The following is a 57,554-nucleotide window of genomic DNA, read 5'->3' on the forward strand; positions in this document are numbered from 1 at the left end:
CTTGAATACCAGGAACGGGTGCGTATTAATAATGTCAGTGCCCAAAGTCAGGCGCTTTGTGCAGCGTTCGCCACAATAGAAGAAGCCAGAGAAGATATTTCATTAACTTACTTTGAGTTTGGCACCCTTGCTGCGTTATTGCTGATGAAGCAGGCTGATGTCGATATCCTTATTCTTGAGGTAGGACTTGGTGGCCGGTTAGATGCCACCAACATTATTGATGCTGATCTTGCTGTCATTACCACCATTGATCTTGACCATCAGGACTGGCTAGGGGACACCCGGGATGCTATAGCCAGAGAAAAAGCCGGGATCATGAGAAGCAATGGGAAGGCCGTTATTGGTGAACCTGAACCGCCGCAAAGCCTGAGGGATGTGGTTGAAAGTCTAAGTGTATCTGCCCGCTGGGCCGGCCAGGATTTTTACACTCAGCAGCATGATGAGACGTGGAGCTGGATCTCTGACGATTGCAGGATAGATGATTTACCTACACCACGCATTCCAATCCAGAATGTGGCTACCGCGTTGGCGGCACTACAGATACTTGATTTACTGCCTGCGCCGTCGGCGGTGAGGGAGTTAGCTGCGGCGGTGAGTCTGCCAGGTCGTCTTGAAACCATAGCACTGTTACCGCGGGTGGTTGTTGATGTTGGACACAATCCACAGGCAATGGCCGCGCTGCGGCGCTGGATCGCGTCTCAGCCGTATCATAAACTTCATTTTGTGGCCGGTATGCTTAAAGACAAGTCAATTAAAGCGACGCTGGCTGAACTGAACGGATTATCGGCACGATGGTTTTTAGGGACAACTAAGGGCCCTCGTGGCGCGGCGTCGCGCCTGTTGCAGGAAAATCTTGATAAATCGGAACAAAATCAGTCAAACTGTTACAATAGCGTTGGTGAGGCATACGCTCAGGCAATTAATGAAGCGGACGAGAGAGACCTGATTATTGTTTTTGGTTCTTTTCTTACTGTTGCTGATGTAATGCATTCGACGCTGCCCCCATCATAATTGCAATAGGTAGTAACAGGAGTATTCAGTGAGTTCGGCCCTTCAAAACCGACTGGTAGGTACTGTCATTGTGGTGGCCCTGGCTGTCATTTTTTTACCTGACTTTCTCAATGGTAAGCAGGAAACGGTTAAAGCCGACTTTGCCAGTGTACCGGCTACGCCGGAAAAAAAGCCCATTGTAGAGCCGGATAACTTTCCCTCCGAACGCGTTGCACGCGCTGCACAACGTCCCATCGAAATCGTAGATGAAAAAGCGGTAGATGACCCGGTAGCGGCTGGAGAGCAAAACGATATTGAGGCAGCTGACAGTGTTGCGGCTAATAATGATCTCGCCAGCCAGACGGTGGTTAAAGCTCCGTCTGATACAGCTGAAGATGCCGGGTGGGTGATTCAGCTGGGGAGTTTCCGTCATAAAAAAAATGTTCAGCAATTACTCAATAAGCTGGAAAAAGCCGGGTACCGGGCATTCAGCCGAGGGATCAAAACGAACTCGGGGGCGCTGACTAAAGTATTTGTAGGCCCTGATCTGAATAAGAAAAAGCTCGAAAATGCTTTACCCCATCTTAAGGAACTAACCGGACTTAAGGGAAAGGTGACTGAGTTTAAGGTTAATTCGTAATCTGAAATGCCTGTTTTAACCTGCGCACTTTATGAACAAATTTCTTAGTGCGATACCTTTTTCAGATTGGTAATGCCCTATGCTTCTGGTAGAATGCGCGCCATCTTGACGCTGAGACGACTGCCGTGCTCGTTTTCATAAGGTATGAGCTAATTTAACGTGTTGAACTGGGTCGATTTTTCAATAATTGGTATCATCGCGATATCAACCCTTATTAGCCTCGTCCGGGGTTTTGTAAAAGAAGCCATCTCTTTAGTCGTCTGGTTTGGCGCCTTATTTGTTGCCAGCCAGTTTTTTGCAGATTTAGCGGTCTATTTCACCAGTATTAATGATCCGGTGCTCAGAAACGGCGCGGCGATTGCGGTGCTCTTTATTATGACCCTGATAGTGGGTGGACTTATCAATCATACCGTTGGTCAGGCGGTACACGCATCCGGTTTATCGGGGGCTGATCGCATTCTTGGCGCTGTCTTTGGCGCATTGCGCGGCGTGTTGATTGTCAGTGCGCTATTATTTTTCATGGATACCTTCACGGCTGCGGCAACCGCAACGTGGTGGCAGCAATCTGTGCTGATCCCGGAATTCGGGGTCATCATCGAGTGGTTTTTTGCATTTGTAAAAGGCAGCTCCAGTTTTTTAACTCCCGCTTAAGATAGGTAAAACAGATGTGTGGTATTGTCGGAATAGTAGGTAAAACGCAGGTAGCGCAGTCACTTTACGACGGATTAACCGTACTGCAGCACCGGGGCCAGGACGCCGCAGGTATCATCACTATTGATCACAACCGGTTTAACTTACGCAAAGCCAATGGGTTGGTCAGAGATGTGTTTCACACACGTCACATGAAGCGTTTGTCAGGTACGATGGGGATTGGCCATGTTCGCTATCCTACGGCTGGAACATCCAGCTCAGCTGAAGCGCAGCCTTTTTATGTGAACTCACCATTCGGTATCGCTTTTGCGCACAATGGTAACCTGACAAACTCGCATGATTTGCAGGAAGAAGTGTTCCGTATTGCGCGTCGGCATATTAATACCTCTTCAGACTCGGAGTTATTGCTCAATATCTTTGCTCACGAGTTACAACAGTGCACAGAGCTTACTGTCAGTGCTGAAGAAATTTTCAAAGTGGTCACCCGGGTTCATAAAAAAATTCGCGGTGCGTATGCGGTCGTGGCAGCAATCATCGGACAGGGCGTTGTGGCGTTTCGTGACCCGCACGGTATTCGCCCACTGGCACTGGGTAAGCGTATTACCGAAATGGGCGAAGAGTACATGGTGGCCTCTGAGAGCGTAGCGCTTGATGCAGTAGGTTTCACCTTTATCCGTGATGTCGCCCCCGGAGAAGCAGTATTTATCAGTGAACACGGCGAATTACACACACAGCAATGTGCAGAGCATCCGTCGACATCACCTTGTGTATTTGAATATGTGTACTTTGCACGGCCCGATTCGTTTATTGATGGGGTATCGGTTTACGCATCCAGAGTGAATATGGGGCGCAAGCTCGGCGAAAAAATCGCCCGCGAATGGGCCGATAAAGACATTGATGTTGTGATTCCGATTCCTGAAACATCGATGGATGTTGCACTGCAAATTGCCAATACGCTGGAATTGCCTTATCGGCAGGGATTTGTAAAGAATCGTTACATCGGACGCACATTTATTATGCCCGGTCAGACGATGCGTAAGCAATCGGTGCGCAGAAAGCTAAATGCGATTTCGTCAGAATTCCGCGGCAAAAATGTCCTCTTGGTAGATGATTCAATAGTGCGCGGTACTACATCTGGTCAAATCATTGAAATGGCAAGGGAGTCGGGTGCTAATAAAGTTTACTTTGCTTCCGCCGCGCCAGAGATTCGTTTCCCGAATGTGTATGGTATCGATATGCCATCAGCCAATGAGTTGATTGCCTATGGCAGAGAAATTGAGCAAATTGCTGATCTAATTCAGGCCGACGGCCTGATATTCCAGGATATAAAAGATCTGGTGGAAGCGGTGCGTGAGGAAAACCCTGAAATTCAGCGTTTTGAAACATCGGTATTCGATGGCAGCTATATTACCGCTGATATTGACCAGGAGTACCTGGAGCGTATCGATTTGGCGCGGGGTGAATCAAGCCAGGCACCGGTGATGCAGGCCGAGTTATCAAACCTTGAAATGCACAATATGGATAACGACTGATTAGTCATGATGATTAGACAAAAGCCGCGCCCAGCGCGGCTTTTTTAATCCTGCATTGGGTTTTGTGATAAGGAAGAGCTGGTTGAACACTTCTTGTAACGCCGTTATGGCACTTCGCGACAAAGAGCTGTCTGGCTCGACAAAGCCTTTTGTGACAAGAGGCAGTCGGGTCATCAGGTGTGAATCGTGCCTGTTACCAAAACCACATTGTATATGTGACCAGAAGCCGGACGCGGTGGGAACATGTGCTGTGGTTTTATTAATGGCGCAGGGAGAATACTATAAACCCTCCAACACAGGTCGCCTGATTGCCGATGTCGTTCCTGAAAATTACGCCTATAAGTGGTGCCGCACGCAGGCGCAGCCTGAATTACTGCGCTTGCTGGCCGATACTTCTTACCAGCCTTATCTGATCTTCCCTCACGAGTACGCGCCGATGGAAAGGTGTGTGAACCAGGTAAAACCGTCAACCAGAAAGCCGCTGTTCATTTTTTTAGATGGGACATGGCGTGAAGCAAAGCGGATGTTCAGGAAAAGTGATTATCTGCAATGTCTCCCTGTTTTAAGTATTAGTACAGCTGAGCAAAATGATTATGTATTGCGGGAAGCCGCGCACGATTATCAGTTGTGTACCGCACAGGTTGCAGTCAAAATTTTTCAGTTGGCGGGTGAACAGGAAAGTGCGTTAGCACTGGACAACTATTTTAAGGTATTTACATCTCACTATCTTAAAGGGAAGCCCGACAGAAAGCACCGGGCCTGAATTTAATGTAAAAACTGTGGCCCGAAGCCTGAGCCCCAGGCAATGATAGTGGCCGCCATTAGTATACTGAGTAACACAAGTCCGCAGGTGATCACCGAGCTGGCGTAGATAAACCCTTTTTCTTCTGGAATATGCATGATGATGGGGACGCCGGCATACAATAGATACACTGAATACGACAGCCCTACAAGCCCGACACTCATTACAAACCAAAGCTGCGGGTAAAGCCCGGCAAATCCCACCATGAATAGCGGGGTTGCCGTGTAGGCCGCCAATTCGAGTGACTGGGTCCAGGTAGGTTTTGCATCAAAAATGGCTGCCAGTTCCCGAATAAGCAGCGACAGAGCCAGCACGCCAAGAAACAGACCGATATAAAGTCCGATACTGACAAAAACCGCGCTTTGTTCGGTGAGGCGGATCGTATCACCTGCACCTATTTTCCAGCCTAATTGTGTGGCCGAATAATACGTCACCAGCGAGGGTATTAGCGCAATGACCAGAATATGGCTTAATGCATACACACAGTTTTCATGCTTTCTGTCTATTGTCGCCCATTCTTCTCTGGGATGCGTATAAATGCCTAACAAGTGATTTAGGATCATAGCGTGGACCTACGGCAATCGTTTACAAATGGTTAACAATTAACCTATCGCCTAACCACCGTAAGAGTCAATAGAAAAGTATAAAAAATATACAGATTGCAACATTAACGCTCAGTAGGCGAGTAAAAACCCGCACCATCTGATGGCTCAGCGTTATACGATGACCTTTTCCCATTTTCCATAACGGCAGGAAATTGAACCTTTGCGCAGGCTAAGCGCGATAAGCAGCGGCCCGCATATAAGGCTGGATATCATCGATAGTGTACTTGCCTCGTATAAAAATGGCGCGGCCATTAAGCCAATGCCCAGAGGGATAAGCCCGTAGCGCGCTGCCCGCCCTGATTCAGCTGTGGCCGTGATGACAACGGTTAAGGCCAGTGCCCCCACAATATGATCGGCATTGGCCATGCCACCAGAAGTATCCAGTGTTATGCGCGTGAACATCAGCCACAGGCCAATAGGTATACACAAAGCAAGATTCCAGGGCAGAGTGACACCCCCGGCGACCATATCTTTGAGGACAACAAACGGGCCTCGCTCAAACTCGCGTTCGTCACCCTGCCATTTACCCTCATCAGTGTCGCCGGTAAAGAAAATGCGTAACAGCGGCCGCCCCTGTTTCTTCCTGCGCCACAAAAACTCGGTGGTTGCTACAAGCTCATCCAGTGAGTAGGGGATCTGAATCAGCATAGCAGCCGCACCAATCAGACACAGCGTGCACCAGGTGCCGATTACAATTGGCTGAATGATAATAAAAAAGATAGAAACCGCGCCCAGGGGTACGATCATAATGCCGAACAACATCACCAGCCAGGGCATCGTCCGCCAGCGGCGGGTCGAGCCCATCAGCCCGGTGAGAATTTCAAGGGCGTAAGTCAGGGCGCCTAACCCAGCATCGGGCACCGGCCACGCTTCTGAGACTTCAGAGGTAATTATTTCTTCCGTTCCATTTTTGGGATCGCCCGCGGCGCCTGCAAAGAAGGGCTCCCAGACTGCATCGATATGTCCCAACTGGTAGGCGCAAAGATATCTGGAGATAAAAAAGCCGACAAATGCCAATAAGATGATGGGCATGCGCTGCACCCAGCTTGACGGGTTAAAATCCCAGCCCGGCGGGACATTCGGGCCTGTTTCAGCGGCAACCAGCGAGACCCCCGGTGTGGGTCGCGAGCATACGGCAAAGCCGATGATCAACATGCCTACTATTGTCCCGTTGAGATACGCTGCCGCGGTGGGAGCCCAGAATACCAGCGGGGCAGTTAACACCCATAATCCCACAGCAGCGGCGGCCCAGCGGGCAAGGCTCATACGCCAGGACAAACTCAGACACCCAAAGACAAAAAGCGCGCCCCCCGATGCCATATCACTGATTATCATTCCCTGACTTTCATATCCCAGCAGAAAGGGGGCAGTAATCAGCCAGAAAGCCAGACCGATATTCAGAAAATGCGCCCAGATAAAGTTGTTATGGCTGGCTTTGTAATGCGCTTCATGTTTCTCGCGAATGGTATTGGCGTTGACATTTTTTTCTGTAGAAGTCTGCATCCAGTCAGGCATGGTGATGCCATTGGCTTCATACCAGGCGGGCGGATCGTTTTTCAGATTGCCAATCAGGTTGGCAAGCTCATCGTAGATTGCATGTTGCGGTGCCCAGCCAATCTGTTTTTTAACACGGGAGATATCTAAATCGTAATGGTCGCTGGACAAGTCAATCATAAACGGTTTGATAAACGGCTTTTCGCCATGGTCGAAGGCATCGGGCACCACAGGTTCGGTCTTTTCCTCCAGCCAGGCGCCGGGCTTTGCGATAAATTCCGGCACCGTAATGGTTTCCCATTCTTTCTCACCGTAAATAAGGTGACCGATACGGTTTTGCAAAGCCTGATAGCCCATGACGCTGTCTTCACCGGCCAGCAATACATTGTCTTCTGGCAGCGATTGTCGTTTGGCAACCAGCGTTGCAAATAAACTGACCATGTCGTCTTTATGCAAAAACGCCTGACCGGCCATTTTGTCGCCCGAATAAATCCAGCTTTTTAATTGCCGCTCATAGATTCTGGCAATCTGATAGCTAAGTGTTGGGACGGCGGTATTTTCGTCATAGAGCCCTGCCAGTCGAAGCAGCGAGTAGGGGATGTGTCCATGGTGTTCGCGCACCGCTGCCTCGGCATTTGCTTTAGATTCTGGATAAGCCCATCCGGGTGCTAATGGGGTATCCTCGTTAATTTTTTGCCCGGGAACTCCCGCTTCATGCACCAGCATGGTAGAGGCATAGAAAAAGTGCTCAACGGTAAAGTCCTGAAGAATGTCCAGAAAGTCGGCTGTTCCCTGCACGTTGAGTTCATCGTAGAGCGGATTCGCTTCACCGGTAAAATCGAAATAAGCCGCAAGATGAATGACGCTGGCGATATTCTTGCCGTGCTTGTCAGCAATTTTCTGCATGGCCAGCGCAATTGAATCTTTGGACGTAAAGTCGCATTCGTAACTTTCATCGGCGCTGTCTGCTGTTACCACATCCAGTCCTATCAGATGATAGTCGGTGTTGAGCGTTTCGCATATCGCACTCCCCACAGAGCCGGAGGCACCGGTGACCAGAATGATTTTTTTGCCTGACGTGCTGGTTGCTGTAGCCAAATCCTTACCCCACTGAGAAACTCATGACCGTATGAGTAATCAAAACGTTGCAACAGACGGTTCGGGTCATCGCTACGTTCAAAGTGAGCCAGCCGGTATGCTAATAGCGCAGGAATACTGGCCTGTGGTAGTATTGCGGCCTAACTATTTCTTTTAATCGAACAGGCGTTGTTATTGTGTTTGATTCTTCCTTACTTGCTCCCGTTCAGGCGTTCTTACAGGCAGAAACCCCCACCGAATGGGTTCGTGAAGCGCAGCGACCCGAAAACTTACGTGTCGTACTCACAGATCATCTAATCTGTGAGTTAAAAGCGGCGCAGTCGGCCATGTATCTGATTCGGCGCTATGCGGTGGATGAGGAAAGCGCCCAGGCATTATTGCAATGGCTTAAGCCTTACGAAGATTTTGTCTACCGGCAAAAGGGTGACTGGCAGGCGCTGGCACAAACAGCCAGTTTGAAGAAAACGATGTTACCGCGCTCAGACTCACCGTATGGCCAGGATCTCATTGATAAGATGGTGCTGTTGATTAAAGAAGAGTTGCATCATTTTTCTCAGGTCCTCCAGATTATGCAGGATTACGGCATGGAATATGAAAATGTCACATCCAGCCGCTATGCGAAGGGGTTGCTAAGGCATGTGCGTACCTATGAACCGCAGGCATTGGTGGATAAGCTGATTTGTGGTGCCTACATTGAGGCTCGCTCGTGTGAGCGCTTTGCGGTACTGGCGCCTCTGGTCGATGAACATTTAGGGCAGTTCTATGTCTCATTGTTACGCTCAGAAGCGCGCCACTTTGAGGACTACCTGAAACTTGCCCGCATGATAGCGAAGGAAGACATCAGTCAGCGAATTGCGTTTTTCGGTGAGGCTGAAGCGCGCTTAATTACTGAGGCAGATGATGACTTTAAGTTTCATAGCGGGGTGCCGGTGTCGGCATAAAATACAGTTACGACGCAGCTAATTTGCTATATAACTGAACTGGTTAGTGGTTTTTTTACTATTCACCCATTAACCCGTTTTAATCAATAGCGATTAAACCAGGTAATTAGCTTCTTAATTGAGGAATCGGCGAAGTATGGCTAACACGCAACATGAAGCGAGTGCACCTTATGTAACAGCCCCTGTCAGATTCAGTTTGCTGGAAGGTTTGCTGGTCTTCTGTACCGCCGGGTTGTATCTGCCCGTCTGGTTTTTCCTGGCTACGCGGGACATTCGCCGAATCACTGACGATGATGAGATAACCCCGTTTCTCTGGTCGCTGGTACCGCTGGTTTTTATTGTTCAGCCAATCGCGCTCAAGCGCTTTTTCGTCTATTTGCGACGTGCAGAGAAAAGGCTGAATATAAGAAGATGGCCTGCTTTTTTTGATTATCTGTGGATGATCCTGTTTTTCTCCTGCGGCTTGTTCTTTGCTATCGTCAGCGTGGTAGAGGTTGAGACGGTTTATCGGGTGCTGGTATCTGTGGGCTCGATCATCATTTTTATGTTTTTACACGCCCGGCTTAATACACTGCGCAAGCGGTGTAAGACAGAGTCTGTCGCGGCGCGTCGTTGGGGGTATAATTCACTTGAGTGGATCATGGTGCTGGTTTTTACGCCTATTATCTTGCTGTTATTTCTCTACACCTACATAAATTCAGATCTTCATAAAAACCTGCGGGCAAAAAAACTGATTCAGCAGGAGCAGGCGTTGCAGGAACGGCTTGAAGCACATCAGGAGCAGCTCGAGGCACAACAAGAAGATGCCAGAGAGCGACAAGAAGAGAACAACTAAATACGCTGTACCAGCCAATGTCCGCGCTTGATGCGGACCAGGGTCACTACATCGCCTGATTTAAGCACGTCATTTTCGTCACAGGGCTCCACCAGTATGTAAGCAGGCTCGTCGGTTTTTGTCAGTAGTCTGGCTTCAGTGGGGTGTGCAAGATAACCGGCGTCCATGGTTACCATTGCCCGAGCACCAATAAGCTTTTGCACCGTGTTTTGGTCAGCGCGGTGATATAATACTGAAGCAAGCCACAACGTACTGAAGTGGCTGAGAAAACTGGTTAAAGCAACGCTGATTATACTTAACAGAAATAATGAAGCAGGCGGCAGGCCTAACCACAGACTTACGGCAGTAATTGACAACACTACAACGGCAAAAAGACTCAAAAACATCGCCAGCCACAACATAAAAGGCAAATGATGTAAGCCAAACCAGCGCAGCGTCACTGTGCCAGAAGGGTAGAAGCGCTTTTTAGCAGTAAAAGGATAGTGTTCAGGGGTTTTGTACAGACCTAACACACTGGTTTTGTAAAACGCGGCGATGATTTCAGCGGCAAAAATCACCACCACAAGCATTATCGCGAGTGCAAACAGAGGGCTGGCGGCAATCAGTAATTCAGCCATTGTAGAAGCCAGAACGAACAACCAGATTCTATATATAGCATATATTGCATGTCGAGCCAGTCTTACCAGATAAGAGACCGCCCGGACTCGTTTCGATTTCTTTACTGGTTAGCCGGAAAAATCTCTTTGTTGTAAATCGATACTGTCAGGCGACACTTTTAACACTGACCCTTGATCGTACCAATCCCCCAGAACAATACGTTTAGCAGGCTGGCCATTAACCTGTAGAGAGTGAATAGCAGGTCGGTGCGTATGCCCGTGAATTAACTGCTGAACATTATGCTGTGTCATTACCCTGACAACTTCATCCGGGGTGACATCCATAATGTCCTGACGCAAATGCTTTTGATTTTCACGGCTTTCTTTTCGGCCGTTTTCAGCAACACGACGCCGAAACCAAAGTGGCATTGCCAGCATTAGTCGGGGCCACCACCAACTGCGCGATTTTTTACGAAACTTCTGGTACGCCACATCACGTGTACACAATTCGTCACCATGTGCGATGAGTGTCGGTATTCCATACAAATCAATCACGGTTTGCTCAGACAAAATAGTCATGCCTGCTTTATCAGCCCAGGATTGTCGGAGGGCAAAGTCGCGATTACCGTGAATAAAAAATATCGGCACAGTGTGGCTTACCGTCTTAAATGCGCTGGCAACTGATTCGTTAAATGGCGTAACGTTATCGTCGCCGATCCATACCTCAAACAAGTCGCCTAATACATACAAGGCATCAGCATCAGGGGCTTCCTCAGCCAGGAAACGAAATAAACAGTCGGTAATATCAGGACGTTCAGCAGCAAGGTGCAGGTCAGCAATAAAGTAGGTGATAGACATCAGGCAGGAAACACACGGTTAATGAGCGGGCAGTCAGACTGCCCGATATTTTCAAAGCAAAGAATCAGCTCAATTCAGCTTTTTCAATGATGACAGGTTCAACTGGCACGTCCTGATGAAAACCATGGCTGCCTGTTCGCACATCCTTAATTTTCTCTACAACGTCCATGCCCTCGACCACTTTGGCAAATGCACAGTAGCCCCAGCCATTCACTGATTCGCTGGTAAAGTTAAGAAAGTCATTATCTTTCACATTGATGAAAAACTGTGAGGTGGCAGAGTGTGGATCGTTGGTACGGGCCATAGCCACGGTGCCTTTTTCATTGGCTACGCCATTGTTTGCCTCGTTTTCAATTGGCGCGTTTGTTTTTTTCTGGTCCATGTCTTCGGTAAAGCCACCGCCCTGAACCATAAAGCCGTCAATGACACGGTGAAAAATTGTATTGTCATAAAAGCCGTCTTTGACATAGCTGATGAAATTCTCAACCGTTTTTGGAGCTTTATCTTCAAACAGCTCAAGTTTAATATCACCGAAATTAGTCTTTAACGTTACCATGTGTGTGCCTTTGTAAAAAAAATCAGAATCAGGTTATGGTAGCCCAATTCCCGGCAAAGATAAATCGACTCTGCGCCGCGTAAAGTAAGACTGTGACTTACTCGCCGACAGTGCTAAACTTTGCGCCCATTTTTATGAACAGGAATTGAGACAAATGCTACACCTTTACAATACCCGCACCCGAGAAAAAGCGCGCTTTGTACCGCTCAAAGAAGGTAAGGTGGGCTTGTATGTGTGTGGAATTACTGTCTATGACCTGAGCCATATGGGGCATGCCAGAACCTATTTGTCGTTTGATATTCTGGTGCGCTATCTGCGCCACCTTGGCTACGATGTTAACTATGTCAGAAACATCACTGACGTAGATGACAAAATTATTGCCCGCGCAAATGAAAACAACGAATCTGTCGATGCGCTGACCGAACGCACCATCGCCATGATGCACGACGACTTTGCGGCGATAAATTTATTACTACCTGATATTGAGCCTCGGGTAACCACCCATATGCCTGAAATTATTACCATTATCGAAACGCTGGTAAATAAAGGGTATGCGTATCAGGCAAACAGTGGCGACGTGTTATTTGATGTAAGTAAATTTGATGATTATGGCAAGCTGAGCAAGCAAAATCTTGAACAGCTCAATGCCGGGGCCCGCGTTGATGTTGCGGCCGGCAAAGACGATCCGCTGGATTTTGTGTTGTGGAAAAGCGTAAAGCCGGGTGAGCCATTCTGGACATCCCCCTGGGGCGATGGGCGTCCAGGATGGCACATTGAATGTTCAGCGATGAACCACAAACATCTTGGCGAGCATTTTGATATCCATGGCGGCGGTTCTGATCTGATGTTTCCGCATCATGAGAATGAAGTGGCGCAATCCTGCTGTGCTTATGACACACCTTATGTAAATACCTGGATGCACACGGGTATGGTGCAGGTCGATAACGAGAAGATGTCTAAATCATTGGGTAACTTCTTCACGTTGCGGGATGTGTTGCAGCAATATGATGCTGAAACACTACGGTTCTTCCTGATGTCTGCACATTATCGCAGCCAGCTTAGCTACACGCAGGACAATATTATTCAGTCCAGAGCGGCGCTGGAAAGACTGTATACCGCGCTTCGTGGTGTCAACGCATCAGAGCAGGTACGTGGTGATGAAGGCGGCTATCTGGCCCGGTTTGAGCAGGCAATGAACGACGATCTTAATGTGCCTGAGGCAATGTCGGTGCTGTTCGATGTAGCCCGTGAACTGAACAAGCAAGAGGCAGACTCTCCTGACGCGGCGACACTGGCAGGCGTGTTAAAACATCTTGGCGGTATACTCGGGTTGCTGGAATCCGATCCGGATACCTTCTTGCAGGGCGGTGGTGATGACGATGTTGCAGAGATTGAGGCGCTTATTAAACAGCGTAACGATGCCCGCGCACAGAAAGACTGGGCCGCAGCGGATGAAGCGCGTGACGCGCTCACGGCAAAAGGGATTGTCCTTGAAGATGGGCCAAACGGAACTATCTGGCGTCGTCAGTAGCTTTTACACCCAGCCAGCGCCGTGTGCGCTGGCTGTATCTGATATACGCCTCGCCGAATGCCTGTCTGAGAGCGTGCTCTTCAGGCCGAATCTGAAAATACTCAATGTATGCGCAGAACACCAGCGCCAGTATCAACACACCCCAGTCGTTCAGTATCACGCCATTAGCCACAATTAACAAAGCCATCGCCAGATAAATCGGGTTTCTGCTGTAACGAAACACGCCGGTAGTAATCAACGACGATGTTTTGGCAGGATCTCTGGGATCAACGGTGGTCTGATGGGTTCTGAATTGCACAACAGCCAGCACAGCGATGGCGCCGCCGCTGATAAACAGCAAACTTGCGACTATTAGATCAAATGCATCAGGAGACACTGGCTGTCTTACGTAAAGGTAGGGCAGACCGATAGCAATGATGCATACAATAACCGGGGGAATACGCAATGCTAAACGCCGGCCAGTCATTAACGTTTGTCCGGGTCAGCCGGATGCTCATTTACATCAGGCATGGGCATTGTTTGCGTTTTGCCACTTAAATGGTCTTTCCAGCGCTGTTGAGAGACATGCGCTTTAACCAGGTCAAAACATTCATCGACAACCTGCAATACTTCTTTATCCAGTGCATCAGTTTTGGGCGCATAACCCTGTACGCCCGATTGTATAAACTCATTGATACGTTCATCGCTGACATCGCTAAGCAGATTTATCAAAGATGCGGTAACGATATCTGTGATGGTCTGCTCCAGCGTTTTCTCAATACTTTTGCCCACTACCGGTAAATAAGACAGATTATTGAATTGCTGATTGTTCTTAACCGCTTTTCCCACGCTTTGTTTTACATGTTCGCGAATGACCGAGCCCTGATCGTTATCTGACAGGGTACTGCCCATATGCTGCATAACACCGGCTACCCATTGGGTGAGTACAGGGCGGCGGGGCGCAAGCACTTCCCGGGTGATCTTATCTATTAGCGGGGAGCCTTTCTTCACATCCTGCTGGATGTCTGCCAGTATTTTTACAACGATACGGTCACTGAGTTCTTCTACAAACACATCGTAATAAAATGCGAAGAAGCGATAAGTACGGGTACGATTTAAATCTATAATTTCAAATTTATGCAAGCGGTGCAGGATGGAGAAAATACGCAGAAAACGAAACAGACGGGTGAAGCCTAAAGGGATCAGACCAACAATGTCATACCAGTGTAAAACGGGAAAAAAATACCAGCGCAAATGCTCTTTGTTTACTACTGATACAACCCAGCGTATACAGAACTCAGTGAGAAATATGGCGATAAAAACTAAATCGATGAGCAGAAAGTTTTCGTGTACCGGCTTGTAGCCATGGTAAACAGCCGGCAGGTATTCAGACAGCAGATTTTGCATTGAAGCGGTTGAATACAGTGTATCAAACACCAGCCATGCCAGGTTTATCAGTAACAAAACCAGCATGAAAATATCAACGATTAACCAGGGGGCTTGATGACTCTTTCTTAGATTTTCCCGGTTAATCCTTAACATACGTCTTATTTACCCTATATTTTTTAGCCTGGTGATATCTACAAACAGCTTGAGTTTCTGACCTGGTTGCAGATAACGTTGTTTAGCCAGATCGTTCCATTTTTTGATGTCACTGACACGCACGTTAAATTTACTGGCAATTACGGATAACGAGTCACCATGCCGGACAGTGTAGGTCAGCGTTTTGATAACAGCATCACGGTGCTGGCTATCACTGACCTGATCAACCCAGATAACCAGTTCTTTACCCGGATGAAGCGGATCATTGGGCGCCATGCCATTCCACTTTGCCAGGTCCCGGGTAGTTACTTTGTACTTACGGCTTAGATCCCAGAAGGTATCACCCGATTTTACGGTATGAGTCAGTTTATGATCAGCCTGTTGCGTATTTTGCAATGAGGCCAGGCGCTGATCCTGAGACAGGGCATACGCATTGAGCTCTTTGAGCGCCACTGGCACCATAATAGCGTCGCCAATGCGAATCATATTACTGTCGAGATCATTCACCTGTCTGATAATGCTGGCGGTAGTGTGATACTTATCGGCCAGGGCGAGTAAGCTATCGCCACGCTTAACAGTATGCCGTACCCAATTAAGGCGCTCCTGACGATCAATGTTAGCCAGCTCTTGCGCAAAATTATCAGCTTTATCAGCTGGAAGAATCAGATGATGCGGGCCGTCAGGATCCGTGGCCCAGCGATTAAATCCGGGATTCAGTGCCTGTAATGCTTCAAGTTCCATATCCGCTAGTTCAGCGGCAAATGCCAGGTCAACCTGTGAACCAATATCAACAATATCAATTACGGCAACATTATCCACTGCCGGCCAACTGAAGGCGTAACGTTCTTTGTTTTTAAGAATATCCGCTAGGGCAAGTAGTTTTGGCACATAAGCGCGGGTTTCCCGGGGTAAATCCAGTGACCAGAAGTCCGTTGGCTTCCCGGCTTTTTGGTTTCGGCGAATCGCCCGTCTGACACGTCCTTCACCACTGTTATAAGCAGCCAGTGCATGCAGCCAGTTACCATCAAAATAGTCGTTCAGATAAGTCAGATAATCCAGCGCACCCTGTGTAGAGGCGATGACGTCACGGCGACCGTCGTACCACCATGACTGGCGAATACCAAATCGCTTTGCGGTGCCGGGGATAAACTGCCACATACCGGCAGCCCGACCATGGGAGTAAGCGAACGGATCGAACGCGCTCTCCACAATTGGCAGCAGCGCAAGTTCCAGCGGCATGTCGCGGGATTCTATTTGCTCGGTAATATAGAAAAGAAAAGGTTGAGCCCGTTTGGTAACCCGCGCCATGTACTCCGGATGTTTAAGATACCAGTTGCGCTGAACATCGACACGCCTGTCATCAGGCACTGTAAACGACAACTGGTTACCAATCCTGGCCCATACATCATCAATAACGATGGGAGAGGGGGTGACCTTTTTTTGTTTGTCGGCAGGCTCTACGTCAACAGTTAGATTATCATTTGGATGGATAACATCAATCACCCCGTCTTTGGCGATTTCGCAATCCTGCTTACCGTCGATTGGCGTATTACCTACCTCGCAGCTATTTTCATCAGCGGGGCGAGGTTGATTGTGCTCAGCAATTTCATTACGACTCTCTGACTCAGTTGACTGGCAACCACTTAACATTACTGCCAGGGCAATAGAAGAATAGATAAACCACTGTCGACGCATAAAACTGAGCACCTTTAATCATTCTGTGTAAACCGAAAAACGGTTAAAGCGAACGATACATTGTAATAGCAATGTTTTATAAATGCATCAAAAGTTATCTTTCCACTCACGGATTGCGGCAAAAACACTGACCTCATCAGTTAGTGGTTCATCACTTTTGCGGCTTGCGCTTGTTACCACTGAGTCATGCTGTGTACGCATAAACGGGTTGATATCAAGTTGCATTGATAAGGCACAGGGGACGGTGGGTTCATCGTCTTCACGCAACGCGTTGACGACAGACTGATACTCACGAATAGCGTCATTATCCGGCTCTACAGCCGCGGCGAAGGCTAAATTAGCGCTGGTATATTCATGGGCGCAGTAAACAGTGGTGGTACCGGGCAAATGTTTAAGTTTGTCCAGTGACGTCAGCATCTGTTGTGCAGTGCCCTCAAACAAGCGTCCGCACCCCCCGTTAAATAGCGTATCGCCACAAAATAAAACGTTATGACCGTAAAATGCGATGTGATCCAGGGTATGGCCGGGCACTTCAATCACTTTAAAGGTGAGATCCAAAGACGCTAAAGTCACATCATCGCCTTCTCGAACCGCTTGGGAAATGCCTCTGATGTGGCCTCCCTGAGGGCCGATGACCGGAATGTCAGGGCGGGTGGAAATAAGCTTTGTCACGCCACCAGTATGGTCGTGATGATGATGGGTAATCAAAATCGCGGATAACGTCAGATTACGGTCTTTTAAAAAGGCGAGTACCGGATCGGCGTCGCCCGGATCAACAACCACAACATTTTCTGTATCGTGAATGCACCAGATATAGTTATCTGAAAATGCGCGAACAGGCGTTACTTGCAGGCCTGATGGTAAAGTGTCGTTCATGGTAGACATGATGGCGTACCTGCTTGAGATATGAAATGATTCGGATACTATAGAAAGTTAGATAAGTGACTGCAACCATATGGATCAACGGCAAAAATGAAATCGGCACATATTAAGCACGTGCCCCGGTATCCGGCCGGTTGGTCAGAACTTCCAGCAGGCGAATCCCTTCGGGAGTCAGTTGAATCGGTATGCGACGCTTTCAGCCAGCGAATATTTGGCTATCACTTCGTAAAACTGGGGGCATTGAGTAATCAGATCCATCTTTCGCAGTGCGCAATTCATCATCAGATTCATCAGTCTCCCCGTCCTGTTGAGCAGGCAGGCGTCATCGCCGAATCCACTGCTTTACCTTATGTAGAAAACAGTATTGATGGCTTTTTACTGGCAAATGAGTTGGACTTTGCCCAGGATCCGCATCAGATACTTCGTGAGGTAGACCGCTGCCTGACGCAAAGTGGGTTTGTAATTATCAGTGGCTTTAATCCCTACAGCCTGGCGGGAATGGCAAGGTATCTGCCGGTGAAAAAAGATAATGTGCTGCACGATGCTCGCTTTTTCTCCGCACACCGGGTGAAAGACTGGTTACATTTGCTGGGCTTTGAAGTTATCGAACATCGCCGGTTATTATTTTCATCGCTGTTTATGCATCCGCGCTGGCGCTTGTCGGAGCGCTGGCAGCAAAAAATGTCCAGATATCTTCCCTGGTGCACGTCTGTGTATGTGTTAGTCGCCAGAAAGCGCGTGTGGCCGATGACAACTATTCGGCCTAAGTGGAAGCTGAGTACACAATTCAGACCGGTTGGGGCGAGCATGTATCAGCGGCAGGATGCGGGGCGCCTCAAGACAGCTGATGCGACACCTGCTGTGCAAACCGGTAAATCCGCGACCTGAAAAGCTGTTCTCCGAACCAATAAAAAAGGCAGCCGGGGGCTGCCTTTTTTTAATTCAGAAAAACAGATTATTTCACGCGCATACCAGGCTGAGCCCCTTCGTGCGGCTCCATGATGTATAACTCTTTACCACCAGGGCCTGCAGCAAGTACCATCCCTTCTGATAGGCCAAAGCGCATCTTACGCGGTGCGAGGTTGGCGACCATGACCGTATTTTTGCCAATCAGTGAGGCCGGATCATACGCTGATTTAATTCCCGCAAAAACCTGACGCTTCTCTCCACCCAGATCTAACTCAAGACGTAGTAGCTTATCGGCACCTTCAACATGCTCAGCGTTTGCAATACGCGCGACCCGTAAATCGATTTTGGCAAACTCTTCAAAGCTGATGGTGTCGCTGACCGGATCTTTAGACAGAGGCGTTTCCTGCGCGGGTTTAACTGGCGCAGCGGCCTCCAGACTTTCCTTGGAATCTTCAATCATTTTATCAATCTTTTCCATTTCTACGCGTTGCATCATCGGCTTGAATTTATTAATCGCGTGGTTTTTCAGCACTTCCTGACTGCTCTGCCAATTAAGGTCATCATTCAAAAAGCTTTCTGCTTTTTGTGCCAGTACAGGCAGAATAGGCTTGAGGTAGGTCACCAGAATACGGAACATATTAATACCCAGAGAACATACATCATGGGTAAACTGTTCTTTGCCTTCTTCTTTAATTGTCACCCAGGGGGCATTGGCATCAATGAACTGGTTGGCCTTGTCGGCCAGAGTCATTATTTCACGCACCGCCTGATGATATTTTCTGCTTTCATAAAGCTGTGCAATGCGCTCAGACGCATCGTGAAATTGCTGAAGTAGGGCTTCATCTAGTACCGTTTCAGACAGCTTGCCATCAAACCGCTTAGTGATAAATCCAGCACAGCGACTGGCGATATTCACCACTTTACCCACCAAATCAGAATTTACTTTTTGCGCAAAATCGGTGAAGTTAAGGTCGATATCTGACACACCATCGCCCAGCTTTGCAGCAAAGTAATAACGCAGATACTCAGGGTTGAGGTGCTCAAGGAAGGTGCGCCCTTTGATAAACGTCCCCCGCGACTTGGACATCTTGGCGCCGTTAACGGTAACGAAGCCATGAATGTTCACACCGGTGGGCTTACGGTAGCCGGCACCTTCGAGCATCGCTGGCCAGAACAGGCAGTGGAAATAGGTGATATCTTTACCAATAAAGTGATAAAGCTCAGTATCAGAGCCAGCTTTCCAGAATGCATCAAAATCCAGATCGTGGTTATCACAATAGTTTTTGAAGCTGGCCATGTAGCCGACCGGGGCATCCACCCATACATAAAAGTATTTATTGGTTGTGCCGGGTATTTCGAAGCCGAAGTAAGGTGCATCGCGACTGATGTCCCATTGCTGCAGACCTTCTTCGAACCACTCCTGCAGCTTGTTCGCCATTTCGTCCTGTAGCGCGCCCGAGCGGATCCAGCCTTTAAGCATCTCTTCAAATTTTGGCAGATCAAAAAAGAAATGTTCTGACTCTTTAAGTACAGGCGTAGCTCCGGAGACCACACTTCTTGGGTTTTTTACTTCCGTCGGGCTGTACGTTGCGCCGCACACATCGCAACTGTCGCCATTTTGATCTTCTGCGCCACAGCTTGGGCAGGTACCTTTTACAAACCGATCCGGCAGGAACATTTCTTTTTGCGGGTCGTATAACTGATTGATAACTCGCTTGCTGATATAACCGGCATCATCAAGGCGCGTGTAAATCTCTTCACAAATTGCCTTGTTTTCAGGCGAATGAGTCACATAATAGTTGTCATACTCAACAAAAAAGTCCTGCAGATCCTGATGGTGCTCAGCACGGGTCTTCTCTACCATTTCTTCTGGCGTAATACCCAGTTCCTGGGCTTTAAGCATAACAGGCGTACCATGTGCATCATCAGCACACACGCTGTAAATCTCATGGCCACGCAGTCGTTGGAAGCGCGTCCAGATATCGGTTTGAATATGCTCAAGTAAATGGCCCAGGTGAATAGAGCCGTTAGCATAAGGCAGAGCACTGGTCACCAGAATACGACGTTGCTCGGCCGATGCTGATGCTGAAGACGAAGGGGTCTGTGACATAATGACTTTTACTGTTGTTAACCGTTACTCAAAATGGCTGCAAATACTAGCTGAAAATAGCCGTTTTTGCATTACGTAATTGCTGTTCAGTGAACTTTAGAGGTACATCATGTTTTTCAGGCGCAAAACTCAGCCCATTCAGGATTTTTTATGCAAAGTGCTGGCAGAGTATTTTTCTTTGGAGTCGGCTGAGGTTACAGACTGGGTGTCGGTGGATGGCGCATCGGTATCTGTTGTGCTGCCTTTTGCCTGCGCTACCCGGCATACGCAGTTAAAAGCGCATCTTCTGGAGCAGCTACAGCAGAGTAAATTTTCAGTAGATGATATTACTGTGTCTGGTCAGATTCATACCGGGCAAACTAAACAGCCACCGGTAAAAAATATCAAAAATATTATTGCCGTTGCCTCCGGCAAAGGTGGGGTAGGTAAATCTACTACAGCAGTGAATCTGGCCTATGCGCTGCAGCAGGAAGGGGCGCGCGTGGGCATACTGGATGCGGATATCTACGGGCCCTCAATTCCCATTATGCTGGGCAATGAAGATGCCAGCCCGCGAAGTGCGGATAACAAACACATGGAGCCGCCAGAAGCCTGGGGGCTGGTGGCCAACTCCATCGGCTATCTTGTGCCAGCTGAAGATGCGGCAGTGTGGCGCGGGCCCATGGCCAGCCGTGCGCTAAAGCAAATTCTGGATGAAACGCTATGGCCAATGCTTGATTATCTGATTATCGATTTACCGCCGGGAACCGGTGACATTCAGCTGACCATGGCCCAGCAAATACCGGTCACTGCATCAATTATCGTCACTACACCGCAGGACCTGGCACTGGCTGATGCGCAAAAAGGTATCGCCATGTTTAATAAGGTGGATGTGCCGGTATTGGGGCTGGTGGAAAATATGAGTTACTACCAGTGTGTGAAGTGCGGCCACAAAGATCCGATTTTTTCTGAATATGGCGGCGAATCCCTGGCGGAAAAATACGGGTTACCGCTATTGGGTGCCTTACCTCTTAATACACAAATCCGCGAGCATGCCGATGCAGGGACACCGCTTGTGGTCACGCAGCCAGACAGCGAGCTTGCCAATACCTACCGGGAGATTGCCCGGGCAGCGTCCATGAGTCTGGCACTCAGTGTGGCTGCTGCGCAGGACGACTCTCATCTTAAAGGTGACCCTATTTCATTTAAACCCGCGTGATGCGTGTCAATACGCTGTCCATTGTATCGTTTCGAACTGGCTGATTTGACGCTTGTGAGAGATGGCCGCTACCCGCATAATGGCGGGCCTAAATAAAGCGCAGAGAGTACGTTATGAGATTGTGCGATCGGGATATTTACCAATATCTGCAGGAAGGAAAAATCAACATCACACCGTTACCTGATTATGACAAAATCAGTGGTGTGACGGTTGATATTCGCTTAGGAAACAAATTCAGGGTGTTTGAAGATCATCAGGCGCCTTATATTGATCTTAGTGGACCAAAAGCCGAGGTTCAGGAAGCGCTTAACTCGGTGATGAGTGACGAAATTGAACTGGCTGATGGAAAAGCCTTTTTTTTGCATCCTGGCGAACTGGCGCTGGCCGTAACGCATGAGTCGGTGACATTGCCGGATAATATTGTTGGCTGGCTGGACGGGCGCTCATCATTAGCGCGTTTAGGACTGATGGTGCATGTGACGGCACATCGCATTGACCCGGGCTGGTCTGGCAACATCGTTCTTGAGTTTTTCAACAGCGGTAAGCTGCCTTTGGCGCTGCGACCAATGATGAAAATCGGTGCGCTGAGTTTCGAAGTACTTTCGCAGCCTGCCGAAAAGCCTTATAACGCGCGACTGGATGCAAAGTACAAAGGCCAGGCGGGCGCTGATGCCAGCCGGATAGACTCTGACGAACAGCCGGGCAGTGGTAACCCGGCATAAAACGCGCAAATAATCAGCGTTTAGTTTAAATTCAGCTAAAAAACGCTATCAGGCAATTGCATTCGAAGAAAATTTAAGTACACTTGTCCGCTCTTTCGGTCGGTGTGTAGCGCAGCCTGGTAGCGCACTGTCATGGGGTGTCAGGGGTCGGAGGTTCAAATCCTCTCACACCGACCAACTTCCTTATCCCCAGAATATCTTTTTGAATCGCACGGTTTTCATTTTTCTCTTCTCAAATATGTTTCATCTCCGTAAGCCGTGATGTTGGTTACCATTTGTTATGTGTTAGAGCGGACAACGCTTACTAATGATCGTAGCTAATTACCCGGATTATCTGCCATTTATCGTCCTTCTTTTCCCACAGATGCACAAAGCGTGGGCGGGCTACTTCTTTAAAAGATGCGCCTTCTTTAATTAGAAATCGGTGAGCGCCGAACTGAACAGCGCCGACACCTTCGATAGGGTGCACTTCATGTGCCTCTGGAATGAATCTGCGGATGAGTGATGCCTGTTTACCTGCTGTGCAGCGATCCAGAAATGAAGGTTCAAGTTCATCCCGACTGTAAGTGGGTGCATCATTATCCTGATAAAATTCTATATTTGGTGCCAGGTACTGACGCCATTTTTCCGGATTGCACTGATTAAATGCTTCAAACAGCGCTTTATCCTGTTGTTTGATAGTGTCACTCAGTGATTCTTTAGCGTGCACACTGTGTAATGTAAAAGCACAGAGGGTCGTAACTAGCAGGTTTGAAAATTTCATTTTGTAAGCCATTAGCGATATTGAGTAAATATCCTACAACTAATCGCTGTGTCATCGTGTTACCTAATGTAAGAATTTGTATAAAAAAGGCCGCGTGAGCGGCCTTAACAGAGTTTAACGGCGGCGGTTAAACGCAAAAGCAAAAAGTCCCGATAATAAAAGCAGTGCAGAGGCGGGTGCTGGTACAGACGCTGAAGGAGGGGGAGGGGTAATGTCTTCGTTGTTTATCTCAATATTGTCGAACAGCAGTGCCGAAGCATATTCACTATCGCTCCAATTGGTTACACCAAGAGATAGCATGTAACTACCAGCCTCATCGATAGAAAACAACGACTCGATCCATCCTGTATTTCCACAGCCTGTGTCGAAACACCTGCCACTGTCTCCTCCCAGCTCAGAAAAGCTGGTGGCCCCGTCAATGATGGTCACTTCTGATGGAATGAGTGTTGCTGTAGGCTCGGGCATTCCAAAGCCGGGTACTGTATTGCCGTCAGGGGTAGAACGGGCGGTAAATAAGGTCGCGACTAATTCACCCGTATCATCCAGCAATTGTGCCCATGCATAGTCTGAGAATTCGTCACCATCAGAAGTTATATAGTTGAAGAAAAAGCTTAGCTCGTCACCCGCTTCAACAGTAAATGCCGAAGAGACAATAGTAGAGCCATTTGTTTCTTCACCCAGATCCAATCCTGTCTGATTAACACCCAGATAGGTAGAAACGTAACCAAACTCCCCGCCTTCCGGTGAGGCGCCGATATCGCCATTAGGCATGGCTGTACCAAAATTACCGGTGCCACTCCACATCATATCTGCCTGAGCTGTACCTGAAAGTAAAAGTGCTAACACTGCACCTACAACTTTTTTATTAAATAATTTCATAGCATTGTCCATTGTTTGTATGAAAGGTACTTCTTATATACGCAATACAATCTGCAACCGGAGGTAGCATGAAACAGGCCATTACAAAATTTTAATGTTTTCGTGGGGCTTAGCGTTTTTCAGCAGACGATGAGCGATGCTTTTGTAAGTAATTTCGACAGTAAAAAAGTAGTAGAAAGGTGCCTGTGCGCAGCCGTGCACAGGCAGTAACATGTTATCTGAAAGCGGGCAGTAAGGCAGGAATGCCCGGGAACATGCCGATAATCGCCATGACGGCGCACAACACAATGAATGCAATGCCCGGGATGATCCATCGACCCCCTTTGCCTAGCTCCTGCGCGCGGTCTTTGCAGCCTACAAGACCGGCGTTATCCAGTAGCATGGCAAATGACCAGCCAAATACCGGATTGACTATCACAGAAGAGATGACAACAAGTGCAGCGGACTGCGTGGTTTTACCTTCCCGTGTCATTTGCATGCCCGCTTCCATCAGGGGCAGAAATACGCCCACAATCAGCGCAACACTGAGCACCGGCGGCCAGACCGCAAGATCCATCGGGTAGCCCCAGACTGCTGCGATAATACACAGTACGCCTGTCACGACGGCGCCGGCCGGGATAGGACGACGGGCGATAGATGCCGGGATGATGTACGTTCCCCAGGATGACGATATGTTGCCTCCGCCAAGCAGGCTGCCAACGGCCTGACGCGTGGAAGCGGCCATCATGGTATCGTCAATATTCATCTGTACACGTTCGGTCTTTTTCGGGTAACTGATTTTCTGGAATACCTGATGACCCAGAAAGTCAGGCGACCACATAGCCACGGCCAGAACAGCGAAAGGCAGTACCGCCACAAAATGCGACCAGTCAGGCCAGCCTAACTGCCAGCCGGTGGTTTCTCCCCACCAGTAAGCCGGATTCATATTGGGTACACCGGGCTGTGTGGAAAACTCAAAAGGCGCCCCCATCGCCAGAGCAATAACCGCGGCGACGCCGGCGCCCAGCGGAATTGCCAGCCAGCGCTTTTGAATGTGTTCCAGCCAGGCATACATAATGACGGTTGCGATCAGCACCACAAATGCCAGGTAGCCTTTATCGAATCCCTGTGCCCAGGTAAATAATTTTTCAACCTGCCCTGAAATACCAATAAAGCCAAGATAGAGTAACAGCCCGCCACAAACGCCATTGCTGGTTAACCGGGCTAGCAGGCTGCCGCCTTTTGTCACGCCCAGCAAGAAGCCGAATAACCCGACCAATAATCCCAGGGCCATTGGATGACCACCGGATGCAACAATCAGTGGTACCAGTGGGATAAGGGGGCCATGTGTGCCGGCCAGATTCGCAGAAGGGTTTAAAAAACCGGATATCAGGATCACAAATAATACGGCTGCAATAATCAGCTCAAAGCGCACATTCTCAATAACAAACGCTGAACTAAGTCCCAGTGGGGCAGCAAATGCGCCTACAATTGCTGCGACCATTACGATTTTTCCAATGGTGGCAGCCATGCCCGGAACTAAGTCCTCCCATTCAAAACGATAGTCGCGGCCAGGCAGATTAGGCCGCCAGCGATGAGGCGACATCACCTTTAATTCATGTTCCAGATAGTCAGCGCGGGAGGCAAAGTCTGCGCGGGGTCTGCTTAAATCAGTGTACGTTGTCGTGCGTTCGTCGGACATATCGACCTCTTGTTATTAATGCGCCGGTCAGTCTAGAAGCCTGGAGAGAGGGCAACAATGCGACCCTGGTCTTAGATGTCCTTTCGCAGTATCGTTAAAGTTTGCCGGTCAGCCGGTACGCAAGGCTTTCGTTTTACGATAAAATTGCCCCTTCGTTTTGTGTTAACTGTTCTGCAAGGTGCGCCCTGTCGGCCAGATTCAAGGAGTGGTTGTTTGAGAATTTTGCATACGTCTGACTGGCATCTGGGACAGACATTTTTCACTAAAACACGAAAGTCCGAACACGAGGCTTTTCTGAACTGGCTTCTGGCATTAACGGAAAAAGAATGTATTGATGCCATCATCGTGGCAGGCGATATCTTCGATACCGGCACGCCCCCCAGTTATGCCCGGCAATTGTATAATCAGTTTGTGGTGGACTTGCAGCGTCAGCAATGTCAGCTGGTGGTGCTGGGAGGAAATCACGACTCTGTATCTGTGCTTAATGAATCACGCCAATTATTGTCCTGCCTCAATACACATGTTATCGCCAGCACGGGCATTCCTACCGAGCAGCAGGTGATCAGCCTGCATAACAGGCAAGACGAAGTTGGCGCTATCCTTTGTGCAATTCCCTTTATCCGGCCGCGTGATGTGCTTATCAGTCAGGCAGGCGACTCGGGCGATGACAAACGTCGCGCACTGGGCGAGGCAATTACTGCCCATTACCAGACGGTATATGAGGCTGCGCTTGCCAGGCGTGAGGCTGTGGGCAAGCCGGTACCGATTATCGCTACCGGGCATCTGACCGCACTGGGTGTCAGCCAGTCGGACAGTGTCAGAGATATTTACATCGGCACCCTTGAAGGCTTTGCGGCCGACGGATTTCCGCCGGCTGATTATATCGCACTTGGTCACATTCACCGGCCTCAGAAGGTGGCTAAATCTGATCATATTCGCTACAGCGGGTCGCCCATCCCCCTGAGCTTTGATGAGTTGAAACATGCCAAGCAGGTTAATATTGTTGATTTTGATAATGACGACAACGCTGCCCGGATATCGCCCGTTGAGGTGCCGGTTTTTCAGCCGATGGCTAGTCACAGCGGCACGCTTAAATCGCTGGAGCAGCAATTGTCGGCCTATGCGCATAGCGAACAGACAGTCTGGCTGAGTCTTGAAGTACAGTCGCAGGGGTACCTGAGTGACCTGCAACAGCGTATTGTTGCTATCACAGAGCCTTTGAATGCTGAAGTTTTGCAGTTACGTCGTGCCAGACAGAACAGCGCGCAAAGTAGCGATGCCGTGAACAAGGAAACCCTGAGCGAACTGACACCTACACAGGTGTTTGAACGGCGACTGGCACTGGAAAGCTTTGATGAAGATGACGAGGCACAGGCTCGAAAGACACGTATCTCGCAACAGTTCAATGCAATTTATCATTCCCTCATCAGTGAGGGAGAGGCGTCATGAAGATACTCTCGCTTCGTCTTAAAAACCTCAACTCGCTCAAGGGTGAATGGAAAATTGACTTCACTCACCCTGACTTTACAGCAAATGGCCTGTTTGCCATTACCGGCCCGACGGGCGCCGGTAAGACAACCTTGCTCGATGCTATTTGTCTGGCGCTTTATCATCAGACCCCGCGTTTAGGCGCGATATCGGTTTCCTCAAATGAAATTATGACCCGCGGCAGTGCAGAGTGTCTGGCGGAGGTTGAGTTTGAGGTCAAGGGTATTGCTTACAGGGCATTCTGGAGTATGCGCCGGGGCCGAAATAAACCCGATGGCAATCTGCAGCAGGCCGATGTTGAGTTAGCAGAGGTTCAAAGCGGCAAGCTGATAGCCTCACAGGTGCGCCAGAAAATCGAGGCGGTGGAGGCGCTAACGGGCCTGGATTTCGGACGATTTACAAAATCGATGATGCTGTCACAGGGCGACTTCGCTGCTTTTTTAAATGCTACGGAAGCTGAGCGCGCGGAGCTGCTTGAAGAGCTGACCGGAACAGAAATCTACGGTCAGATTTCCCGTGCTGTACATGAACAGCACAGTGAAGCAAAAAACGAACTAAGAGCGCTAAAAGCGCACGCTGAAGGTGTTGAGTTACTTGACGAGGAAGAAAAACAGGCATTAACGAAAAAGCAACAAGATATTGCCTTACAACTGGTTGAATTAACCAAGGACTTAGACACAAAGTCCCGCCATTTACGATGGTGGCAGGATCGTGATCACGCCACTGCCCAATGTCGCAAAGCGCAACAGGATGTGGACGAAGCGTTGTCAGATATCGCCCGGCATCAGTCTGAACGTGAACAACTGGCGCGCAGCGAACCGGCAGAGCAACTCAGAACGCGGTGGCAGCAATATAATCAGGCAAAATCTGAACAGGCATCCAACAAAGAAGAATTAACGCAGCGGGAGCAATCGCTGGCCCAGGCGCTAACGCAGCGTGAACAAAAGGCCGAATCGTTAGAACAGTGCCAACGCGCGCTCTCTGACGTGCAGCAGAGCGCAGCAGAAGAAGAACAGCTCATCACCGAGCATATTATCCCTCTGGATGAGAAAGCATCTTCGCTTGTGCAGCAATTAGATGAAAAACGAGCGTCACTCGTGCAGATGCAGAGTAAGCGGGACCAGCTTCATAGTGAAGCCGGTGAGCTGGAAAAAAGTGCGCAAGCCTTGTCACAAAAACATGCTTCGGCGAGCGAGTATCTGGATAAAAACGCCCACCTTGCCCACTTTTCAAAATCAATGTCAGCGTGGCAGTTGCAGGTGCAGCAGCTTGATAGTATGAGTCAGGAAGTCGCGAATTTAGAGCAGCGCTCGAAAGACGCGCTGCGCGCTATTGAGACAGCGCAAAGCGAACTCAATGGTTCTGCTGAACAGGCGCAAAAGCTTGATAGCGTGCGTCAGCAGGCGTTACGTAACAGCCAGCAAGCTACGGAAAAGCTAACCAGGCATGAGAGTGAGCACGAGGAGAAGACGGTCCTGCGACAACGAGTTGCAGCGCTTAACGGCCGCTGGCCGCATTTTCATGAGGCGCGCCATGCACAGGAGCAAATTGATGCGTTTAGTTCACAGCATAAGGAGCAGCAGAACGCACTGACCGAGGCTGAGACGGCCCTTAGCGCGTTGACACAACAAAGGGCATCGCTTAGCGCCCGTTATCGTCAGTTGCGGCAACAACTTGATGATTTAACGCAGTTACTGTCACAAGAAGAGCTACTGGCAGGCTACAGGCAAGCGCTGAAGCATAATGAGCCCTGTCCTCTGTGTGGTTCGGTAGTGCATGATGAGGTGCCTGCGTTGGATGTCTCACAGACCACTATCCGGCGTGATGAAACGAAAGCCGCGTTACAGAAAACAGAGGATGAAGGGCAGCATGTGCGCCAGCAAATCGATTCTCTTGAACATAAAGCGGGGCAGTATCGGGAGCAGCTTGTAAGCCTCTTGTCGCAAATTGACAGCAATCGTGAACGACTCCGTCAGGCTTCAGAGCGTTTGCAATTGCGACCATCGTCATCTGATAAGAGTGATCTACAGGCGATTGAGCAGCAGCTCAATAACGATATTGAACACTGCAATGTATTGTTAGCCGAACGCGAAAAGTTAGAAAAGGCTGTGAGCGAGACATCAAGGGCAGCCGAGTCAGCCAGAGCGCAGTGGCAACATGCCCAGGATCAGCGAACCCGGGATGAAAATACAGTACACAATGCCAGACAACAACAACAACAACTGACTGACGCGATAACGCAGTTGCAGGAACAGTTAAGCAGTAATGAACATACCTTGCAGCAGCAAATCAGTGAGGCCGGGTATGAAATAGGCACTGAAAAGCTGGGCAAATGGCTGGATGAGCAGGCCAGACATCTGCAGGAATTTGAGACTATCACTAAGCAGGTATCGCAGCTTTCTGCTGATCTGACTACCGTCACCAGTGAGCTTCGAGCAGTTCGTCAGCGTGGTGAAGAGGTGGGTGAGCAGTGTACTGCCTTAGCGCGTCAGATAACCGAATTGGAAAGTATTCATACCACCACCATGACCCGGCGACACGAATTATTTGGCGATAAAGCGGTCAGGCATCAGCGTGAATACCGGGCGCACCAACGCCAGCAGGCTGAAGAAGCCCGCCAGAGCGCGCTGGCGGACTGGCGGCGTGCCGATAATCTGGTGACAGAACTGACCACGACCGTTTCATTGCTTTCATCCCGAGCTCAGCAGCTTGATGCTGGTGTACAGCAGTCCGGAGAATTGTGGCAGAACGGGTTAAATGCCAGCCCATTTGATGATGAACAGCAGTTTTTAAGCGCATTACTGGAAAAAGAAACTCAACAGCGACTGGCGCATATGAAAGCACAGCAGGATGATCGGCTGAATCGCGCCAGAACAGTAATGGAGACAGCTACACAGACATTGGCTGATATCAACGGGCAACCTGAAGCCAGTGAATGGCAACAGCGTGAAAAAGCACAGGTAGAGAAAGACATTGCCGGAGTAAAGGCAACCAGAGATCAACTTTCAGAAGAAAAAGGCAGAGTCTCTCATGCCTTGTCCAGCGATGATGATAAACGCGACAGACAACATGCGTTATTGCAGAAGATTTCAGCGCAACAAAATCGCTATGACGACCTCAGTTATCTGCATGGACTGATAGGTTCTGCCAGTGGTGATAAGTTCAGAAGGTTTGCTCAGGGGCTGACGCTGGACAACCTTGTTTATCTGGCCAATCAGCAGCTAAGCCGGCTCCATGGGCGTTATCAGTTAACTCGGTTGACAGGGGACGGGCTCGGCTTGTCCGTGCTGGACACCTGGCAAGGGGATGAACAACGTGACACCAGAACCCTTTCTGGCGGCGAGAGTTTTCTTGTCAGTTTAAGCCTCGCGCTGGCCTTATCTGATTTAGTAAGTCATAAAACCAGTATCGACTCACTGTTTTTAGATGAAGGATTCGGGACGCTGGACGCGCAGACCCTGGACATCGCGTTAGATGCACTGGATAACCTCAATGCCTCTGGCAAAATGATTGGCGTTATTAGCCATATTGAGGCAATGAAAGAGCGGATACCGACGCAAATAAAAGTGATGCGCCAAAGTGGCATTGGCACGAGCGAATTGGCAGCACGGTATCGGGCAGATCACCAGACACGGCTTTCCCAGTAAAATTGTGCAGGCAGCGTGCTGTTTTAGGTGGCTGCCAGTATCAATGCTACGCCGCCGCTAAGACAGGCAATCGCTGATAAATTTTTATACTTGAGCCGTATGAGCGGGCCATTTCTGACAATGGATGGTCGACGTCGTCAGATGGTTTATCTTCCTGTCATCTGGCACTAACCCGTAGCGAGCAGGGTGAAAGTCGTAAGTTGCAGGAAGTTGCTACTAAAATGTTAAAAATGTTGATGAAATGTATGTTAACTGCCCTTAAATAAAAATTTATTAAATTGTTCGTTCAAATAACCGCCAATTGCGACCAAAGGATATTGCAGCTCGTATCAGTTGTCCGTAAGCTTCGGCTCATATCAGGCGTTTATGACATTTATATGTGCAAGAAATGTCTTATGCCCATCATTTTTGTGAAATAAAAAAGAGATTTACATGCATAAACACTCCAAAATTTTTATTTGTGTTGGTATGGCAGTTTCCTGCTTTTCTTCTTCAGCACTGGCGGCCGGTTTTCAGGTTAACGAGCACAGTGCAAACGGGTTAGGGCGTGCCTTCGCCGGTCAGGCCGCAACACCTGAAAATGCCACTATTCTGACCACTAACGCTGCGGCAATTACGCAATTTGAAACACAGCAGTTCAGTGCGGCGGTGAGCTATATCGATCCGAATGTCGACATCTCAGGTGAGCTTAACACACAGGTTACTACGCCAGCTGGCACGGTCGATTTACCGCCAATGAGCGCAAGTGAACAAAACATTGCAGATACCGCGATTGTTCCGGCTGCTTATTACATCAGGCCTATCACCGATAAGCTGTCATTTGGTATTGGCGCGTTTACCACTTACGGCTTGCGTACCGATTACAGTGACGACTACAACGGTTTACATTTTGCGAATGATGCAGAAGTAAAGTCAGTCACACTTAACCCAACTTTAGCTTACAAAGTATCAGACCAGCTTAGTCTTGGTTTAGGTATCAGCACCACGTACGCTGAAGCAGAAATTTCAACAGCCACGCCAAAGGCGATTGAATCTATCAGTGGTGGCGCGGTACCTGGTAATGCGACTATCGTCGGTCTTGAAGGTGATGACTGGGGCTTCGGCTGGAACGTCGGTCTTTTCTGGCAGCCAACGCAGACCACCGATATCGGTGTATCTTATCGTGCTGAGACAGAGCTTGAGCTGGACGGTGAAGTAAATTCTGATCTTCGTCCTGAGTTGAATCTGGGTGGCCAGCTGGATCTTAATCTGGCAGCAATTACTGAAATCGCAGTAAATCAAGAACTCACTAATCAGTGGTCAGTACAGGCCAGCCTTGTATTCACTGACTGGAGTACATTTGAGAAGCTAGAAGCAACGCTAGACAATGGCGCTGATCTGCTACTAAAAGAAGAAAACTTTGACGATACCTGGCGTGGTGCGTTGGGTGTGACATACAAGCTGGATGACGTATGGACACTGCGTGCGGGCTATGCATACGATGATGGTGCTGTAACAACTGAGAATCGTTCGCTGAGCATTCCTGATACAGATCGTCACTGGATCACTGCCGGTGCCAGCTATGCTTTCAATGACACCAGTACCGTTGATTTCGGCTATGCATACCTTAATGGCCGTGAAGCAAATGTAGATAAAACCAATGACCGCTTACAGGCGTTGGGTATTACTTCCACAATTACAGGTCGTCAGTCAGCCAATGCTCATATCCTGAGCGTGCAATATAACGCCAGCTTTTGATTTGTAAGTAATCATGATAATACCGGGGCATGCCCCGGTATTTTTTTGTGTACTCACCTCTCGTGACCTGCATCTTTAAATGTCCAGCCAGGCGACGCCTGAATCGGTCGCTAGTCATTCATTATCAACGAAAGTTCAATGTTGTAGCGCGCAAAAAGCGGCTAGGCTTTTATGTAGGAAGACTTAAAGGTCTGTCTAACTTGTCATTGCTGTCGGAGAAGTGCGTGAAAAACGAAGCCAACCCTGTTAAGCGCAGACGCAAGTCAGCACTCAATGAAAATCATCAGACGTGCCCAATAGAGCGGGGAATGCGGCTGATTGGCGGAAAATGGACGAGTTCTGTCATATATCATCTAAAGGATGGTCCGGTTCGATTTAATGAATTGTGTCGGCAATTAGGCGGCGCCAGTCGTAAGATGATCGACCAGCGACTTAAGGAGCTTGAACAAAACAATCTGGTTAAGCGCACGGTTCTGGCCCAGCGGCCCATAGCGGTTTCTTATGAACTCACCAAATTTGGTCATAGCGCGCTTGAGGTACTTGAGCCGCTACGCGAATGGACAGAAAAACACGACATATAACCACAGGTCATTAATTACAGCGGATTCTGGCGACGGCCTCCTGCCAGCGCTTGTATGCGCTGTCACGTTCCTCCTTGGATAATCTGGGTTCAAATACGTGCTCACATTGCCAGCACTCTGAAAGAGTATGCAGGCTTTTGTAGATTCCGGCCTGCAACCCGGCCAGAAAGGCAGCTCCCACGGCGGTGGTTTCAGTGATTTGCGGTCGCTGCACTTCTGCACCCAGGATATCGGCCAGAAAAGCCATTACCCAGTCGTTTTCTGCCATCCCGCCATCCACGCGCAGGGCCACAGGCCGGGCGCCATCATTTTCCATCGCTTTTTGTAAGTCTTTGGTCTGATAACAGACAGACTGTAATCCGGCGGCGACAATTTCACTGATCCCGGTATCTCTGGTTAACCCTAAGATGGCCCCGCGCGCATCCGGATCCCAGTACGGCGCACCCAGGCCGGTGAAGGCCGGTACCAGAAACACGCCATTATCCTTGCGGGATTTTTCCGCCAGCGTCTCGGACTCGGCGGCATCACTGATAAGCTTAAGTCCGTCCCTCAGCCACTGCACTGTGGCTCCGGCCATAAAGATACTGCCTTCCAGGGCATAGGTGACTTTTCCGTTTATCCGGTATCCCACCGTCGTGAGCAGTCGATTAGTCGATATCATCGGCGCATCACCGGTATTCAAAATCATGAAGCATCCCGTGCCGTAAGTGCTTTTTGCCATGCCCTTTTCAAAACATGCCTGTCCGATTAATGCGGCCTGCTGGTCGCCGGCCACCCCTTGAATAGGTACTGACCTCCCTAACACTGACGCTTCAGTTTTTCCAAATTCAGATGCACAATCCTGCACTTCAGGGAGCATTGAGGCAGGTATGTTAAATATCTCTAACAGGCGTTCATCCCATTGCTGTTTATTAATATCAAACAGCATCGTACGCGATGCATTGGTTGCATCGGTCACGTGCGAGGCTCCGTTGGTCAGACGCCAGATGAGATAGGTATCGACAGTGCCAAACAGCAGCTCACCATTGTTGGCGCGCGCCCTTGCATCTTCGACATTGTCCAGGATCCAGGCGATTTTTGTCGCAGAGAAATAAGGGTCCAGTAATAAACCTGTGGTTTGCGAGATGTAATTGGTCAGTGCCCGGTCATCCTGATGCGTCTGACAGTAAGCGGCTGTGCGACGATCCTGCCAGACAATGGCAGGATAAACAGGCTCACCGGTTTGCTTATCCCATACGATGGTAGTTTCCCGCTGGTTTGTAATACCGATGGTAGCGATGCTTTCAACACTGATATTGGCGTTGTCGATTGCTTCTCGCATGGTATCCACAACACTTTGCCACAACTGCTGGGGATCGTGCTCTACCCATCCATCGTGAGGGTAAAACTGTTTAAACTCTTGCTGTGCCATTGATTTTACCTGTCCGTCGGGGGCAAAGATTAGCGCCCGTGAACTGGTAGTGCCCTGGTCGATAGCGAGAATATAGTCCTTCAAACGTCTGCTCCTGACAGCATGTCTGCTGTATCATTAATGAGTATCTGGTTGTTGAAACGGCCAGCTCCACAGAAACGATTAGTTTGTTAGTGGGGAGTTACCTGCCGTTGAATTAATCAGATGGGAATAGTTCATAGCAAATTTGAATAAACATTAGCGTAGCACTCGGTTTTTTTTATCAATAGACTCAGATGAAACACTAATGAACTGAATAAGAAAGATGGGGAAGAGATATGGGTAAGGCAAAAGTCGGGCTGGTCGGCTGGCGAGGTATGGTGGGCTCTGTGTTGATGGAAAGAATGACACAGGAAAAAGATTTTGACCTTATCACGCCGACATTTTTTTCCACCTCGCAGGCCGGCGAACCCGGACCGCAATTTGCCGGTTATGAACCAACAACGCTGCAGGATGCGCATGACATTGAAGCGCTTGGTGCACAGGACATTATAATCACCTGTCAGGGCGGTGATTATACAAAATCTGTTTATCACGCATTGCGCGATGCCGGCTGGCAGGGATTTTGGATTGATGCTGCCTCAGCGCTGCGTATGGATGACAGCGCAGTAATTGTACTTGACCCGGTCAACCGATCTGAAATTGACAAGGGCCTGTCGAAGGGGCTGAAGACATTTGTAGGTGGCAATTGTACGGTTTCACTTATGCTGTTGGCACTGGGCGGTTTGTTTGAAAAGGATTTGATCGAGTGGGTCTCACCCATGACCTACCAGGCAGCGTCAGGCTCTGGCGCGCAGCATATGCGTGAACTTTTGACACAAATGGGCGCTGTGCATGCCCATGTAAAAGATAAATTATCCGCGCCTGCGTCAGCCATTTTAGATATTGATCGCGAAGTCACCTCATTTATAAACAGCGATGAATACCCGAAGCAGCAATTTGGTGTGCCTCTGGCAGGAAGCCTGATTCCTTATATTGATGCTCAGCTTGATAGCGGGCAAAGTCGTGAGGAATATAAGGCGCAGTCTGAGGCAAACAAAATACTGGGTAGTCAGTCGGCGCCGGTACCCATTGATGGCATTTGTGTAAGGGTAGGGGCTATGCGTTCTCATAGTCAGGCGCTGACAATAAAGTTAAAACAAAACCTGCCATTGGAAGAAATTGAAACGATCATTTCCCAGCATAATGAGTGGGTGAGAGTCGTACCCAACACAAAAGAAGCGTCGATGGAGCAATTGACACCGGCCAAAGTGACCGGCACGTTGTCGATTCCGGTAGGGCGCCTGCGTAAGCTTAATATGGGTGAGCAGTATATCTCCGCATTTACGGTGGGCGATCAATTATTGTGGGGCGCGGCTGAGCCACTACGCAGAATGCTCAGAATTCTTTTGAGCCAATAGCCCTACATAAAAAACATGCATTGCAGATAAAACTTAAGGCTCGCGCCAGGGTGGTTACCATATGGTAACCACCTGAGTTTAATAAATAATTTGAAAATCTTATAAGAAAATATCACATTCCTTTTTGAGTCTGTTGCCGTATAAAAGCGCCTTATTTTCTCAGGAGTTTTAAATGCGATTCTTTTCTTATATGTCTATTCTTGTTGGCTTTTTTCTGGCCTCTGGTATTCAGCAAGCAGAAGCCCGTCCATGGGGCGAAATGAAGCTTGGCGGAGCAATCTGGAACATTATGGATGGCGCTGACAGAAATGCCCTACATGGTGCTTATATATTGCCCCCGCTATCATCGCTTTACAGTATCCAGCCCAGTGTCTTGGTAATTTGGGCAGATGAAGGCCAGCATTATTTTGCGGCAGGATTACATAAAACGTTTTATCAGCAAGGCGCCTTTTCAACTGCGCTGGCCTTTCACGCCGGGCTGGTTGACTCGCCGGAGGCGCTGGGTGACAACGTCGAATTTTATTCTGCGCTGAGTGCGCGTTACCAGCTCTCGGCGCAGTGGGCGACAGAGATAGAAATCGGCCATATCTCCAATGGTGGATTAGGCGAAAAAAATCCCGGCTCAGAAGGCGTTGTGCTAAGCTTGCGCTATTCCCTGTAACGTCATGCGCGATGGGGGCGTCGATGAAAAAGCGACCAGAAGTGTACCAAAAATAAAGTAAGCGACTACGCTTTTAGAATATGGTCTGATTCGGGTGGTACAGCGTGCTATGACGGATAACCCAGAGCTTGAACACGCAAGACTACGCCGGGCCGTCATTCTTGGGCCGGTTATCATCGGCGTCTTTATGTTGGCTGATATGTCGCTGCTACCGCCATTACTGTATGGTATCTACCTTGAAAACCGGCTGCTTTATCAGTTGCCCGTAGTGGCACTGGTGGTTGCCGGTGTTTTTCAAAAGCCGGTCGAACCTTACCTCAAGCTACTATTTTCATTACTGTTGCTGTGGCTGAGCTTCACCAACTTTGCGTTAATTCACCGCTGCTGGACACAGTTTCAATTCGCATTTCCGTATGAAGGGACGATTCTTTACGCTTTCTTTTGTGTGTTTGCGCTGCGCATTCCGTATAAATACACCTTTTTCTGCTGCATTTTCATTTTGAGCGGCTTTTTATTTTTACTCTATTCAAATGCTATTTATCAAGAGCGTGGGCCCATCTCTGCCGCCTTTGTGGCAGGAGGCCTGTTTATTTGTGTGTATGCCAGATATCGTATAGACAGAACGTTGCAACGAATGCGTAGCATTAATAGTGAGTTAAAAAAACTAAGTACTCTCGACCCGTTAACCAATCTGAATAACCGGCGTGCACTGATGCAATCCAGCGAATCGTTACTGGCTCTGTCAGCGCGACAGAAGCTGTCATTCTCAGTCCTGTTACTGGACTTAGATGATTTTAAAAAGTTTAACGATTATTTCGGGCACCAAAAAGGCGACCATGCCATCTGCTTACAGGCAGATATTCTCCGGCAGATTTTCAGGCGTCAGTGTGATGTTATCGGTCGCTACGGTGGGGAAGAGTTTATGGTCGCGTTAAGCGGTATGAGTGAAGCAGATATCAGACAAAAATGCGAGGAGTTCAGCGCGTTATGGCAGCATCATGCGATGATGCATGCCCCCGATGCTGCCCACCCGGTCATGACCTGCTCGGTGGGTGTGGCGTTTTGTGAAAATTGCATTGGTGAAGATCTGACTTCACTGATTCATCATGCTGATCAGGCACTCTATAAGGTTAAAACACAGGCAAAGGGGTCGCACTACATCACCACCTTGCCTGAAGAAACAGCCTGGTGAGTTAGAGCTTAACCATCAGTTTGCCTTTATTCTTACCTTCAAACAGCAGGTTTAAACCTTCCATTGCACTGGTTAACCCCTCAATAATGTGCGAACGATATTTAATCTTGCCTTGTTGTACATAGGGCGTAAGCTGCTTAACAAGTTGCGCGCTGTTATCCAGATGGTCAGGCATCGCAAACCCCTGAATTTTTATGCGTTTTTTAATCAGTGGTAACCAGTTCGGACCTGGCGACGGAGTATCAGCCTGATAGTCTGATATCATGCCGCAAACCACGACACGTGCATGGGCATTCATGTAATTGACAATCAGGGACTGTATCGGGCCGCCGGTATTTTCGAAAAATACATCGATTCTGTCTGGCGCCAGCTCCTCGAGTCTGGCCTGCAGATCATCCGTCTTATAATTGATAGCGCCATCAAACCCAAGCTCTTGTGTGATCCAGTCCGCTTTCTCATCACTGCCCACTACACCAATAACCCGCAGTCCATCAGCTTTGGCTATCTGACCAACGATTGAGCCCACAGAGCCGGCCGCGCCGGTTACAATGAGTGTCTCACCTTTTTCAGGTTTACCAATGTTTAATAAACCTTGTGTGGCGGTAAGGCCGGGCAGACCGAACACACACAATGCGGTCTCCTCATCAATGCCTTTCTGCAGTTTGTTCAGGCCTTTGCCATCGCTGACGACGTATTCCTGCCATCCCATCATCCCCATCACTTTATCACCCTCACTAAAGTCAGGATGCCGGGAACTGACCACGGTGCCTACGCCACTTGAGCGCATGACATCACCAAGCTCAACGGGCGGAATATAACTTTCCTCGTCCGCGGTCATCCAACCGAGCATTGCAGGATCCAGTGACATGTAAGTTTGTTTGACCAATATTTGATTGTCTTCAGGTTCAGGAACCGTCTTTTCTTTTACCTCAAATAAATGTTCACCAATTTTGCCGTCTTCAGGACGATTTTTCAGATGTATAGCAGTATAGGTTGTCATTGATATCTCCCGTGCGTTAAATAGGTCACTTACTGCAGGCTCTTACGCTGTGTCATGTGACACAGACCAATCCTTCCCGGCATTACACGCTTTCTTTTATGGCTATGTCAGACAGTGCTTTAACCAAAGCGTCAGACTCCTGTGCACCACTTATCAGATACTTCTGGTTTATAACAAACGCCGGTACTGAGGAAATGCCTGCTTGTTGCCAGAGTTTTTCTTCATCGCGTACCGCCTGGGCGTAGTCATCCGATTCCAGCACTGACTGCGCTTCATTACGATCAAGACCGGCTGACTCTGCGCAGCTAAGTAGCACATCCTTCTCATCAACTGATTGGGCGTGTCCGAAATAAGCGTCGAACAAAGCAAGTTTCATGGGTGTTTGCTTTTCAAACTGGGCCGACCATTTCACCAGCCTGTGAGCATCAAATGTATTGCAGGTGTACCGGCTGTCCATGTTGTCAAAATTAATACCCAGCGCATGCGCCGCGTCTTTCATCTGCTGCTGTGTCTCATCAACCTGTTGCTCACTCATATTGTATTTTTTTGCCAGAGCAGGTCCGATAGGCTCGCGGACCGCATCCGGATCAGGGTTCAGCTCAAACGCGCGCCAGCTTATTTCAGCGTCTATTTCCGAGGATGCGTCCAGTGCTTCACGCAACCTGCCATAACCGATGGCACACCATGGGCACGCAATATCCGAAATAATATCAATAGATAATGTAGTCATACTTACCTTCAGTAACGTGGATGTAAACTATGAATGAGGGTGCCACAGCAGATTACAACCGCTGTGATATACTGAAAATATCAAAGGTCAAAAGCAGGCAGCTTGTCTCTTTCGGGCGACACAAAGTGGCGAAGCGTGATCTTCTGACATGCACTGCTGGTATAAGTAGCCAAATAACAATAAGATAACTCTTAGTGACCCGCAGGCGAATAAAATGCGACTAATGGTTAGTTGTACATACCGTTCGCGCCGTATATATGTAAGTTATATTCGCAAAAAGGATTTGTAGTATTGGCCTCATCACCTAAAGTGACGCTCGTCACATTGACAAAAAACGATATCAGACAAGCCCGTGTCTTTTCCGGAATCAGTCCCAAAGCCATGCGACGTGTGTTCTTTGCATGGATTGCTTTTGTTGTCATCGTGAGTTTATTGGTTATTTTTGCCCCCAGGTTAAGTACCTCTTTTACCCTTATCACCCTTGGAACTTTGGCTGCATTTACACTGGCAATGTTCGCGCAAAGTCGTATTTCAGAAGGCTGGCCGGCGATACTTGCTAAAGACGAACAGCTACATATTGTCAGAGATCCTTACAAGCGAGAATTTTTTTGCATCAGTCCGGCGTTGGTGAGTGATATTGAGCCAACGGTAATAAAGCCAAATAAAAAAGCTATCGAGCTAAAACTGGATGACAAAGCGCTGTCTGCAGAAGATATTGATACCCTCAATATGGCGGTGTGGCCGCGGGATAATAAACTGCTGGCGTTGGCTCATTTTATCCCCCGGGACAAGGCCTGTAGTTCACTCAAATCCTATATTGCATCCGTGTCGGCGGGGCGAAAAACGGTCTCCCACGCCTGATTATTTGTAAGGCAGCATGACAAAGCTTGGTAAGAGGGACGCTGCTGCCGGTAATTTTTATAACCTTCCCAGACAAAATTACCCTGATTAAAATCAACATGCATGCCGAGCTACTTCATTTATTGCTGATAAAGGATAGTTCGGTCACCAGCCGGATGCTGGTAGCGCTATCAGTTGAGGATACTAAGCGTTTGAGCATAATATTGGCCCGGGTTCTGCTTATACAACTTTTATCTTGGATGCCCGGCAAGGTCCGGTGCAAAAAATAAGCGCGCTCGATGCGTCGTGACAACCACTAAGGTTGTAATAAATGGGTAGCAGGAGGCGCCATGATACAAAAATCTGTTCTTAATGTACTTTTAGCTGAAGATGATCCTGTAACGGCTAGTACCATTACCAGCGTATTGACTGGCCTGGGCTGGACAGTAGACTTTGCTGCCAGTGGAAAAGCCGCTGTGAGACTTCAGCAGCAGAGAGATTATGATGTGGTGTTACTTGATGACACATTACCCGATATGAGCGGAGAGCAAGTTTATCGGGCCATCAAAATGACGGATAAACGCGTCCCACCGGTTTTGTTTTTGCGAAGCACAGGTGTGCAAAATGGCAAAATCGTCCTCGACGAAGGCGATCAAATGCTACCGGATGTGTCAGATATCAAAGATATGATTTCCCGCTGTCACGCATTGGCGGCCACGGCACCTGCCATGGCCATTAGTGCTTAACAATAACGGATCCTATTCTGATTCGGGGCTGGCTTTATTGTCAGCTTCTGGCGCAGAAGAAGACGGACAGGCATCACCTTCCCGGGTGAGATGCAACTTTGTCAGTAAAGGAAAGTGATCTGATCCATAGCCTTCTAAACGCTTAATATCCACCAAATCGAAATGATCAGTATGAAAAACATGGTCAAGTGGCCATCGGATTAACCGGTATTTAGCATGGAACGTGTTGAAGAAACCACGTCCGCGACGCGGGTCCCGTGCCTGGCTAAGATTACGAAACTTTCTGGTTGTGGGTGACCAGGCCACATCATTCAGGTCACCGGCAACGATCACAGGCAACTGCTGATCTAATACCTCTTGACCAACCAGCGTTAACTCCTCGTCCCTGGGGCCGGCTGTTTCATTCTCTGTTGGACTTGGCGGCTTGGGATGCAGCAGATAGACAATTATGTCATGACCGTCAATCTCAATAGTCACCTGCATAGAGGGAACATCATCTTCGACGAGATAGCGTAGTTCTTTTTCCTTGAACGGCAATTTACTGTAGAGATGCATGCCATACAGATTCTCCAATGCGCAGGGAATACGATAAGGGTAGTCATCGTGAATTTTTTCGAGCGCGTCTTCCCAGTCTTTGTTGCTTTCCAGCGTAACCAGCATATCCGGCTGGTACTTCTCTACCAGCTTTATCAGACCATCAAAGTTTTTATTGTGCATGTAGACATTGCTGGTGAGGATAGAGAACGTTTTTTCTTTAACCGGAGATTTGATGCGGGTGACCTCCTTTAGCCCTAGCAAAGTATAGGGGACAACCCAGACTGATTGATAGATAAAGCATAAAAACAGCACGACAGCTAAGCCAGCTGCAGTCATATCAGCTGTGTAATAGAAGTACACTCCCCAGGCCACAACCGTTATGGCAATGATTACCATTTGCTGCACTCTCGGAAATTCCCAAACACGAATTAACCAATGTTTACCGGGAAGGTGAGGCGCAATGGTAGTGAAGATCATTATGCCACTGATTACGCACAGGACTTCGAACATGGACGTTCCTTAGTTATTTTTAGCAGGCGGTGCATGCAGTGTTGCAAACATAGTATTCAAATCTTTACGAATTCAGGCGATTACGGTTCATCACCGGTCTGGATCTGTCCCGTCAACGGATTAGACAAAATGATGTAAGAGTAAAAAGTTTCTTTGTGCGGTAACCCTTTCAGAGTTGTGCGAGAAGTTTTATGCTAAAACCGCGTTACTTACTCTTTTAAATCATAATCTTAAACGCTTGGCATGGCTTTGGCATTCATTCATATGACACGAAAAGGAGATTTAGATATGAAACGAACAATGTTGTCTCTAATAGTTGCCTGCACCTTAACGACAAGTGCATTGGCAGCAGATATGAAGGCTGAAAATGACTGGGAGAAAGGTGCCAAGGATGCCTGGATAGACGGCAAAGCAGAAGCAACGCTGCTATTTAATGGAAACCTTAATTCCTTCGATATCAACACAGATGTGAAAAACGGAAAAGTTATTTTAACGGGCAAGGTAAAAACATCAGTTGATAAAAAGCTTGCTGAAGAATTGGTTGAGAATATTGATGGTGTCACTGCTGTCGATAACCGCCTGACGATTATGCAGGGTCTGGAAAACAGTGATGGTATGACCGCTTCAAACGAAATGGATGCCGAGGATGATATGGAAGCGGCGGAAGATGATGCTGAAGAGGCGACTGAAGATGCGTCCAGCGAGCTGTTGGATGCAAAAATTGCAACAGTGATAAAGACCCGTTTGCTGATGGATTCAGATATTTCCGGTTTCGACATTGATGTAGATGTGGAGCAGGGCAATGTCACTCTGACCGGTGAGGTAGAGTCTGACGCTGAACGGGAGCTGGCAATTGAAATTGCGCAAAACGCGTCTGATGTAAAAAATGTTGAAGACAACTTAAAAGTCATGAAGAAAACTGCAATGACAGATGACAATTAATGTCGGGTGGTTAAAAACAAGCGCCTCATGGCGCTTTTTTTATGTCTTCACGAAACTGTCATCTCAGAGTGTAAATATTTCCCTCGGTAAGGAAGAGTTATAGAGGGCCAATTAAGCACCACCTTTAAAAATCCCTACAACTTTTTCTGTACCCCACACTTTTACTGGTCTGCACCTATTTTTAGTACTTTTGTATAAGTTGGTGCAATCTTTGTATATATACCTTTAACAAAGACAAATTACGTCGTCTTGTCTATCAGGACCGAAACCCGAAAGGATAGGTATCATGAAATTTTTAAAACCAAAGCGCCAGCCTCAGCCTGCAAATCGTTTTCAGAAGTATCTGCAAAGCCAGCCAGTTTTTAATTGGTTTGAACGGTATGAACAACCAGCAACAGTAAATACAGAGTATCAGGATCCACAGCATGCAAACTGGATCGCCAAGCGAGTAGGTGAATAAACCTTTTACGCGCAAATTCGATGGCAGAGCGTTTGCTCTGCCTACTCTTTTTAATGAGCAGTTAACATGTATCACTATTTACTCAACAAACACATTATCCAGTCAGTATTCTGTGCACTCGTGCTCATCGCGATTTAGTATTAGTTGCTTTCATTCACGTATTCTACTGCAACGCTCCTACCCGCAATAAAGCTGAAGTAAAGCGATCATAAAAGGTCAGGCACCGTATAAATCAACAGGTTACCCATGCTACTCAGACATTTTGCCTGTTGTGATGTAAAACTTTGATAAGGAACACTGTGTTGAAGAATTTGTTTTTAAAACATACATTGCTGCTACTTTTCTTACTATCCGCTACCGCCTGTACCACCACTGATGAACCGGAATCTCTCGCTCAAAATGAATCTGTTGCTCAGAAGCAACAGCAAAATGAAAATGTTGAGAAATTGCGGTCGGGCAAAGATGTCACAGTGCAAACCAGCCAGGGAAATATCAGCGTCTCACCAAATGTTGTTGCAATAACTGATGCACAGGATAAGCAGGGGAATGGCGAAGGCCCGTTTTACTACGATCCCTGGGAAGATTTCAACCGAGCGATTTTCAGCTTCAATAATTACAGCTACGAATATGTGTTAAGCCCTGCAGCACAAGGATATCGATATATCGTTCCGGCTGCTGCCCGGGACAAAATTGGTAATGCGTTTGATAACATCCGCGAACCTCTGAACCTGTTAAATAATCTGGCTGCCGGTCAGTTTAAAGAAGCCGGTGCGAATCTGGGACGATTTGCCATTAATTCAACGCTGGGATTATTTGGCTTGTTCGATCCCGCAAAGCATTGGTTTGACATAGATGCTCAGCGTCAGACGCTGGGCGATACACTTCAACATTATGACGTGGGTGCAGGCCCATATCTGGTGTTGCCTATTTTAGGGCCCGGCGACTCTCGTAGCGCATTTTCTTTACTAACAGAAAGTTTTATCCATCCCATTGACCAGTTAGTTGACTCGCCAGACTCTTATTACATACGTTCGTTCGACGGTTTCGACGATTATTCGGACCAGGCCGAAACCTACGACGCGCTCTATCAGCAAGCGGAAGACCCATACATCTATTTTAGAAACCAGTATATCCAGGGTAAACGCAGAGATGAATACTTCCAGTACAAGCAGGTTGATGACAATGAATAAGCTGGCCGCAAGCATTGTAAGTGCGCGATGGTTGATCATCCTGGTTTTCACCGCGCTGGTAAGTTTTTTCGGATATCAGATCGTCAACTTTAAAATTGATGCGTCGGCTGACACGCTACTGGTAAAAAATAATAAGCTGTATATTCAGAATCAGGTGGTCAATCAAACATTTTCTCCTGATGAATTCATTCTGCTTGCGTATCAGCCAAAAAATCATGCGCTATTTAGCAATCAGACGTTTACAGATATAGAAAAATTGTCTGAAGCGATTACGAAAATTGAACGTGTAGAGAATGTCACCTCCATCTTATCTGTTCCTTTAATAAACGATGCATCAGCGCTAACCGGCAATACCAATATTAACGCGCTGACCTGGCTCGAACAGCGATACAGTCCTTCACGAATGAAAGAGATGGTAGAGGGGCACCCAATTTTTACAGATTTGCTGGTTAACCGACAGGGCACGGCCACAGCAATCCAGGTGGTGTTTAAACCGGACCCTGAGCTAACAACGCTGGAAAATCAGATTACGAATATTCAAAAGCAGGCGCTGGATGGTCCGTTATCTGAAGAACAACAAGCAAAAATTGACGCGTTACAGGCTCAGGCCGATCCTATTCGACAAGAACTGACAAAGACCAGAAAAAAAGAAATTCAGCAACTAAATGACATTACCCGACAAGTAGAAAATCGTGCAAATACGTATATGGGTGGTTCATATGTGGTCGGGCAGCACCTTATTGATATTATAAAGTCAGATCTGAAGATATTCGGTAGTGCCATCGCAGGCGTTGTTGCGCTGCTATTGTTGCTATTGTTCAGAACACTACGCTGGGTTATTTTTCCTCTTGGTGCTTGCGCCGTTAGCGTTACACTGACGATGGGACTGTTTGGCTGGCTGGATATGCGTACCACCGTGCTTTCAGCAAACTTTATTGCGTTGCAGCTTATTCTTACACTTGCCGTTATGATCCACCTCATTGGTGCTTATCGTGAAATCAGCCGTGATAATCCAGCGCTTTCACAGTCAGAACGTATTATAGCAACCTTAAACGAAAAGCTGGCGCCTTGTTTTTACGCCACTCTTACCACCTCGGTAGGGTTTGGTTCGCTGATATTCAGTGGCTTGCAACCCGTGGTAGATTTTGGCTACATGATGCTCAGCGCAATGGTTATCACGATGGTAGTTAGCTTGTTGTTATTTCCTGCACTACTGACATTTTTACCTGCGAAGAAAGAAAAACAGGAATACCGGTTCATTACCGCCATGCTAAATGGCATGCGAAGGCTCAACCTTGCCGCACCTAAATCTGTGATTGCTATTATGCTCGTAGTTTTTCTGGGCATGGCTGCGGGTATTTCACGCCTAAATGTTGAAAACTCGTTTATCGATTATTTCGCAAAAGATACGACGGTTTATCAGGAACTGGCGTTCATCGACCAGGAATTCGGAGGCTCAACTCCGCTGGATATTATTCTTGATATCGGTGAGGCGAACGAAAAGAAACAGTTAGTATTAACAGCTGATACAGTGGGCCAGCTTCAGCTGGTGCAGGCAGCGGTTGATGCATTTGAAGCGACTGGCAGCGTTACTTCCGTGGTAAATTTCACAGAATTGGCCAAGCAACTTAACGGTGGCAAGCCGCTGACTGAATATGAGTTGACCACTATTTACCGATTGCTGGATGAAAAAGTGGTTAATCAGTTAATTGGCTCTTATTTTTCTGCACAGGATGAGCAGCTAAGAATATCGGTACGCATTCAGGATACGACAGAGGGTTTGCAACGCGATGAATTGATGGAGAATCTGAAAAATGATATTCAGGAGGTCGGTGTAGACAAGGAAGATGTCACCCTGACCAATCTGTTCGTTCTTTATCAGGATATTCTCAGTCGACTGTTTGATTCGCAAATTACAACACTGGGCATTGTTTATGTTGTGCTTGGACTGGTTCTTCTGGCAATTTTTCGTTCTGTTAAAATCGCACTAATTGCATTGGTGCCCAACGTTTTGACGACGTTAGGGATTTTGGGATTGATAGGCTGGTTGGGCATGCCATTGGACATCATGACAATTACAATTGCTGCCATCGCGATGGGTATTGCTGTGGACGATACGATTCACTTTTTACATGCCTGGTTGCAGGGTAGGGAAGATGGCACAGATGGTACGCAGGCAGAACGAGCCAGCCGTGCTGCATTTGGTCACACCGGGTTGGCCCTGATGTTCACCACCACGATCATCGCTGTAGGATTTTCATTGTTCGGCTTTTCTAATTTTATACCAAGTGTGAATTTTGGATTTCTGACGGCAACGGCGATGGTGATGGCGCTTGTCACCGATGTTACGTTATTACCTGCATTATCGAATAAGTTTGTTGCCAGACAAGATGATTCAACGGCGCAGGCGTCTCACTCTCAGGCATAAAAGCCTGGGTGTTCACTGGTAGATGGTTTTTCCATCTGCCATCGCTGTGACCTGACACGTGTTGGACTGTCAGGTCGCCAAATCGCTTTTCGCTATCTGACAACCTTCCTTCGCCAGACTTTGCATCGTTGAGAACCGTCGTATTCTGCTTACAAGATAACTCGATGTCGATAGCTGGGACAGCTATAAACTAAGTTGAACCTGGCTTTCTGCCTGTCACAAACAGAGCGCGCTACAAACCTGCTGTGCCATTACACCAGAGCATAGGTTTTCTTATTATTGCTGACGTCAATAATTCGAAAGCCTGAGGTAGGCGGAAGATGAGTGGTAATAAAAGTACCGCTAGGAAGCACTGTGCGACGAGACGATGCGGGTATCAGTAAAAATGATGTTAAGTAATATGCTTATTTACATAAAAAAACCCGGCGGAGCCGGGTTTTCTATAAAAATGCAGATTAACAATCGTCGTCTTCTGCATCCATTCCTTCTTTCACATCTTCACAAGTGTCTTCAACAGCATTACCTGCATCTTCCATTGACTCTTCCATTTCGTCACTGGCTTCAGACATTGTTTCATCAAGCTCTTCGCCTGCATTCTCTGCACCGCCGTCATCACACGCTGCTACTGACAGAGCGAACATGCCCACAAAAAGAGTTTTTAATAGATTTTTGTACGTCATCATAGTCCTTGCTCCTTAAACGTAATTATACTTTCGGCGATTTGCCGCGTAATGCATTAGCAATTAGTGAAATCACCAAAAGCGCTACAAAAACAAAAAACAAAAATTGGGCAATGCCTGTTGCCGCACCAGCAATGCCACCGAAGCCAAAAACTGCTGCAATAATGGCAATGATAAAGAATGTAATAGCCCAACCTAGCATGAGTTTATCCTCGTTTTGCTTCCATTGAATGTCCCTTAAGCTAATGCGGGTTTCATGCCAATGGGTAAGTATATGAATAAAGTAGAGTTTTTCTTAATATGGCAAGTAAAACTACAAATTATTCATCACTCTTACAGGTGATTTGAAGTTTTTACACGAGAGGGAATGATTTTGTTCATTTCCGTAAGCAAAAATTTTGTTGGCTGGTAAACTAACCATCTTATTTTCAAAACAAATTTGTTATGACCAAACAAAACTCAGCATTTATTGGTTTAATGCAGCGTGCCAGAAATGTAAAGCGGTGGCCGTTAATGGCCCAGTTTCAGGAAGAAATGCTATCTACGCATATTTACGAAGCATCGATGATAGCCCATATGCTTGGCGCCATCGCGGCTGACGTGTATGGGGAAGATGTCATTCCTGACAGAGTAGCTGCTATGGCATTATTTCACGAAGGCAGTGAAATTGCCGGTATGAGCGACATTCCCAGCCCGGTTAAGTATCATGATCCGGAAACAACGGCTGCCATCAAAAAGTTGGAATGGCGTTTTGAAAGCATGCTGATCCAAACGTTGCCTGACGAATTGAAAGCCCGGTATGAGCCATTAATTCAGCAAGATAAAGACGATGTCCATGTCCGGTTGGCCAAAGCCGCCGATGTGCTCTGCGCTTACCTTAAATGTGAGTATGAAATGTCAAAATCGAATAGCGAATTTTCCAATGCATTGGAAGAGATGGAGATGCAGCTGAACAAATATCGTGAAATGCACCAGTGCGTAGATTATTTTTGCTCCGTGTTTCTGGAGGGAGCAAAAGGCACATTGGATGAACAAACGAGAGATTTGGACTGGGTGGAAAATGCCAACAATGTTCACTTGTGAACAAAAAAGCCGATACACAGGTATCGGCTTTTGCATACATAAGCTTTAAGCTTTAGCAAGCGGTGGCATGTTGAAGGGATCGCATCTCGTCATGACACTGCTGCATTCTTGTGCGAATTCGTCTAAGTTCACATGCATAATGCTGCGGAGGATCAGTCTCCAACGCACTGTCGATTACACGCAGAACTCTATCCTCAACTTCCTCAAGTTGTTCAATGTAAATTTGATCGCTTGGCGATTCCAGTGCCTCCCGCAGTCTTGAATACATACTGCGTAGCCTCACAATCCAGTCCGCGTCATTACTTTCACGCTGTGCAGATTCGGGCAAATAAGGCTTCAGGGCAGTGACTGCCTGTTGCTTCTCCTCAATCATTCGCCGAAACATCGCCTGGATATTTTGACCAGTGACTTTGTGGATACTGTTCTTGTAGAACTCAATGCCACCGTTTAATACCTTAACAATGTCAGATACTTTTTCGACATTCGCAGGTAACTGATTCATTTTCTTCTCCTGTAAGAAAATAGGGGCGACTGATAGTGATAATTTGTCATCTACAATATGTATGCATGAGGTGTTCCACTCCAATCCTCCAGCTCAGCTGACGTTTTAAAGTATATTTCTTTGTTATTCAGTATGTTGCATCGATAGATTTTTTGAGATTCATACCGTACTTCTGACTCATTCTTTCGCACTAAGAAGTTTTTTCTGAATATCTGTAAAAGAGAAACGTCAACGTCCGTTTTTTACAGGCGCTCTACGGATGTAGCAGGATATCAGCGAGACGAAAATAGCAGTATCGGGGTTATAAAAGAGAAGGGGGGCACTTCGTTGGTAGTACAAAAAAAAGCCGCAATCGCGGCTTTAGGGATTAACGACTTTTGATAATCGAGCTAACACCTTTTCGACCTCGAACGCATTGTCACCAGTACTTACCTGACTATTGCCCATACGTGCAACAACCGAATAGTAAACATCCTGGGTTTTTGTCTTCTTTGTCCGCAAGTCGCTGTCGCTGACTTCAAAAGGCTGGGCAACATCATTACAACCAGACATCGTACACTGCTCTTCTTTAAGTACTGGTGGTAACGTATTCTTTTTATCTCTGACAATCCTTTGACTGATGTTAGCTTTTCTTTCAATGTCAGTTTTGACGATCGCCACCCAGGAATAACCTTGCTCATCAGCAATTTCAGCTGCTCGATACAGCGTGTATTCCTGAACTAAATCTGCCGGCGTATCTTCAGCTGCTTTGAACATGACGCGGTACTGGGCATCATCAAGCTGAACACTGGAATAGCCATAAGCATCGGCGCTTTTAGCAGATTTATAAGCTGTGGGGCCCGATGAAGAAAAGCTGCTACAAGCACCTAGCGCAGAGCTTAAAAGTGTCACTGCAACGAGTGCACGAACTGGTTTTTTAATGTTACTAAATACTGCCATGTATCACCTTATCAGGCTATAAAATTAAAAAACGCAGTTCTCGCAAATGACATCAATGCGACTTTGCGTTTCGAGTCCGGGTTACTTGTAGTCGCACCCTTAAATGCGCCATATCCGAATATGCCTAGTAATACCGACGGTTTTGCCATGATAAGCCTGGATTTATGTTTCACATTATCCAAAGCCTGATGCGCATCATTCCGAACGCGGGTATATTCAAGGTGAGACTGTTCAACTGACCGTAATTCTTTGTTCAGGAACATACTAATGATCCTTCTCAGATTGAGGTGCTTCAACGCCTGCGTGACCGGTAATTGCTTTCCAAACAGGTCGAATTGAAATGTACCTGTAACTATCTAACACCATTTTTGCAAAAAATGCGATCATTATTCCATTCATTGCCAACAAAATCAGTGTCGTTAATGCAAGGTGCACACCTGAGCGATCCAATGCAATGCCGATTGCCGCATTGACAATTATCCAGCAAATGCAAGAAAGGACAAAGGCACCTCCAAGACCGATGGCAGTTAAAATAGCTGACTTTTTAACAAGCGCCGTTTCGCTGGAGACTACATCAGATAATGCAGCAAATTGCGCCTTTTTAGCATCGATTAGATGCTTGTACGCTTCAAAGGCTTCATGAAAGGTAGTATCGTCAACGCTGGAGTGTTCAGGTACACACGCAAGCGCCCAACCAGTGTCCCTGGTCGGGCGAAGCGATACAGGCCCATGCGGCCTGAACGATGCTTTTTTAAAATCTGCCATACCTGGCTGCATCGTCCGTTACTTTTTACGTAGCAGGGATGTGACCAACATACCAGCAGCAAATGCAACACCGGCCGCTGCAACCGGATTTTCTACTGCATATTTACGTACGCCAGACGTTAACCACTTTTTCTCTGCCAGGCGTTTACGCGCTGCTACATTTTCCGCTGAATCCGAAGCGGTAGTACGAATATTTTCCTCTGCGCGAGCCGCTGATGTGGCAAGCTTGTCTACTGAAGAGTGTAGTGATTCCTGAATTTTATCTGTCATAGGATGTGTTGACTCCGTTACGCCATTTGAATGTGTTGTGTCCGTCGTTCCCGCACCTTTAACTCCTGTGGTGGCTTTCGCTTGCGTTACCATACGAATCTCCTTGATTTATGAATGTATGCATTAACTACGTTGCAAAGCACATACCACGAAAAATTAATTAAAATTATCTTTTATGACAGTAGGTTAAGAAGGGTTAGGGGTGGCAGTACGCCCCCTTGCTGGTAAAAACTGCACAGCATTGTAATTCTTGCGAAGAAATTGGATAGCTGTCGTTTATGCCAGAAGAGTAGACAAATCGTCTTTACTAACAGGTTTTAACAGTGAGTGAGAAATGTTGTGAAGGGTAAGGTCACTGGCGTCAGGTTCTCTGCCGCTCACAACAACGATTGTCGTGGTATCATTGATATGCTTTTGCAGCGCATCAGCCAACTCAAAACCGTGATAATCTGGTAATGTGAGATCAAGCAATATGAAATCGTATTCCTCTTGATCAACATGGGATATTGCCTGTTCACCGGTGTTTGCAATAGCTACCTGGTGACCTTGATGGCTAATAAGTAACTGCATAAGATCGGCTGCGTCGTGATCATCTTCGATGACCAACACTCGTTTGGTATCAGAGCCTGGAGACTCTTCCGGCTGCGTATTCTCAGTTTTGTTTGAAGCATTATCGTTATGACTTATCGACGTGTCAGGACTGGCATTGGCGCCATCTGGCAGACTAACATCTGCTAGAGCAGGATCGGGCGTCCGAATAAGGTATTTGTCCAGAATCTGCATCAGCGCATTTTTTTCAATGGGTTTGCCCAAAATATCATCAAAGCCTTCGTCCATCAGCGACTGCTTCAGACCTTTACGGCTTGCCGCAGTAATTGCAACAACGGCGGTTTTGCAATTATGTTTGCGCATCGCTTTAAGTGAGTCAATGCCATTCATGACTGGCATATGTATATCCATTAAAACCAGGTGAAATGGTTTACCTTCCTGCTCCGCCATCAATACCGCTTCCAGCGCTTTGACGCCATTTTCGGCATAGGCCACCTGAGCGTGACACTGACTGACCATATGTCCGGTTAAACGACGTAACTCCCGTAAATCATCTACGATTAACACGCGACCTGAAACGTGCAGGTTCATTGCACCGGGCGTTCTTGAACTGGGCGCAGCGAGGTTCAGTTCATCGCGGGGTTGTTCGGAAATGTCACCAGGATTGATATAAAACGAGAATACACTGCCTTTACCAAAGTTAGATTCGACGGAAATGTCGCCCCCCATCTTGTGTACCAGTTCCCGACAAATCGCAAGCCCCAGTCCGGCACCGCCGTGATTGGCACGCATGACATCTTCGATTTGTTCGAATGGGTGGAAGATGTCATCAAGCTTATCCGGGGGCATCCCGATTCCAGAGTCTTTGACACTGAATCTGAGACGTTCTTCGCCGCTATTATGACTGGTGAAAACTTCGAGGGAGACCTCAATGTTTCCCGAGTCAGTAAATTTGACCGCATTACTGATAAGGTTAATTAATACCTGCCGTAAACGGGTAGGGTCTGCTTTAATTGACTCGGGTAAGGGAGACTGGCAATTTATGGATAAGCGCAACCCTTTATCTTTAGCTGCCAGGTTCATCAACGAGTGCACATCCGTCATGAAGCCCGATAAATTTATATCCTTGGGCGACAACTCCAGTTTATTGGCCATGATTCGAGACATATCGAGCAAGTCATTAAGCAGGCTCAGCAAATGTTTGCCATTAGTGTGGATGATAGAAAGCTCTTGCTGCATGCGTTCGTTGCCCGCATCATCCAGTAGCAATTCTGTGTATCCCAGAATTGAAGTTAGAGGCGTTCGTAACTCGTGACCCAGGTGGGCCAGAAATTTGTCTTTGGCTTTATTTTGTTGCTCGACCTTGTGTCTTTCAATCCGCTCATTTTCTATTTCACGACGTACCATTGCATAGCGCATTGTACGCATGAAACGTGGCGTCTCAATCTCGCTCTTTGTCAGATAATCGGCAGCGCCGGCGCGCATGACCATTTCGTCGACTTTGGCATCTGATTGTCCGGTCAATATAACAACCGGAATACTTATACCTTTGGATTTGATGATATTAAGGACATCGATGGCGTTTTCAGCGCCAAGAATATAGTCGAGCAGACAGATATCAAAAAGTTTACAACGAAACGCTGCAACGGCTTCAGCGCTGTTAGTTACCCAGGTGATATCAAACCTGGGCTCCTGACATTGCGATAAGTAATCCGCAGTAAGAAAATAGTCATCTTCATCATCTTCAATAAGAAGTACGCGGATTACATCAGTCACAGCTTATCCTAATTATAATTGCTTAGTCGTGAGGTAGTTCGACGAACTCAATCCAGTACCGGCCCAATGCACGCATTAAATCTACCAAACCATCGAAATTAACAGGTTTTGTAATGTAGGAGGCGCATCCAAGATCATATCCGCGAAGCATATCTTCTTCTTCTTTAGATGTTGTCAGGATCACAACCGGAATGCTGCGAAGCGCCGGGTCTGATTTAATCTCCTGCAACGCCTCACGGCCATCCATACGTGGCATGTTTAGGTCAAGCAAGATAAGGCTGGGGCGGGGTGAATCGCTCGGATCAGTGTATTTGCCCTCGCGACGCAGAAACTCCAACAACTCTACGCCATCTTCAACGCAATACAGGTTATTCAGAACGCGACTTTCTTTCAGTGCGTCCAGTGTTAACAACCGATCATCTTCATCATCATCGGCCATCAGAATGTTGATAGGCAAGGCTTCTTTAGCTGTCATTATTTACTACTCCCAGACTTGAAGTATTCGCGAATGGCTCACCATTCAACGGCATTATTATATAAAATTTTGCCCCTTTGTCGGGCTCACTGACAGCTTTAATCTGCCCATTGTGACGCTCAACAATCCGGCGACATACCGCAAGACCAATTCCCGTTCCTTTGTAAGTGCTGCGCCCGTGAAGTCGTTGAAATGGCGCAAAAATCTTCTCTGCGAACGACTGGTCAAAGCCGATCCCGTTATCTTCTATGGTTATTGTCGTCCAGTCAAACTGATTTACCAAATGAAGGCCTTTCAATTCGCTTTCTTCTGACTCTCTGGAAGTGATGCTGATAACCGGATTAGTGTCAGGCTTTCTGAATTTGATAGCATTGGAAATCAGGTTCAGTATGAGTTGCTCAATTTGCGATTTATCTGCCTCAATGACAGGTAATTTGCCTACTTCAACCTTTGCATCTGCTTCTTCTATGGCAATCTCAAGATCCTCGATGACCGCTGCAGTGACGTCGTTCATATCGACTTCTGTAAAATCTTTTCCGCGGGTAGACACGCGGGAGAACGCAAGTAGGTCGCTGATAAGCATCGACATTCTTTCTGCGGCATTAAGCATACGCTTCAAAAAGTCTCTGCCACGTTCGTCAATGACATCGCTGTAGCCATCATCGATTCTATTGCCAAACGCGCGAATTTTTCGCAAAGGTTCCTGTAAGTCATGAGAAGCAACGAACGCAAAATCCTCTAGCTCACGGTTACTCCGGGCCAACTCGTCTGAATAGACCTGAAGTTCCTGAGTACGCTGTGAGATTTTATATTCCAGCTCTTCATTTATATTTTCCAGCGTACGCTGGTGACGCAGGTTTTCACGCATATTCATTTTAAGTAAAACGAAGATAGCGATAACCAAAAAAGCAGTTGTCACGCCGGAAATAATCAGTGTATTAACCGAATCTCTGCGCAACTTCATCAGGTTCGCAAGGTGTTCACCCTGAACCGTTCGTTCAGACTCGTCTATTTCGGTAAAAATTGATTCGAACTGATCATATAAAAGCAAGCCCCTGTCTGACGTCACCATCTCTATTGCTGCTGCAAAATCTCCGCCTTTGGCCAGATTAACGGTAGATACCATTTCACTGATTTTTTTCCGGCTCAGGGAAATCAGCATGTTGATTTTTTCATCCTGATTAGGCAGATCGGAGACCTGTGCGCTGATTTCAACCTCATCAAACAGGCTTTCTATGCGTAGAAGGGTGGTGTTGTAATCGTCAAGGTAGCTTTCGTCTCTGGTTAGCAAGAATCCGCGCTGACCAGATTCCGCTCTTAATACCGCCATATGAAGGGTGTTGACCGAGTTAATCACCCGGTTGGTGGTAAACAGCCTGGCTTCCAGTGAGGCAAGCTCATCCAGGGTACTAACCACATAGAAGGAATTTCCGGTAATGATAAAAATAATCACGCCCAGAAGGACGACCCAGCTATAAACGGATTGTACTGCTTTATTTAGCATAGGATCATGATTCCGACTGCGAATCGCCAAGCGCATCCATCATTTGGGTAAGCGCCTCACTGCAATCCTTGGTACTTATAATAATTTTGTCCAGTGCCTGTTTGGCACGGTCCGGCGGTACACTGCCATCCAGCGCCATTTTTACCAATTCCGCTTGCATTGAAATACGGTTAAGGGGCTTTCTGGCATCATGTACGTGCGCCGCCAGGGCTGCAAACTCTTTATCATTCATAATGTCTTAACACACTTAATCGTCTTTGCTAAGGTCGCCGTATGCGTGCAAACGGTTGTAAAGGGTTTTTGTGCTGATGCCGAGCATCTCAGCGGCAAGCGTCTTGTTGCCGTTTACTTTCTCAAGCGTCGCATAGATAAGCTCTTTTTCAACATCTTCAATCGTGCGACCGGCTTGCAAGGCAGGGGTTGTAGATTGCTTTTTGGCAAAGGGCGATTCGATAGTTTTAGGCAACTCCAGCGCTGACTTGTCTGGATCGCTCATTATTGCCGCACGATGAACAAAATGACGCAGCTCTCGAACATTTCCTGGCCAGTCGTATTCTTTTAATGTTTCAAGCTGGCCTTCTTTCCAACTAAACTGTGTTTCGTTTTCACGGTTTAGCTCATCAATAAATGCTGTTGCCAGTAAGGGGATATCTTCCTTTCGCTCGCGCAAGGGCGGAATGGTGATGGGAAAAACCGCCAGACGGAAATAAATATCTTCACGCAATACTTTACTTTCTGCAATGGCTTCCATAGTTCTGTTGGTGGCAGAAACCACCCGGCAATTTACTGGTATCGTTTTAGTGCCCCCAACGCGAATCACAACCTTGTTTTCCAGCACGCGAAGCAAATTGGGCTGCATGTCTATTGGCATTTCGGTTATTTCATCAAGGAACAATGTGCCGTTCTCGGCTTGCTCGAACACACCAGACTTACGTCCAACAGCGCCGGTAAACGCGCCTTTCTCATGTCCGAATAACTCACTGCCAATCAGTTCTTTGGAAAACGCGCCGCAGTTGGTAGCGATGTAAGGGCCTTCAACATCTGATGCGGCATGAATAGCTTCTGCTACAACTTCTTTACCCACGCCGCTTTCTCCCAGCAGCATGACGTTTGCGCTGGTTCGGCTTACCCGCTCAATAAGTTTGTAAAGCTCTTTCATTGGCTTAGATTCACCAATCAGGTGGCCGAAATATTTTTTAATATTTGACCCTGAGCTTTGTGATTGAACTTCGGTCTTTCCGGAAAGCACAGCTTCGATTTCTTCGCGTTGAATCGGCTTTACCAGATAGTCAATGTTGGGACCGCACAAACCTTTGATGATACCGCGCACCGAAGGGTGACCGGTGATCAGGGTTACACGGGGGCGCTTTCCTAATGCGTCAAGCTCATCGAAAAGATGAACACCGCTGCCGTCAGGCAACATAAAGTCGAGAAGGATATGGTCGAAACTTTCTTTTTTAAGCCAGTCGCGGGCTTCTTCAAGGTTCGCCGCAGTAAGGACTTCGTGGCCTAAAAACTCAATTATCGTACAGGCGACATCAGTAAATTCAGGATCATCGTCAACGAGTAAAACAGTTAACACAAATATTTACCTTGCTTCATTTGCTTTGCCAATAAGTAAATTACTTATTTTTAACGCATTAAGATCAGTTTAATTGGCTGATGAGTTTAGCGCTAAAAGCCTGAAATTGGTAGAATCTTTATATGCTGTTTACTTTTGGCACAATACTCGCTTAGAAAATTACAATCTATTCATTTTATTTGCACAGGTAACCATCAATGATAAGCATGGCTGTTGAACGGTCCATGAGCTTGCACGAGTTGCTCGGGAAAATGCAATGCAAGGGAGATGAAGAAAAAGTCACGTTTGGTGAGTTACTTAACGTTATGGAAAAGCGTGGGTTTGGCCCCATGCTCGCCGCGCCGGCATTTATTTGCTCAACCCCGGTTGGTGCAATTCCGGGAATTCCTACGGTTACCGGT

The 57,554-nt window shown here is 47.6% G+C and carries 55 protein-coding genes and 1 tRNA gene (2 of these 56 cut by a window edge); 28 read left to right on the forward strand and 28 right to left on the reverse strand.

From position 1 onward, the window contains the following. The 5 genes from folC to HHX48_RS00240 all read left to right on the forward strand — a co-directional run. Window positions 1-1,011, forward strand: partial view of a bifunctional tetrahydrofolate synthase/dihydrofolate synthase gene (folC, locus tag HHX48_RS00220; protein WP_191021639.1) — the 3' portion only. It extends 261 nt beyond the left edge of the window; 1,011 of the gene's 1,272 nt are visible here — the last part of the coding sequence; its start codon lies off the left edge, out of view; its stop codon occupies window positions 1,009-1,011. 28 nt (window positions 1,012-1,039) lie between these two features. Beyond that, window positions 1,040-1,630, forward strand: coding sequence for an SPOR domain-containing protein (locus tag HHX48_RS00225; protein ID WP_191021640.1), 591 nt, complete (start codon window positions 1,040-1,042; stop codon window positions 1,628-1,630). 162 nt (window positions 1,631-1,792) lie between these two features. Next, window positions 1,793-2,281, forward strand: coding sequence for a CvpA family protein (locus tag HHX48_RS00230; RefSeq protein WP_191022556.1), 489 nt, complete (start codon window positions 1,793-1,795; stop codon window positions 2,279-2,281). Between the two features lie 14 nt (window positions 2,282-2,295). Next, entirely contained in the window at window positions 2,296-3,813 is a 1,518-nt protein-coding gene (gene purF / locus HHX48_RS00235) for an amidophosphoribosyltransferase (protein WP_191021641.1), read from the forward strand. Window positions 3,814-3,919: 106 nt separating this feature from the next. After that, window positions 3,920-4,576: a tRNA-uridine aminocarboxypropyltransferase gene (locus HHX48_RS00240; RefSeq protein ID WP_191022558.1), complete on the forward strand. Its 657-nt coding sequence runs from the start codon at window positions 3,920-3,922 to the stop codon at window positions 4,574-4,576. Between the two features lie 2 nt (window positions 4,577-4,578). Here HHX48_RS00240 and HHX48_RS00245 read toward each other — a convergent pair whose 3' ends face one another. After that, window positions 4,579-5,178 (reverse strand): Yip1 family protein, encoded by a 600-nt coding sequence (locus HHX48_RS00245; protein ID WP_191021642.1) that lies wholly within the window; start codon window positions 5,176-5,178, stop codon window positions 4,579-4,581. A 153-nt stretch (window positions 5,179-5,331) separates the two neighbouring features. Beyond that, window positions 5,332-7,812: a vitamin K epoxide reductase family protein gene (locus tag HHX48_RS00250; RefSeq protein WP_191021643.1), complete on the reverse strand. Its 2,481-nt coding sequence runs from the start codon at window positions 7,810-7,812 to the stop codon at window positions 5,332-5,334. Between the two features lie 31 nt (window positions 7,813-7,843). Between HHX48_RS00250 and HHX48_RS18880 the strand changes: the two genes are divergently transcribed. The 3 genes from HHX48_RS18880 to HHX48_RS00260 all read left to right on the forward strand — a co-directional run bounded on the left by HHX48_RS18880 (window position 7,844) and on the right by HHX48_RS00260 (window position 9,588). Next, complete coding sequence (locus HHX48_RS18880) at window positions 7,844-7,969, forward strand: hypothetical protein (protein WP_263406902.1); 126 nt, start codon at window positions 7,844-7,846, stop codon at window positions 7,967-7,969. Between the two features lie 19 nt (window positions 7,970-7,988). Continuing rightward, on the forward strand, window positions 7,989-8,753 hold the full coding sequence (miaE, locus tag HHX48_RS00255) for a tRNA isopentenyl-2-thiomethyl-A-37 hydroxylase MiaE (protein ID WP_191021644.1): 765 nt from the start codon (window positions 7,989-7,991) through the stop codon (window positions 8,751-8,753). 136 nt (window positions 8,754-8,889) lie between these two features. After that, entirely contained in the window at window positions 8,890-9,588 is a 699-nt protein-coding gene (locus HHX48_RS00260) for a hypothetical protein (RefSeq protein WP_191021645.1), read from the forward strand. On the opposite strand, the gene HHX48_RS00265 is transcribed toward HHX48_RS00260, so the two are convergent. From HHX48_RS00265 to HHX48_RS00275, 3 genes are all read right to left on the reverse strand, one after another. Further along, window positions 9,585-10,205, reverse strand: coding sequence for an OB-fold-containig protein (locus tag HHX48_RS00265; protein WP_191021646.1), 621 nt, complete (start codon window positions 10,203-10,205; stop codon window positions 9,585-9,587). The genes HHX48_RS00260 and HHX48_RS00265 overlap by 4 nt on opposite strands. Window positions 10,206-10,313: 108 nt before the next feature. Further along, window positions 10,314-11,042 carry a UDP-2,3-diacylglucosamine diphosphatase gene (lpxH, locus tag HHX48_RS00270; RefSeq protein WP_191021647.1) on the reverse strand — a complete coding sequence of 243 codons (729 nt, stop codon included), beginning with the start codon at window positions 11,040-11,042 and terminating at the stop codon, window positions 10,314-10,316. Between the two features lie 64 nt (window positions 11,043-11,106). Then, entirely contained in the window at window positions 11,107-11,598 is a 492-nt protein-coding gene (locus tag HHX48_RS00275; RefSeq protein ID WP_191021648.1) for a peptidylprolyl isomerase, read from the reverse strand. A 154-nt stretch (window positions 11,599-11,752) separates the two neighbouring features. Between HHX48_RS00275 and cysS the strand changes: the two genes are divergently transcribed. Continuing rightward, window positions 11,753-13,129, forward strand: coding sequence for a cysteine--tRNA ligase (cysS, locus tag HHX48_RS00280; RefSeq protein WP_191021649.1), 1,377 nt, complete (start codon window positions 11,753-11,755; stop codon window positions 13,127-13,129). Here cysS and HHX48_RS00285 read toward each other — a convergent pair. The 4 genes from HHX48_RS00285 to gloB form a co-directional block, all read right to left on the reverse strand. Further along, the gene (locus HHX48_RS00285) at window positions 13,110-13,595 is read right to left on the reverse strand and encodes a methyltransferase family protein (protein WP_191021650.1); all 486 of its coding nucleotides are present in this window, start codon (window positions 13,593-13,595) and stop codon (window positions 13,110-13,112) included. The genes cysS and HHX48_RS00285 overlap by 20 nt on opposite strands. Further along, window positions 13,595-14,650, reverse strand: a complete 1,056-nt coding sequence (locus HHX48_RS00290; protein ID WP_191021651.1) for an ion transporter — start codon at window positions 14,648-14,650, stop codon at window positions 13,595-13,597. The genes HHX48_RS00285 and HHX48_RS00290 overlap by 1 nt, the downstream gene beginning before the upstream one ends. Before the next feature lie 9 nt (window positions 14,651-14,659). After that, entirely contained in the window at window positions 14,660-16,345 is a 1,686-nt protein-coding gene (locus HHX48_RS00295; RefSeq protein ID WP_191021652.1) for a lytic transglycosylase, read from the reverse strand. Window positions 16,346-16,432: 87 nt separating this feature from the next. Further along, window positions 16,433-17,230: a hydroxyacylglutathione hydrolase gene (gene gloB, locus HHX48_RS00300; protein WP_191021653.1), complete on the reverse strand. Its 798-nt coding sequence runs from the start codon at window positions 17,228-17,230 to the stop codon at window positions 16,433-16,435. A gap of 87 nt (window positions 17,231-17,317) precedes the next feature. Between gloB and HHX48_RS00305 the strand changes: the two genes are divergently transcribed. Continuing rightward, complete coding sequence (locus HHX48_RS00305) at window positions 17,318-18,115, forward strand: methyltransferase domain-containing protein (protein WP_191021654.1); 798 nt, start codon at window positions 17,318-17,320, stop codon at window positions 18,113-18,115. 67 nt (window positions 18,116-18,182) lie between these two features. Here HHX48_RS00305 and metG read toward each other — a convergent pair whose 3' ends face one another. Next, a complete protein-coding gene (metG, locus tag HHX48_RS00310; RefSeq protein WP_191021655.1) occupies window positions 18,183-20,246 on the reverse strand; it encodes a methionine--tRNA ligase in 2,064 nt (687 codons plus the stop codon). A 109-nt stretch (window positions 20,247-20,355) separates the two neighbouring features. On the opposite strand from metG, the gene apbC reads away from it, so the two are divergent. From apbC to HHX48_RS00325, 3 genes are all read left to right on the forward strand, one after another. Continuing rightward, the gene (apbC, locus tag HHX48_RS00315) at window positions 20,356-21,444 is read left to right on the forward strand and encodes an iron-sulfur cluster carrier protein ApbC (RefSeq protein ID WP_191021656.1); all 1,089 of its coding nucleotides are present in this window, start codon (window positions 20,356-20,358) and stop codon (window positions 21,442-21,444) included. Window positions 21,445-21,557: 113 nt separating this feature from the next. Then, window positions 21,558-22,166 carry a dCTP deaminase gene (dcd, locus tag HHX48_RS00320; protein WP_191021657.1) on the forward strand — a complete coding sequence of 203 codons (609 nt, stop codon included), beginning with the start codon at window positions 21,558-21,560 and terminating at the stop codon, window positions 22,164-22,166. Between the two features lie 100 nt (window positions 22,167-22,266). After that, window positions 22,267-22,343: transfer RNA gene (locus HHX48_RS00325), tRNA-Pro, on the forward strand. A gap of 127 nt (window positions 22,344-22,470) precedes the next feature. Here the strand turns inward: HHX48_RS00325 and HHX48_RS00330 are convergent. The 3 genes from HHX48_RS00330 to HHX48_RS00340 form a co-directional block, all read right to left on the reverse strand. After that, a complete protein-coding gene (locus tag HHX48_RS00330) occupies window positions 22,471-22,929 on the reverse strand; it encodes a nuclear transport factor 2 family protein (RefSeq protein WP_191021658.1) in 459 nt (152 codons plus the stop codon). Between the two features lie 114 nt (window positions 22,930-23,043). Next, on the reverse strand, window positions 23,044-23,808 hold the full coding sequence (locus HHX48_RS00335; protein ID WP_191021659.1) for an NF038132 family protein: 765 nt from the start codon (window positions 23,806-23,808) through the stop codon (window positions 23,044-23,046). Between the two features lie 214 nt (window positions 23,809-24,022). Next, window positions 24,023-25,489: a DUF3360 family protein gene (locus tag HHX48_RS00340; RefSeq protein WP_191021660.1), complete on the reverse strand. Its 1,467-nt coding sequence runs from the start codon at window positions 25,487-25,489 to the stop codon at window positions 24,023-24,025. A gap of 213 nt (window positions 25,490-25,702) precedes the next feature. Between HHX48_RS00340 and sbcD the strand changes: the two genes are divergently transcribed. From sbcD to HHX48_RS00360, 4 genes are all read left to right on the forward strand, one after another. Beyond that, complete coding sequence (gene sbcD, locus HHX48_RS00345) at window positions 25,703-26,938, forward strand: exonuclease subunit SbcD (protein WP_191021661.1); 1,236 nt, start codon at window positions 25,703-25,705, stop codon at window positions 26,936-26,938. After that, window positions 26,935-30,624, forward strand: a complete 3,690-nt coding sequence (locus HHX48_RS00350; protein WP_191021662.1) for an AAA family ATPase — start codon at window positions 26,935-26,937, stop codon at window positions 30,622-30,624. The genes sbcD and HHX48_RS00350 overlap by 4 nt, the downstream gene beginning before the upstream one ends. Before the next feature lie 432 nt (window positions 30,625-31,056). Beyond that, window positions 31,057-32,361, forward strand: a complete 1,305-nt coding sequence (locus HHX48_RS00355; protein WP_191021663.1) for an OmpP1/FadL family transporter — start codon at window positions 31,057-31,059, stop codon at window positions 32,359-32,361. 224 nt (window positions 32,362-32,585) lie between these two features. After that, window positions 32,586-32,942: a winged helix-turn-helix transcriptional regulator gene (locus HHX48_RS00360; RefSeq protein WP_317983462.1), complete on the forward strand. Its 357-nt coding sequence runs from the start codon at window positions 32,586-32,588 to the stop codon at window positions 32,940-32,942. Window positions 32,943-32,952: 10 nt separating this feature from the next. Here HHX48_RS00360 and glpK read toward each other — a convergent pair whose 3' ends face one another. Continuing rightward, complete coding sequence (glpK, locus tag HHX48_RS00365) at window positions 32,953-34,437, reverse strand: glycerol kinase GlpK (RefSeq protein WP_191021665.1); 1,485 nt, start codon at window positions 34,435-34,437, stop codon at window positions 32,953-32,955. Between the two features lie 233 nt (window positions 34,438-34,670). Between glpK and asd the strand changes: the two genes are divergently transcribed. The 3 genes from asd to HHX48_RS00380 all read left to right on the forward strand — a co-directional run bounded on the left by asd (window position 34,671) and on the right by HHX48_RS00380 (window position 37,645). Beyond that, entirely contained in the window at window positions 34,671-35,792 is a 1,122-nt protein-coding gene (gene asd / locus HHX48_RS00370) for an aspartate-semialdehyde dehydrogenase (RefSeq protein WP_191021666.1), read from the forward strand. A gap of 172 nt (window positions 35,793-35,964) precedes the next feature. Further along, window positions 35,965-36,453, forward strand: a complete 489-nt coding sequence (locus HHX48_RS00375; RefSeq protein WP_191021667.1) for an acyloxyacyl hydrolase — start codon at window positions 35,965-35,967, stop codon at window positions 36,451-36,453. 109 nt (window positions 36,454-36,562) lie between these two features. Next, window positions 36,563-37,645 (forward strand): GGDEF domain-containing protein, encoded by a 1,083-nt coding sequence (locus HHX48_RS00380; RefSeq protein WP_191021668.1) that lies wholly within the window; start codon window positions 36,563-36,565, stop codon window positions 37,643-37,645. A 1-nt stretch (window position 37,646) separates the two neighbouring features. Here the strand turns inward: HHX48_RS00380 and HHX48_RS00385 are convergent, their stop codons facing one another. Together HHX48_RS00385 and HHX48_RS00390 are read right to left on the reverse strand one after the other, a co-directional pair. Beyond that, window positions 37,647-38,645 carry an NADP-dependent oxidoreductase gene (locus HHX48_RS00385; protein WP_191021669.1) on the reverse strand — a complete coding sequence of 333 codons (999 nt, stop codon included), beginning with the start codon at window positions 38,643-38,645 and terminating at the stop codon, window positions 37,647-37,649. Between the two features lie 82 nt (window positions 38,646-38,727). After that, complete coding sequence (locus HHX48_RS00390; RefSeq protein ID WP_191021670.1) at window positions 38,728-39,375, reverse strand: DsbA family oxidoreductase; 648 nt, start codon at window positions 39,373-39,375, stop codon at window positions 38,728-38,730. 291 nt (window positions 39,376-39,666) lie between these two features. Here HHX48_RS00390 and HHX48_RS00395 point away from each other — a divergent pair, with 291 nt between their 5' ends. After that, window positions 39,667-40,236, forward strand: a complete 570-nt coding sequence (locus tag HHX48_RS00395) for a hypothetical protein (protein WP_191021671.1) — start codon at window positions 39,667-39,669, stop codon at window positions 40,234-40,236. Window positions 40,237-40,565: 329 nt separating this feature from the next. Beyond that, complete coding sequence (locus tag HHX48_RS00400; RefSeq protein ID WP_191021672.1) at window positions 40,566-40,961, forward strand: response regulator transcription factor; 396 nt, start codon at window positions 40,566-40,568, stop codon at window positions 40,959-40,961. Window positions 40,962-40,973: 12 nt separating this feature from the next. Here HHX48_RS00400 and HHX48_RS00405 read toward each other — a convergent pair whose 3' ends face one another. Beyond that, window positions 40,974-42,008, reverse strand: a complete 1,035-nt coding sequence (locus HHX48_RS00405) for an endonuclease/exonuclease/phosphatase family protein (protein WP_191021673.1) — start codon at window positions 42,006-42,008, stop codon at window positions 40,974-40,976. Window positions 42,009-42,296: 288 nt separating this feature from the next. On the opposite strand from HHX48_RS00405, the gene HHX48_RS00410 reads away from it, so the two are divergent. The 4 genes from HHX48_RS00410 (at window position 42,297) to HHX48_RS00425 (ending at window position 47,028) form a co-directional block, all read left to right on the forward strand. Continuing rightward, window positions 42,297-42,950, forward strand: coding sequence for a BON domain-containing protein (locus HHX48_RS00410; RefSeq protein WP_191021674.1), 654 nt, complete (start codon window positions 42,297-42,299; stop codon window positions 42,948-42,950). A gap of 286 nt (window positions 42,951-43,236) precedes the next feature. Continuing rightward, window positions 43,237-43,410 (forward strand): hypothetical protein, encoded by a 174-nt coding sequence (locus HHX48_RS00415; RefSeq protein ID WP_191021675.1) that lies wholly within the window; start codon window positions 43,237-43,239, stop codon window positions 43,408-43,410. Between the two features lie 299 nt (window positions 43,411-43,709). Next, window positions 43,710-44,600: an MlaA family lipoprotein gene (locus HHX48_RS00420; RefSeq protein WP_191021676.1), complete on the forward strand. Its 891-nt coding sequence runs from the start codon at window positions 43,710-43,712 to the stop codon at window positions 44,598-44,600. Further along, complete coding sequence (locus tag HHX48_RS00425; RefSeq protein ID WP_191021677.1) at window positions 44,593-47,028, forward strand: efflux RND transporter permease subunit; 2,436 nt, start codon at window positions 44,593-44,595, stop codon at window positions 47,026-47,028. Before HHX48_RS00420 ends, HHX48_RS00425 begins: the two co-directional genes overlap by 8 nt. A 455-nt stretch (window positions 47,029-47,483) precedes the next feature. On the opposite strand, the gene HHX48_RS00430 is transcribed toward HHX48_RS00425, so the two are convergent. Together HHX48_RS00430 and HHX48_RS00435 are read right to left on the reverse strand one after the other, a co-directional pair. Further along, window positions 47,484-47,711, reverse strand: a complete 228-nt coding sequence (locus tag HHX48_RS00430; RefSeq protein ID WP_191021678.1) for a hypothetical protein — start codon at window positions 47,709-47,711, stop codon at window positions 47,484-47,486. 22 nt (window positions 47,712-47,733) lie between these two features. Continuing rightward, window positions 47,734-47,910, reverse strand: coding sequence for a DUF1328 domain-containing protein (locus HHX48_RS00435; protein ID WP_018982048.1), 177 nt, complete (start codon window positions 47,908-47,910; stop codon window positions 47,734-47,736). A gap of 242 nt (window positions 47,911-48,152) precedes the next feature. On the opposite strand from HHX48_RS00435, the gene yfbR reads away from it, so the two are divergent. Beyond that, window positions 48,153-48,791 (forward strand): 5'-deoxynucleotidase, encoded by a 639-nt coding sequence (gene yfbR, locus HHX48_RS00440; protein ID WP_191021679.1) that lies wholly within the window; start codon window positions 48,153-48,155, stop codon window positions 48,789-48,791. 52 nt (window positions 48,792-48,843) lie between these two features. Here the strand turns inward: yfbR and HHX48_RS00445 are convergent, their stop codons facing one another. From HHX48_RS00445 to HHX48_RS00490, 9 genes are all read right to left on the reverse strand, one after another. Beyond that, window positions 48,844-49,293: a PA2169 family four-helix-bundle protein gene (locus HHX48_RS00445; protein WP_191021680.1), complete on the reverse strand. Its 450-nt coding sequence runs from the start codon at window positions 49,291-49,293 to the stop codon at window positions 48,844-48,846. Between the two features lie 360 nt (window positions 49,294-49,653). Continuing rightward, window positions 49,654-50,232, reverse strand: a complete 579-nt coding sequence (locus HHX48_RS00450; RefSeq protein WP_191021681.1) for a CC0125/CC1285 family lipoprotein — start codon at window positions 50,230-50,232, stop codon at window positions 49,654-49,656. Between the two features lie 264 nt (window positions 50,233-50,496). Next, on the reverse strand, window positions 50,497-50,997 hold the full coding sequence (locus HHX48_RS00460; RefSeq protein WP_191021683.1) for a hypothetical protein: 501 nt from the start codon (window positions 50,995-50,997) through the stop codon (window positions 50,497-50,499). A gap of 18 nt (window positions 50,998-51,015) precedes the next feature. Next, complete coding sequence (locus tag HHX48_RS00465) at window positions 51,016-51,360, reverse strand: DUF883 domain-containing protein (protein WP_191021684.1); 345 nt, start codon at window positions 51,358-51,360, stop codon at window positions 51,016-51,018. A 183-nt stretch (window positions 51,361-51,543) separates the two neighbouring features. After that, window positions 51,544-53,592 carry a response regulator gene (locus HHX48_RS00470; protein WP_191021685.1) on the reverse strand — a complete coding sequence of 683 codons (2,049 nt, stop codon included), beginning with the start codon at window positions 53,590-53,592 and terminating at the stop codon, window positions 51,544-51,546. A 22-nt stretch (window positions 53,593-53,614) separates the two neighbouring features. Further along, the gene (locus HHX48_RS00475) at window positions 53,615-54,067 is read right to left on the reverse strand and encodes a response regulator (protein WP_191021686.1); all 453 of its coding nucleotides are present in this window, start codon (window positions 54,065-54,067) and stop codon (window positions 53,615-53,617) included. Beyond that, window positions 54,057-55,571: a sensor histidine kinase gene (locus HHX48_RS00480; RefSeq protein ID WP_191021687.1), complete on the reverse strand. Its 1,515-nt coding sequence runs from the start codon at window positions 55,569-55,571 to the stop codon at window positions 54,057-54,059. The genes HHX48_RS00475 and HHX48_RS00480 overlap by 11 nt, the downstream gene beginning before the upstream one ends. A 4-nt stretch (window positions 55,572-55,575) precedes the next feature. Further along, on the reverse strand, window positions 55,576-55,803 hold the full coding sequence (locus tag HHX48_RS00485; protein WP_191021688.1) for a HAMP domain-containing histidine kinase: 228 nt from the start codon (window positions 55,801-55,803) through the stop codon (window positions 55,576-55,578). Window positions 55,804-55,818: 15 nt separating this feature from the next. Continuing rightward, the gene (locus HHX48_RS00490) at window positions 55,819-57,153 is read right to left on the reverse strand and encodes a sigma-54-dependent transcriptional regulator (protein ID WP_191021689.1); all 1,335 of its coding nucleotides are present in this window, start codon (window positions 57,151-57,153) and stop codon (window positions 55,819-55,821) included. Between the two features lie 206 nt (window positions 57,154-57,359). Between HHX48_RS00490 and HHX48_RS00495 the strand changes: the two genes are divergently transcribed. After that, window positions 57,360-57,554: the start of an exopolysaccharide biosynthesis protein gene (locus HHX48_RS00495; RefSeq protein WP_223857947.1), read on the forward strand. It continues 402 nt past the right edge of the window; only the first 195 of its 597 coding nucleotides appear in the window; its start codon is at window positions 57,360-57,362; its stop codon lies beyond the right edge, outside the window.

It is taken from the genome of Salinimonas profundi (assembly GCF_014750655.1).
GTDB lineage: Bacteria > Pseudomonadota > Gammaproteobacteria > Enterobacterales > Alteromonadaceae > Alteromonas > Alteromonas profundi_A.

What these genes read in the sequence shown, in the direction of transcription:
- HHX48_RS00285 (WP_191021650.1), bottom strand. Translation starts at nt 13,595, where the DNA reads ATGACTGGCCGGCGTTTAGCATTGCGTATTCCCCCGGTTATTGTATGC.
- dcd (WP_191021657.1), top strand. Translation starts at nt 21,558, where the DNA reads ATGAGATTGTGCGATCGGGATATTTACCAATATCTGCAGGAAGGAAAA.
- HHX48_RS00245 (WP_191021642.1), bottom strand. Translation starts at nt 5,178, where the DNA reads ATGATCCTAAATCACTTGTTAGGCATTTATACGCATCCCAGAGAAGAA.
- HHX48_RS00390 (WP_191021670.1), bottom strand. Translation starts at nt 39,375, where the DNA reads ATGACTACATTATCTATTGATATTATTTCGGATATTGCGTGCCCATGG.
- HHX48_RS00350 (WP_191021662.1), top strand. Translation starts at nt 26,935, where the DNA reads ATGAAGATACTCTCGCTTCGTCTTAAAAACCTCAACTCGCTCAAGGGT.
- gloB (WP_191021653.1), bottom strand. Translation starts at nt 17,230, where the DNA reads ATGTCTACCATGAACGACACTTTACCATCAGGCCTGCAAGTAACGCCT.
- asd (WP_191021666.1), top strand. Translation starts at nt 34,671, where the DNA reads ATGGGTAAGGCAAAAGTCGGGCTGGTCGGCTGGCGAGGTATGGTGGGC.
- metG (WP_191021655.1), bottom strand. Translation starts at nt 20,246, where the DNA reads ATGTCACAGACCCCTTCGTCTTCAGCATCAGCATCGGCCGAGCAACGT.
- HHX48_RS00340 (WP_191021660.1), bottom strand. Translation starts at nt 25,489, where the DNA reads ATGTCCGACGAACGCACGACAACGTACACTGATTTAAGCAGACCCCGC.
- HHX48_RS00290 (WP_191021651.1), bottom strand. Translation starts at nt 14,650, where the DNA reads ATGTTAAGGATTAACCGGGAAAATCTAAGAAAGAGTCATCAAGCCCCC.
- HHX48_RS00480 (WP_191021687.1), bottom strand. Translation starts at nt 55,571, where the DNA reads ATGCTAAATAAAGCAGTACAATCCGTTTATAGCTGGGTCGTCCTTCTG.
- lpxH (WP_191021647.1), bottom strand. Translation starts at nt 11,042, where the DNA reads ATGTCTATCACCTACTTTATTGCTGACCTGCACCTTGCTGCTGAACGT.
- HHX48_RS18880 (WP_263406902.1), top strand. Translation starts at nt 7,844, where the DNA reads ATGAGTAATCAAAACGTTGCAACAGACGGTTCGGGTCATCGCTACGTT.
- HHX48_RS00385 (WP_191021669.1), bottom strand. Translation starts at nt 38,645, where the DNA reads ATGACAACCTATACTGCTATACATCTGAAAAATCGTCCTGAAGACGGC.
- purF (WP_191021641.1), top strand. Translation starts at nt 2,296, where the DNA reads ATGTGTGGTATTGTCGGAATAGTAGGTAAAACGCAGGTAGCGCAGTCA.
- HHX48_RS00305 (WP_191021654.1), top strand. Translation starts at nt 17,318, where the DNA reads ATGAAATCGGCACATATTAAGCACGTGCCCCGGTATCCGGCCGGTTGG.
- HHX48_RS00355 (WP_191021663.1), top strand. Translation starts at nt 31,057, where the DNA reads ATGCATAAACACTCCAAAATTTTTATTTGTGTTGGTATGGCAGTTTCC.
- HHX48_RS00240 (WP_191022558.1), top strand. Translation starts at nt 3,920, where the DNA reads ATGGCACTTCGCGACAAAGAGCTGTCTGGCTCGACAAAGCCTTTTGTG.
- HHX48_RS00400 (WP_191021672.1), top strand. Translation starts at nt 40,566, where the DNA reads ATGATACAAAAATCTGTTCTTAATGTACTTTTAGCTGAAGATGATCCT.
- HHX48_RS00265 (WP_191021646.1), bottom strand. Translation starts at nt 10,205, where the DNA reads ATGGCTGAATTACTGATTGCCGCCAGCCCTCTGTTTGCACTCGCGATA.
- HHX48_RS00295 (WP_191021652.1), bottom strand. Translation starts at nt 16,345, where the DNA reads ATGCGTCGACAGTGGTTTATCTATTCTTCTATTGCCCTGGCAGTAATG.
- HHX48_RS00460 (WP_191021683.1), bottom strand. Translation starts at nt 50,997, where the DNA reads ATGGCAGATTTTAAAAAAGCATCGTTCAGGCCGCATGGGCCTGTATCG.
- HHX48_RS00380 (WP_191021668.1), top strand. Translation starts at nt 36,563, where the DNA reads ATGACGGATAACCCAGAGCTTGAACACGCAAGACTACGCCGGGCCGTC.
- HHX48_RS00410 (WP_191021674.1), top strand. Translation starts at nt 42,297, where the DNA reads ATGAAACGAACAATGTTGTCTCTAATAGTTGCCTGCACCTTAACGACA.
- HHX48_RS00435 (WP_018982048.1), bottom strand. Translation starts at nt 47,910, where the DNA reads ATGCTAGGTTGGGCTATTACATTCTTTATCATTGCCATTATTGCAGCA.
- apbC (WP_191021656.1), top strand. Translation starts at nt 20,356, where the DNA reads ATGTTTTTCAGGCGCAAAACTCAGCCCATTCAGGATTTTTTATGCAAA.
- HHX48_RS00330 (WP_191021658.1), bottom strand. Translation starts at nt 22,929, where the DNA reads ATGAAATTTTCAAACCTGCTAGTTACGACCCTCTGTGCTTTTACATTA.
- HHX48_RS00375 (WP_191021667.1), top strand. Translation starts at nt 35,965, where the DNA reads ATGCGATTCTTTTCTTATATGTCTATTCTTGTTGGCTTTTTTCTGGCC.
- HHX48_RS00450 (WP_191021681.1), bottom strand. Translation starts at nt 50,232, where the DNA reads ATGGCAGTATTTAGTAACATTAAAAAACCAGTTCGTGCACTCGTTGCA.
- cysS (WP_191021649.1), top strand. Translation starts at nt 11,753, where the DNA reads ATGCTACACCTTTACAATACCCGCACCCGAGAAAAAGCGCGCTTTGTA.
- HHX48_RS00465 (WP_191021684.1), bottom strand. Translation starts at nt 51,360, where the DNA reads ATGGTAACGCAAGCGAAAGCCACCACAGGAGTTAAAGGTGCGGGAACG.
- HHX48_RS00485 (WP_191021688.1), bottom strand. Translation starts at nt 55,803, where the DNA reads ATGAATGATAAAGAGTTTGCAGCCCTGGCGGCGCACGTACATGATGCC.
- HHX48_RS00275 (WP_191021648.1), bottom strand. Translation starts at nt 11,598, where the DNA reads ATGGTAACGTTAAAGACTAATTTCGGTGATATTAAACTTGAGCTGTTT.
- HHX48_RS00425 (WP_191021677.1), top strand. Translation starts at nt 44,593, where the DNA reads ATGAATAAGCTGGCCGCAAGCATTGTAAGTGCGCGATGGTTGATCATC.
- HHX48_RS00415 (WP_191021675.1), top strand. Translation starts at nt 43,237, where the DNA reads ATGAAATTTTTAAAACCAAAGCGCCAGCCTCAGCCTGCAAATCGTTTT.
- HHX48_RS00430 (WP_191021678.1), bottom strand. Translation starts at nt 47,711, where the DNA reads ATGATGACGTACAAAAATCTATTAAAAACTCTTTTTGTGGGCATGTTC.
- HHX48_RS00405 (WP_191021673.1), bottom strand. Translation starts at nt 42,008, where the DNA reads ATGTTCGAAGTCCTGTGCGTAATCAGTGGCATAATGATCTTCACTACC.
- HHX48_RS00445 (WP_191021680.1), bottom strand. Translation starts at nt 49,293, where the DNA reads ATGAATCAGTTACCTGCGAATGTCGAAAAAGTATCTGACATTGTTAAG.
- HHX48_RS00260 (WP_191021645.1), top strand. Translation starts at nt 8,890, where the DNA reads ATGGCTAACACGCAACATGAAGCGAGTGCACCTTATGTAACAGCCCCT.
- HHX48_RS00475 (WP_191021686.1), bottom strand. Translation starts at nt 54,067, where the DNA reads ATGACAGCTAAAGAAGCCTTGCCTATCAACATTCTGATGGCCGATGAT.
- yfbR (WP_191021679.1), top strand. Translation starts at nt 48,153, where the DNA reads ATGACCAAACAAAACTCAGCATTTATTGGTTTAATGCAGCGTGCCAGA.
- HHX48_RS00335 (WP_191021659.1), bottom strand. Translation starts at nt 23,808, where the DNA reads ATGAAATTATTTAATAAAAAAGTTGTAGGTGCAGTGTTAGCACTTTTA.